This window comes from Pseudomonas sp. HN2, assembly GCF_020736465.1.
GTDB lineage: Bacteria > Pseudomonadota > Gammaproteobacteria > Pseudomonadales > Pseudomonadaceae > Aquipseudomonas > Aquipseudomonas moraviensis_A.
In genome coordinates, this window is the sequence record NZ_CP085885.1 from 807501 (window position 1) to 865171 (window position 57671).

At 59.6% G+C, this 57671-nt stretch carries 47 protein-coding genes, 2 rRNA genes and 1 pseudogene (1 of these 50 only partly in view); 36 read left to right on the top strand and 14 right to left on the bottom strand.

What is annotated here, in order from left to right; genetic code table 11:
• From LIS66_RS03405 to LIS66_RS03440, 8 genes are all read left to right on the top strand, one after another.
• A 23S ribosomal RNA gene (locus LIS66_RS03405) occupies nucleotides 1-510 on the top strand; it begins 2384 nt to the left of the window's first position.
• A 156-nt stretch (nucleotides 511-666) separates the two neighbouring features.
• Nucleotides 667-782: ribosomal RNA gene (gene rrf, locus LIS66_RS03410) — 5S ribosomal RNA — on the top strand.
• 150 nt (nucleotides 783-932) lie between these two features.
• Complete coding sequence (gene recC / locus LIS66_RS03415) at nucleotides 933-4385, top strand: exodeoxyribonuclease V subunit gamma (RefSeq protein WP_227973629.1); 3453 nt, start codon at nucleotides 933-935, stop codon at nucleotides 4383-4385.
• Entirely contained in the window at nucleotides 4382-8068 is a 3687-nt protein-coding gene (recB, locus tag LIS66_RS03420) for an exodeoxyribonuclease V subunit beta (protein ID WP_227973630.1), read from the top strand. The genes recC and recB overlap by 4 nt, the downstream gene beginning before the upstream one ends.
• A complete protein-coding gene (recD, locus tag LIS66_RS03425) occupies nucleotides 8065-10173 on the top strand; it encodes an exodeoxyribonuclease V subunit alpha (protein ID WP_227973631.1) in 2109 nt (702 codons plus the stop codon). Before recB ends, recD begins: the two co-directional genes overlap by 4 nt.
• A 119-nt stretch (nucleotides 10174-10292) precedes the next feature.
• Nucleotides 10293-10862, top strand: coding sequence for a YfiR family protein (locus LIS66_RS03430; RefSeq protein WP_042608807.1), 570 nt, complete (start codon nucleotides 10293-10295; stop codon nucleotides 10860-10862).
• Nucleotides 10859-12127, top strand: a complete 1269-nt coding sequence (locus LIS66_RS03435) for a diguanylate cyclase domain-containing protein (protein WP_042608808.1) — start codon at nucleotides 10859-10861, stop codon at nucleotides 12125-12127. The genes LIS66_RS03430 and LIS66_RS03435 overlap by 4 nt, the downstream gene beginning before the upstream one ends.
• Nucleotides 12127-12627: an OmpA family protein gene (locus LIS66_RS03440; protein ID WP_177330608.1), complete on the top strand. Its 501-nt coding sequence runs from the start codon at nucleotides 12127-12129 to the stop codon at nucleotides 12625-12627. The genes LIS66_RS03435 and LIS66_RS03440 overlap by 1 nt, the downstream gene beginning before the upstream one ends.
• On the opposite strand, the gene LIS66_RS03445 is transcribed toward LIS66_RS03440, so the two are convergent.
• Nucleotides 12624-13571 carry a LysR family transcriptional regulator gene (locus LIS66_RS03445; protein WP_042608809.1) on the bottom strand — a complete coding sequence of 316 codons (948 nt, stop codon included), beginning with the start codon at nucleotides 13569-13571 and terminating at the stop codon, nucleotides 12624-12626. The genes LIS66_RS03440 and LIS66_RS03445 overlap by 4 nt on opposite strands.
• Nucleotides 13572-13719: 148 nt before the next feature.
• On the opposite strand from LIS66_RS03445, the gene LIS66_RS03450 reads away from it, so the two are divergent.
• Nucleotides 13720-15246 (top strand): CoA-acylating methylmalonate-semialdehyde dehydrogenase, encoded by a 1527-nt coding sequence (locus tag LIS66_RS03450; protein WP_024011486.1) that lies wholly within the window; start codon nucleotides 13720-13722, stop codon nucleotides 15244-15246.
• A gap of 10 nt (nucleotides 15247-15256) precedes the next feature.
• A complete protein-coding gene (mmsB, locus tag LIS66_RS03455; RefSeq protein WP_042608810.1) occupies nucleotides 15257-16144 on the top strand; it encodes a 3-hydroxyisobutyrate dehydrogenase in 888 nt (295 codons plus the stop codon).
• Between the two features lie 1160 nt (nucleotides 16145-17304).
• On the opposite strand, the gene LIS66_RS03460 is transcribed toward mmsB, so the two are convergent.
• Both LIS66_RS03460 and LIS66_RS03465 read right to left on the bottom strand, forming a co-directional pair.
• A complete protein-coding gene (locus LIS66_RS03460; RefSeq protein WP_016770579.1) occupies nucleotides 17305-17655 on the bottom strand; it encodes a cupin domain-containing protein in 351 nt (116 codons plus the stop codon).
• A gap of 41 nt (nucleotides 17656-17696) precedes the next feature.
• Nucleotides 17697-18635: a LysR substrate-binding domain-containing protein gene (locus LIS66_RS03465; protein ID WP_227973632.1), complete on the bottom strand. Its 939-nt coding sequence runs from the start codon at nucleotides 18633-18635 to the stop codon at nucleotides 17697-17699.
• A 215-nt stretch (nucleotides 18636-18850) separates the two neighbouring features.
• Between LIS66_RS03465 and LIS66_RS03470 the strand changes: the two genes are divergently transcribed.
• The gene (locus LIS66_RS03470; RefSeq protein WP_227973633.1) at nucleotides 18851-19615 is read left to right on the top strand and encodes a sulfite exporter TauE/SafE family protein; all 765 of its coding nucleotides are present in this window, start codon (nucleotides 18851-18853) and stop codon (nucleotides 19613-19615) included.
• Here the strand turns inward: LIS66_RS03470 and LIS66_RS03475 are convergent.
• A complete protein-coding gene (locus LIS66_RS03475) occupies nucleotides 19605-19919 on the bottom strand; it encodes a putative quinol monooxygenase (protein ID WP_042608813.1) in 315 nt (104 codons plus the stop codon). The two genes, LIS66_RS03470 and LIS66_RS03475, sit on opposite strands and share 11 nt — an antisense overlap.
• A 181-nt stretch (nucleotides 19920-20100) precedes the next feature.
• Here LIS66_RS03475 and LIS66_RS03480 point away from each other — a divergent pair, with 181 nt between their 5' ends.
• The 7 genes from LIS66_RS03480 (at nucleotide 20101) to LIS66_RS03515 (ending at nucleotide 27712) form a co-directional block, all read left to right on the top strand.
• Nucleotides 20101-20691 carry an NAD(P)H-dependent oxidoreductase gene (locus LIS66_RS03480; protein ID WP_042608814.1) on the top strand — a complete coding sequence of 197 codons (591 nt, stop codon included), beginning with the start codon at nucleotides 20101-20103 and terminating at the stop codon, nucleotides 20689-20691.
• Between the two features lie 106 nt (nucleotides 20692-20797).
• On the top strand, nucleotides 20798-21709 hold the full coding sequence (locus LIS66_RS03485; RefSeq protein WP_227973634.1) for a LysR family transcriptional regulator: 912 nt from the start codon (nucleotides 20798-20800) through the stop codon (nucleotides 21707-21709).
• Between the two features lie 103 nt (nucleotides 21710-21812).
• Complete coding sequence (locus LIS66_RS03490) at nucleotides 21813-22706, top strand: NAD-dependent epimerase/dehydratase family protein (protein ID WP_227973635.1); 894 nt, start codon at nucleotides 21813-21815, stop codon at nucleotides 22704-22706.
• A gap of 753 nt (nucleotides 22707-23459) precedes the next feature.
• Complete coding sequence (locus tag LIS66_RS03500) at nucleotides 23460-24809, top strand: GntP family permease (RefSeq protein WP_042608817.1); 1350 nt, start codon at nucleotides 23460-23462, stop codon at nucleotides 24807-24809.
• Nucleotides 24810-24825: 16 nt separating this feature from the next.
• Nucleotides 24826-25686, top strand: coding sequence for a MurR/RpiR family transcriptional regulator (locus LIS66_RS03505; RefSeq protein ID WP_042608818.1), 861 nt, complete (start codon nucleotides 24826-24828; stop codon nucleotides 25684-25686).
• 1 nt (nucleotide 25687) lies between these two features.
• Entirely contained in the window at nucleotides 25688-27145 is a 1458-nt protein-coding gene (locus LIS66_RS03510) for an N-acyl-D-amino-acid deacylase family protein (protein ID WP_227973636.1), read from the top strand.
• Nucleotides 27146-27343: 198 nt separating this feature from the next.
• Nucleotides 27344-27712 carry a glyoxalase superfamily protein gene (locus LIS66_RS03515; protein ID WP_064364530.1) on the top strand — a complete coding sequence of 123 codons (369 nt, stop codon included), beginning with the start codon at nucleotides 27344-27346 and terminating at the stop codon, nucleotides 27710-27712.
• 249 nt (nucleotides 27713-27961) lie between these two features.
• On the opposite strand, the gene LIS66_RS03520 is transcribed toward LIS66_RS03515, so the two are convergent.
• Both LIS66_RS03520 and LIS66_RS03525 read right to left on the bottom strand, forming a co-directional pair.
• On the bottom strand, nucleotides 27962-28327 hold the full coding sequence (locus LIS66_RS03520; protein ID WP_227973637.1) for a DUF6124 family protein: 366 nt from the start codon (nucleotides 28325-28327) through the stop codon (nucleotides 27962-27964).
• Between the two features lie 479 nt (nucleotides 28328-28806).
• Nucleotides 28807-29823, bottom strand: a complete 1017-nt coding sequence (locus LIS66_RS03525; RefSeq protein ID WP_227973638.1) for an AraC family transcriptional regulator — start codon at nucleotides 29821-29823, stop codon at nucleotides 28807-28809.
• 188 nt (nucleotides 29824-30011) lie between these two features.
• Between LIS66_RS03525 and LIS66_RS03530 the strand changes: the two genes are divergently transcribed.
• The 5 genes from LIS66_RS03530 to LIS66_RS03550 all read left to right on the top strand — a co-directional run bounded on the left by LIS66_RS03530 (nucleotide 30012) and on the right by LIS66_RS03550 (nucleotide 35637).
• Nucleotides 30012-31616, top strand: coding sequence for an FAD-binding oxidoreductase (locus LIS66_RS03530; RefSeq protein ID WP_227973639.1), 1605 nt, complete (start codon nucleotides 30012-30014; stop codon nucleotides 31614-31616).
• Complete coding sequence (locus tag LIS66_RS03535) at nucleotides 31613-33208, top strand: glycerol-3-phosphate dehydrogenase/oxidase (protein ID WP_042608824.1); 1596 nt, start codon at nucleotides 31613-31615, stop codon at nucleotides 33206-33208. The genes LIS66_RS03530 and LIS66_RS03535 overlap by 4 nt, the downstream gene beginning before the upstream one ends.
• The gene (locus LIS66_RS03540) at nucleotides 33205-34755 is read left to right on the top strand and encodes an FGGY-family carbohydrate kinase (protein ID WP_227973640.1); all 1551 of its coding nucleotides are present in this window, start codon (nucleotides 33205-33207) and stop codon (nucleotides 34753-34755) included. Before LIS66_RS03535 ends, LIS66_RS03540 begins: the two co-directional genes overlap by 4 nt.
• Before the next feature lie 220 nt (nucleotides 34756-34975).
• Nucleotides 34976-35221, top strand: a complete 246-nt coding sequence (locus LIS66_RS03545) for a FitA-like ribbon-helix-helix domain-containing protein (RefSeq protein ID WP_064364524.1) — start codon at nucleotides 34976-34978, stop codon at nucleotides 35219-35221.
• Nucleotides 35218-35637, top strand: a complete 420-nt coding sequence (locus tag LIS66_RS03550) for a type II toxin-antitoxin system VapC family toxin (RefSeq protein WP_116657737.1) — start codon at nucleotides 35218-35220, stop codon at nucleotides 35635-35637. The genes LIS66_RS03545 and LIS66_RS03550 overlap by 4 nt, the downstream gene beginning before the upstream one ends.
• A gap of 281 nt (nucleotides 35638-35918) precedes the next feature.
• Here the strand turns inward: LIS66_RS03550 and LIS66_RS27875 are convergent, their stop codons facing one another.
• From LIS66_RS27875 to LIS66_RS03575, 6 genes and pseudogenes are all read right to left on the bottom strand, one after another.
• Entirely contained in the window at nucleotides 35919-36782 is an 864-nt protein-coding gene (locus LIS66_RS27875) for a methyl-accepting chemotaxis protein (RefSeq protein ID WP_370593494.1), read from the bottom strand.
• A gap of 42 nt (nucleotides 36783-36824) precedes the next feature.
• Nucleotides 36825-37838: pseudogene (locus LIS66_RS27880) on the bottom strand (methyl-accepting chemotaxis protein); the annotation flags it as partial.
• Between the two features lie 147 nt (nucleotides 37839-37985).
• Complete coding sequence (locus tag LIS66_RS03560; protein ID WP_227973642.1) at nucleotides 37986-38573, bottom strand: GNAT family N-acetyltransferase; 588 nt, start codon at nucleotides 38571-38573, stop codon at nucleotides 37986-37988.
• A 238-nt stretch (nucleotides 38574-38811) separates the two neighbouring features.
• On the bottom strand, nucleotides 38812-39660 hold the full coding sequence (locus LIS66_RS03565) for a hypothetical protein (RefSeq protein WP_227973643.1): 849 nt from the start codon (nucleotides 39658-39660) through the stop codon (nucleotides 38812-38814).
• A 750-nt stretch (nucleotides 39661-40410) separates the two neighbouring features.
• The gene (locus tag LIS66_RS03570; RefSeq protein WP_223025739.1) at nucleotides 40411-41292 is read right to left on the bottom strand and encodes an NmrA family NAD(P)-binding protein; all 882 of its coding nucleotides are present in this window, start codon (nucleotides 41290-41292) and stop codon (nucleotides 40411-40413) included.
• Nucleotides 41293-41559: 267 nt separating this feature from the next.
• Nucleotides 41560-42189 carry a glutathione S-transferase family protein gene (locus LIS66_RS03575; protein WP_223025738.1) on the bottom strand — a complete coding sequence of 210 codons (630 nt, stop codon included), beginning with the start codon at nucleotides 42187-42189 and terminating at the stop codon, nucleotides 41560-41562.
• 166 nt (nucleotides 42190-42355) lie between these two features.
• Between LIS66_RS03575 and LIS66_RS03580 the strand changes: the two genes are divergently transcribed.
• Together LIS66_RS03580 and LIS66_RS03585 are read left to right on the top strand one after the other, a co-directional pair.
• Nucleotides 42356-42781, top strand: coding sequence for a MarR family winged helix-turn-helix transcriptional regulator (locus tag LIS66_RS03580; RefSeq protein ID WP_227973644.1), 426 nt, complete (start codon nucleotides 42356-42358; stop codon nucleotides 42779-42781).
• Nucleotides 42782-42845: 64 nt separating this feature from the next.
• Nucleotides 42846-43394, top strand: coding sequence for a nuclear transport factor 2 family protein (locus tag LIS66_RS03585; RefSeq protein WP_227973645.1), 549 nt, complete (start codon nucleotides 42846-42848; stop codon nucleotides 43392-43394).
• Between the two features lie 82 nt (nucleotides 43395-43476).
• On the opposite strand, the gene LIS66_RS03590 is transcribed toward LIS66_RS03585, so the two are convergent.
• A complete protein-coding gene (locus LIS66_RS03590; protein WP_227973646.1) occupies nucleotides 43477-44079 on the bottom strand; it encodes a TetR/AcrR family transcriptional regulator in 603 nt (200 codons plus the stop codon).
• Nucleotides 44080-44252: 173 nt separating this feature from the next.
• Between LIS66_RS03590 and LIS66_RS03595 the strand changes: the two genes are divergently transcribed.
• The 4 genes from LIS66_RS03595 (at nucleotide 44253) to LIS66_RS03610 (ending at nucleotide 50539) form a co-directional block, all read left to right on the top strand.
• Nucleotides 44253-44531 (top strand): LysR family transcriptional regulator, encoded by a 279-nt coding sequence (locus LIS66_RS03595; RefSeq protein ID WP_227973647.1) that lies wholly within the window; start codon nucleotides 44253-44255, stop codon nucleotides 44529-44531.
• Between the two features lie 142 nt (nucleotides 44532-44673).
• Nucleotides 44674-45918: a multidrug efflux RND transporter periplasmic adaptor subunit MexE gene (gene mexE, locus LIS66_RS03600; protein ID WP_227973648.1), complete on the top strand. Its 1245-nt coding sequence runs from the start codon at nucleotides 44674-44676 to the stop codon at nucleotides 45916-45918.
• 11 nt (nucleotides 45919-45929) lie between these two features.
• Nucleotides 45930-49124 carry an efflux RND transporter permease subunit gene (locus tag LIS66_RS03605; RefSeq protein ID WP_227973649.1) on the top strand — a complete coding sequence of 1065 codons (3195 nt, stop codon included), beginning with the start codon at nucleotides 45930-45932 and terminating at the stop codon, nucleotides 49122-49124.
• Nucleotides 49121-50539 (top strand): efflux transporter outer membrane subunit, encoded by a 1419-nt coding sequence (locus LIS66_RS03610; protein WP_227973650.1) that lies wholly within the window; start codon nucleotides 49121-49123, stop codon nucleotides 50537-50539. The genes LIS66_RS03605 and LIS66_RS03610 overlap by 4 nt, the downstream gene beginning before the upstream one ends.
• Before the next feature lie 173 nt (nucleotides 50540-50712).
• Here the strand turns inward: LIS66_RS03610 and LIS66_RS03615 are convergent, their stop codons facing one another.
• Nucleotides 50713-51276, bottom strand: a complete 564-nt coding sequence (locus LIS66_RS03615; RefSeq protein ID WP_221398670.1) for a TetR/AcrR family transcriptional regulator — start codon at nucleotides 51274-51276, stop codon at nucleotides 50713-50715.
• Nucleotides 51277-51374: 98 nt separating this feature from the next.
• Here LIS66_RS03615 and LIS66_RS03620 point away from each other — a divergent pair, with 98 nt between their 5' ends.
• The 7 genes from LIS66_RS03620 to LIS66_RS03650 all read left to right on the top strand — a co-directional run bounded on the left by LIS66_RS03620 (nucleotide 51375) and on the right by LIS66_RS03650 (nucleotide 56984).
• Complete coding sequence (locus LIS66_RS03620; protein ID WP_222589714.1) at nucleotides 51375-52019, top strand: glutathione S-transferase; 645 nt, start codon at nucleotides 51375-51377, stop codon at nucleotides 52017-52019.
• Between the two features lie 72 nt (nucleotides 52020-52091).
• Nucleotides 52092-53063: an alpha/beta fold hydrolase gene (locus LIS66_RS03625; protein WP_227973651.1), complete on the top strand. Its 972-nt coding sequence runs from the start codon at nucleotides 52092-52094 to the stop codon at nucleotides 53061-53063.
• A gap of 113 nt (nucleotides 53064-53176) precedes the next feature.
• A complete protein-coding gene (locus LIS66_RS03630; protein ID WP_222589716.1) occupies nucleotides 53177-54175 on the top strand; it encodes a quinone oxidoreductase family protein in 999 nt (332 codons plus the stop codon).
• Between the two features lie 119 nt (nucleotides 54176-54294).
• Nucleotides 54295-55236 (top strand): alpha/beta fold hydrolase, encoded by a 942-nt coding sequence (locus tag LIS66_RS03635; protein ID WP_227973652.1) that lies wholly within the window; start codon nucleotides 54295-54297, stop codon nucleotides 55234-55236.
• A 17-nt stretch (nucleotides 55237-55253) separates the two neighbouring features.
• On the top strand, nucleotides 55254-56498 hold the full coding sequence (locus tag LIS66_RS03640) for an MFS transporter (RefSeq protein ID WP_227973653.1): 1245 nt from the start codon (nucleotides 55254-55256) through the stop codon (nucleotides 56496-56498).
• A 71-nt stretch (nucleotides 56499-56569) separates the two neighbouring features.
• Nucleotides 56570-56785, top strand: coding sequence for a hypothetical protein (locus LIS66_RS03645; protein WP_227973654.1), 216 nt, complete (start codon nucleotides 56570-56572; stop codon nucleotides 56783-56785).
• Nucleotides 56763-56984: a LasR-specific antiactivator QslA gene (locus LIS66_RS03650; protein WP_227973655.1), complete on the top strand. Its 222-nt coding sequence runs from the start codon at nucleotides 56763-56765 to the stop codon at nucleotides 56982-56984. Before LIS66_RS03645 ends, LIS66_RS03650 begins: the two co-directional genes overlap by 23 nt.
• The last annotated feature ends 687 nt before the right edge of the window (nucleotides 56985-57671 follow it).

Consider the following 57671-nt stretch of genomic DNA (forward strand, 5'->3'; position numbering starts at 1 on the left):
CGGTGGTTCTGTATGGAAGGGCCATCGCTCAACGGATAAAAGGTACTCCGGGGATAACAGGCTGATACCGCCCAAGAGTTCATATCGACGGCGGTGTTTGGCACCTCGATGTCGGCTCATCACATCCTGGGGCTGAAGCCGGTCCCAAGGGTATGGCTGTTCGCCATTTAAAGTGGTACGCGAGCTGGGTTTAGAACGTCGTGAGACAGTTCGGTCCCTATCTGCCGTGGACGTTTGAGATTTGAGAGGGGCTGCTCCTAGTACGAGAGGACCGGAGTGGACGAACCTCTGGTGTTCCGGTTGTCACGCCAGTGGCATTGCCGGGTAGCTATGTTCGGGAAAGATAACCGCTGAAAGCATCTAAGCGGGAAACTTGCCTCAAGATGAGATCTCACTGGAACCTTGAGTTCCCTGAAGGGCCGTCGAAGACTACGACGTTGATAGGTTGGGTGTGTAAGCGCTGTGAGGCGTTGAGCTAACCAATACTAATTGCCCGTGAGGCTTGACCATATAACACCCAAGCAATTTGCTGACCTGAGAAGGCACCAGATTGCGGTGTGTGAAGACGAAATGAACCGAAAGTTCGAAGCGCACAAACACCGACAGCTGTCACATACCCAATTTGCTGAAGCGAGGCCCTCTGGGCACGACTCAGTACCCGAATTTCTTGACGACCATAGAGCGTTGGAACCACCTGATCCCATCCCGAACTCAGCAGTGAAACGATGCATCGCCGATGGTAGTGTGGGGTTTCCCCATGTGAGAGTAGGTCATCGTCAAGATTAAATTCCGAAACCCCAATTGCGAAAGCAGTTGGGGTTTTGTTTTGCCTGCGAGAAAGTTCTTACAACCTTCGCAGACCTCGTCCGGCTGTCACAACCTGCCGACAATGCTAAGGTTCTGCCTCGGCTTTGATTTTCCAAGGAATCTATATGTCGGACGCCCAGTCCCTCAACGCTGCATTCATGGTGGTTCAGAGCAACAGTCTCGATGAACTGCGCAGCCTTGTGGTCAGCATCATGCGGCGCTATCCACTGGCACCTTTGGAAAACGAAATCGCTTTGGTGCAAAGCAACGGCATTGCTCAGTGGCTCAAGCTGGCACTGGCCGAGGATCCCGAAGACGACGACCTTGGCGGCTGCGGGATCGCGGCAGCGATTGATGTGCAATTGCCCGGCAGTTTCATGTGGCAGCTCTACCGAATGGTGCTGGGACGAGAAGAGATCCCGGCGAAATCCCTGCTCGATAAAGCCCCGCTGACCTGGCGCCTGATGCGTCTCTTGCCACAGGTAATCGACCAACCACATTTCGAACCGCTGCAACGCTTCCTCACCCACGACACCGATCTGCGCAAGCGCTACCAGTTGTCAGAGCGCCTCGCGGATCTGTTCGACCAATATCAGGTTTATCGGGCCGACTGGCTGGAGGACTGGGCGGAAGGCCGCCACCAACTGCGCAATGTCAGAGGTGAAGTAAAGCCGCTGCAGCCGACCAGTTGCTGGCAGGCAGAGTTGTGGCGAGCGCTGCTGAATGATGTAGGCGAACAAGGCATGGCGCAGAGTCGCGCAGGCGTGCATCAACGTTTCATGGAGCGCATCAACACACTCGACAAGGCCCCGGCTGCGCTGCCGCCGCGCGTGATTGTGTTTGGTATCTCTTCGTTGCCTGCGCAGGTACTGGAAGCGCTCGCCGGTCTGGCTCGCTTCAGCCAGGTACTGCTTTGCGTACACAACCCTTGCCGCCATCACTGGGCGGATATCGTCGCCGACAAGGATCTGCTGCGGCATCAGTACAAACGTCAGCAGCGCAAAAGTGGAATGCCCGTTGTGCTCGATGCCGAGACCCTGCATCAGCACGCGCATCCGCTATTGGCCGCGTGGGGCAAGCAAGGTCGCGACTACATCAACCTGCTCGACAGCTACGACGATCCCAACAGCTACCGCGCAGCCTTTCGTGACGGACGCATCGACCTGTTCAGCGAAAATCAACCACACAACATGCTTAACCAGCTGCAGGACGACATTCTCGAGTTGCGTCCGCTCAACGAGACGCGCGAACTCTGGCCAGCGGTCGATGCAACGCAAGACCATTCAATCCGTTTTCACATCGCGCATAGTGCCCAGCGCGAAGTCGAGATCCTGCACGATCAACTCCTGGCGCGGTTCAGCGCAGACCCGGATCTGCGCCCCCGAGACGTGATCGTCATGGTCCCTGATATCGACAGCTATGCGCCGCATATCCGTGCGGTTTTCGGTCAGCTCGATCGGCATGACTCACGCTTCATTCCGTTCACACTGGCGGATCAGGGCCAACGTGGACGCGACCCTCTATTGATCGCGGTCGAGCACCTGCTCAAACTTCCGGACAGTCGTTTCCCGGTCAGCGAGATCCTCGACCTGCTCGATGTCCCGGCCCTGCGTGCTCGGTTTGGTGTAGAGGAACGCGACCTGCCAACTCTGCACCGCTGGATCGAAGGCGCAGGCGTGCGATGGGGCATGAGTGCTGAACAACGTGCCGGCCTCGGCCTTCCTGAAGAACTGGAGCAGAACAGCTGGCATTTCGGCCTGCGCCGAATGCTATTGGGTTACGCCGTTGGCAGTGCCGACGCGTGTGCCGGGATCGAGCCTTACGACGAAATTGGTGGGCTTGACGCTGCCTTGATCGGGCCGCTTGTCGCGCTGCTGGATGCCTTGGAAATTGCTCACCAGCAACTCACCCAACCAGCTCAACCGAAGGAGTGGGGTCTGCGCTTGCAGGCGCTGATGCAGGTGTTCTTCCAGGCCAGCAACGAGCATGACGACTACCTGCTGGCCCAGCTGGAAGAGCTTCGCGAAACCTGGCTCGAGACCTGCGAGGCAGTGGGGCTGACTGACGAGTTGCCGCTGACTGTCGTTCGCGAAGCCTGGCTCGCCGGGCTCGATCAGGGGCGTTTATCGCAACGATTCCTCGCCGGCGCGGTAAATTTCTGCACCTTGATGCCGATGCGTGCCATTCCTTTCAAACTGGTCTGTCTGTTGGGCATGAACGACGGCGATTATCCCCGCGCCCAACCGCCACTGGATTTCGACCTGATGGGCAGCGATTACCGCCCTGGCGACCGCTCAAGGCGTGAAGATGACCGCTACCTGCTGCTCGAAGCGCTCCTGTCTGCACGCAATCAGCTCTACATCAGTTGGGTAGGTCGCAGCATCCGTGACAACAGTGAGCGACCCGCCTCGGTGTTGATCGGCCAGTTGCGCGATCACCTCGCCAGCGGCTGGCGTTCAATCGATCCCAGTCAGGATCTGATAGAAGCGCTGACCGAAGAACATCCTCTACAACCTTTCAGCGCCCGCTATTTCCACGAAGGCGAGCAACTGTTCAGCTACGCCAGCGAGTGGCAAGTGTTGCATCAAGAGCAAGTGCATCAAAACGAGACGCCGTTGCTCGCGCCGTATGTTCAGGAAGAACCGCTGACGCTGGCTTTACTGCAGGATTTTCTGCGCAACCCGGTGAGGCATTTTTTCACCCAACGACTCAAGGTCTATTTCGAGGCCGCGCAAGCGCCGTTGGCCGATGAAGAACCTTTCGTGCTGGACGCGTTGCAGCGCTACACGCTGAGCGACAATTTGCTGGAAGCCGCACTTAACCAGCCGGATGATTTCGATCAGGCACTGCAAGCCCGGGCGCTGCGCCTGCAAAACAGTGGTCTGCTGCCTATGGCCGGTTTCGGCGAATGCCTGCAGCGTGAACTGATCGAACCGCTGCCGGATCTTCTGCAGCGTTATCAACAGTTGCTGACGTTATGGCCGACGCCGTTGACCAGTGCGATCCCGGTCAGTCTCGACTTGCGGGAGCTGCGTCTGGAGGGATGGCTCGCAAGTCTGCACCAGCGCGCCGATGGCGGCCTGCTGTCAGTCACGACCATTCCGAACAGCATCGGCTCGATCAAAACGCGCAAGTGGCACCGGCTGATCAAACCGTGGGTCACCCATCTGGTCGCCTGCGCCAGCGGGCATGCGTTGACCACAGCATTGGTCGCGAGTGACGACACATTGTTGCTTGAACCCATGGAGCGAGACCGAGCGCTGCGGTTCCTCGGTGACCTGCTGCTCGCCTGGCAAACCGGCATGCGCCAGCCCTTGCCGATTGCGATAAAAACCGCATTCGCCTGGCTGTCGCAGTCCGACCCGATCAAAGCCGAAGCCGCGGCGCGAAAAGCCTATGAGGGTGACGGCCAGACCAGCGACGGCGAGCGGCGCGAAAGCCCGGCGCTGCTCCGACAATATCCCGACTTCGATGCATTGTTGGCAGACGAAACCTTCACCGGCTGGTGCGATGCGCTATACCGCCCATTATTCGAAGCGCCCTGGCGTTCCTTGTCCAACGAAGGCGCACGTTCATGAGTACCAGGACACCGTTGGCTCTGGCCTTCCCGTTGCGCGGCAGTCAGTTGATCGAAGCGAGCGCCGGCACCGGCAAGACCTTCACGATCTCGGCGCTTTATCTGCGGCTGATTCTCGGCCATGGCGGCGAGACAAGCGGTTTCGCGCGCGAATTGCTGCCGCCGCAAATCCTCGTAGTGACGTTCACCGACGCTGCCACCAAAGAGCTGCGTGAGCGCATCCGAACCCGCCTGGCCGAGGCTGCGCGTTTTTTCCGCGACGAGATTCCCGCTCCTGACGGACTGATCGGCGAACTGCGCGATCAGTTCGATCCATTGCAATGGTCGGGCTGCGCCAACCGCCTCGATATCGCCGCGCAGTGGATGGACGAAGCCGCCGTCTCGACCATCCACAGCTGGTGTCAGCGCATGTTGCGTGAGCACGCGTTCGACAGCGGCAGCCTGTTCACGCAGTCGCTGGAAACCGATCACAGCGATTTGCTTGGCGAAGTGCTGCGCGATTACTGGCGACTGTTTTGCTATCCGATGCAGGGCGACGCGCTCAACTGGGTGCGCAGTAATTGGGGGGGCCCCGCAGCGTTGTTGCCTCGGGTCCGCGGCTTGTTCGCCAGCGAGCGTGATACCGATGAAGGCAAGGTGCCGGCGGACCTGATCGCTGAATGTTTGCTGGAGCGTCGAGCGGCGTTGGTCGAGCTGAAAATGCCTTGGCGTGCCTGGGCAGACGAGCTGCTTGCTCTCTGCCAGGAAGGCGTGGCCAGCAAAGCCGTCGATGGCCGCAAGATGCAGGCGCGATATTTCGAGCCCTGGTTCGAGAAGCTCAAGACCTGGGCCGAAGACGAGTCGCTCGAGCAACTGGACATTGGCAGCGGCTTCACTCGACTGACACCTGATGGCATGGCCGAGGCCTGGAAAGGTCAGGCGCCGAGCCATCCGGGGCTGGACGCCATGTCCGGCCTCAAGTCGAGCCTCGATGCTTTGCCGACGCCGGATGCCGCTGTTCTGCAACACGCCGCCAAGTGGGTCGGTGCACGCTTTGAAGAAGAGAAGCGTCGCCGCGCGGAAATGGGCTTCGACGATATGTTGCTGCGTCTGGATGCCGCGCTGCAATCGGAGGGCGGCGAGCGTCTGGCGACGCTGATCCGCGAGCAGTTTCCGGTGGCACTGATCGACGAATTCCAGGACACCGATCCGGTGCAATATCGGATCTTCGAGAATATCTACCGCATCGAAGACAACCATCCTGACACCGGCCTGTTCCTGATCGGCGACCCCAAGCAGGCGATCTATGCCTTTCGCGGAGCTGACATCTACACCTACCTGCGCGCACGTCAGGCCACTACCGGCCGCTTGCATACGCTCGGCACCAACTTCCGCTCCAGCCACGGTATGGTGACAGCGGTCAATCACGTATTCGAACGCGCCGAGTCCCGAGAACAGGGACGCGGCGCGTTTTTGTTTCGCGAGAAAACCGGGGAAAACCCGGTGCCGTTCCTTCCCGTCGAGTCCCAGGGACGCAAGGAAACCCTGCAGATCGCCGGGCAAGACGTCGCGGCGCTGAATGTCTGGTTATTGCCGAGCGATCAACCGCTGTCCGGCGCAGTCTATCGCCAGCAAATGGCCGCGGCCTGTGCCAGTCAAATCACCGCACTGCTCAATGGCGGGCAAACCGGCAGCGCTGGGTTCATCCAGGCAGACGACTTCAGAGGTTTGCGTCCTTCGGACATCGCGATTCTCGTCCGCGACGGTAAAGAAGCCCAAGCCGTGCGAGCTGAACTCGCCGCCCGCGGGGTACGCAGTGTTTATCTCTCGGACAAGGACTCGGTCTTCGCCGCGCAAGAGGCGCATGACCTGCTGGCCTGGCTGAAGGCTTGCGCCGAACCCGATGTCGAGCGTTCGCTCAAGGCCGCGCTGGCATGCACCACGCTGAACCTGCCACTGATCGAGCTGGAGCGCCTGAATCAGGACGAAATGGTCTGGGAAGCCCGGGTCATGCAGTTCCGCGGCTATCGCGAGCTCTGGCGCAAACAGGGCGTGTTGCCGATGTTGCGCCGCCTGCTTCACGATTTCCACTTGCCGCAGACCCTGATGCAGCGCAGTGATGGCGAGCGCGTATTGACCAATCTTTTGCACCTGTCGGAGCTGATGCAGCAGGCCGCTGCTGAACTCGACGGTGAGCAAGCGTTGATCCGCCATCTGGGCGAGTTGCTGGCACTGTCCGGTCAGGCCGGCGAAGAACAGATTCTGCGCCTGGAAAGCGACGAGCAACTGGTCAAGGTGGTGACCATCCACAAATCCAAGGGGCTGGAATATCCGCTGGTATTCCTGCCATTCGTTTGTTCGGCGAAACCGGTGGATGGCAGTCGCTTGCCGTTGCATTACCACGATGCTGCGGGCAAAGCACAGATCAGCCTCAAGCCGACCGACGAGTTGATCACCCAGGCTGATGATGAGCGTCTGGCCGAAGACTTGCGTCTTCTGTATGTCGCATTGACCCGTGCGCAACATGCCTGTTGGCTGGGCGTCACTGACCTGAAACGCGGCAATAACAACAGCTCGGTGCTGCACCTGTCTGCGTTGGGTTACTTGCTGGGGGGCGGTGCTGCTTTGGGCGAGTCCAGCGAATTGAACCGTTGGCTGCAAGAGCTGCAGCAAGACTGTCCGGCGATCGACATCGGCGAAATGCCTCAGCCTACTGACGAACATTACCAGCCGCCGCGCAATGAAGCGGTCCTGCGAGCCACGCTACGGCCCAAGCGCAAAGCCAGTGAAAACTGGTGGATCGCTTCCTATAGCGCTCTGCGCATCAGCGACGTATTGAGCGTCGGTAGCGATGAAGCACCGGACAGTCCGCAGGCGCAAAAGCTCTTTGACGATGAGCGCCTCGACCCCGACGCGCCACGCGAAATCACCAGCGGTGGCGCCGATATTCACCGCTTCCCGCGTGGCCCCAACCCGGGCACGTTTCTGCATGGCTTGCTCGAATGGGCGGGCGCTGAAGGTTTTGCGGTTACCCGCGAAGCGCTGGAGGATGCGATTGCCCGGCGCTGCAACCTGCGCGGCTGGCAAGGCTGGATCACCACGCTGACTGACTGGCTGCAGCATTTGCTCAAGTCGCCTTTGCCGATCGCGGGCGGGCAACCGCCGGTGGTTTTCGAGCAACTGAAGCAATACCGCGTCGAGATGGAATTCTGGTTCGCCAGCCACAAGGTCGACGTGCTCAAACTCGACGAGCAAGTGCGCCAGCACACCCACAATGGCGTCGCCCGCGTGGCGGCGGAGCCAGTGCAACTCAACGGCATGTTCAAGGGGTTTATCGACTTGACCTTCGAGCACGCTGGCCGTTATTACGTCGCCGATTACAAATCCAATTGGCTCGGCGTCGATGATCAGGCCTACACCGTGCAGGCCATGGAGCAGTCGATCCTCGACAACCGTTACGACCTGCAATATGTGCTGTATCTGTTGGCATTGCATCGCCAGTTGAAGGCGCGGTTGGCGGATTACGATTACGACCGGCATGTCGGTGGGGCGCTGTATCTTTTCCTGCGTGGGACGCGTGCTGAGAGTCGCGGGGTGTACTTCGTGCGCCCGCCACGGGAATTGATCGAACGCCTCGACCGGATGTTCCAGGGCAAACCCGAACCCAAGTCCGAACCCGCCTGGGAACAGGGAGTCCTGCTATGAGCCGCACATTCGCCGATCTGCTGCCGACACCACTGGAAGCGGACAGCCTGTCGAAACTCTCGCCGCTGACCCGCGCCGATGATTTGCTGTTATTGCTGAGCCGTTGGGTCGAGCGCGGCTGGCTGCGTGCGCTTGACCGGGCCTTTGTCGCCTTCCTGCACGAACTCGAGCCCGAGACCGATCCGCTGGTGCTGCTCGCGGCGGCGCTGACCAGCCACCAGCTGGGGCATGGTCATGTGTGTCTGGACCTGTTCGAGACCCTTAAGGCGCCGGATTTTGCACTGTCGCTGCCGCCGGAAGGCGATGTGCAGGGCGGTGTTTTGTTGCTGCCTTCGCAACTTCTCGAAACGCTGGACGGGGCCCATTGGTGCAAAGTGCTGGCAAGCAGCTCGCTGGTGGCCCTGGCCGCTGACGCGAGGGATACGGCGCACACACGACCCTTGGTGCTGTCCTCGAAACGCCTTTACTTGCGCCGGTACTGGACGTACGAGCGCCGCATCGATGCCGCGTTGCGCCAGCGGCTGATGCAGCAGGAACCGACGCCAGATGATCTGCCCCAGCGTCTGAATGAATTGTTCGGCGGCGCGGAATCTGCGGCTGTCATCGACTGGCAAAAACTCGCCTGTGCACTCGCCACGCGCACCGCCTTCAGCATCATCACCGGCGGCCCGGGCACCGGTAAAACCACCACGGTGGTGCGGCTGCTCGCATTACTGCAGGCACCGGCCGTAGAGGCTGGCCATCCGTTGCGCATTCGTCTGGCCGCACCGACTGGCAAAGCCGCCGCGCGCCTGACCGAGTCGATCAGCCAGCAAGTGCAATCGCTGCAAGTCGCCGAAGCGGTGCGCGCGGCTATCCCCAGTGATGTCACCACCGTGCACCGTCTGCTCGGTAGTCGACCGGGGACCCGACACTTCCGTCACCATGCCGGTAACCGCTTGCCGCTGGATGTGCTGGTGGTCGACGAAGCTTCGATGATCGACCTGGAAATGATGGCCAATTTGCTCGATGCGATGCCGGCCCATGCTCGGCTGGTATTGCTGGGCGACAAGGATCAGTTGGCCTCGGTCGAGGCCGGTGCGGTGTTGGGCGATCTGTGCCGTGACGCCGAGGGCGGTTGGTACAGCCCGCAGACGCGCCAATGGCTGGAGTCAGTCAGCGGCGAGTCATTGCAAGGCAGCGGTTTGCATGAAGACCGCGACGGCGCCCATCCGCTGGCGCAACAAGTGGTGATGCTGCGTCACTCGCGCCGCTTCGGCGAGGGCAGCGGCATCGGTCAGCTTGCGCGGCGGGTCAACCAGCAATCGGCCGACGAGGCGCGGCAGTTGCTCGCTACCGGTGGCTATGAAGACGTGTATTCGCTGCCGCTCAAGGGTGAGCATGATCACAAGCTTGAACGCCTGTTGCTCGAAGGTCATGGCAACGGCCCGCAAGGTTACCGCCATTACCTGAGCGTCCTGCGCGACCAGCGTCCACCGTCGACGCGGCCACTTGAGCATGCGGACTGGACCGATTGGGCCCGGGAAGTCTTGCAGGCGTTCGATACGTTCCAGTTGTTGTGCGCCGTGCGCAAAGGCCCATGGGGCGTTGAAGGCTTGAACCAGCGCATCACCGCCGCGTTGCTCAAGGCGCGGCTGATCGAGAGCGATCAGCAGTGGTATGAAGGTCGGCCGGTGCTGATGACACGCAATGACTATGGTCTGGGCCTGATGAACGGCGACATTGGCATCGCCCTGAAACTGCCCGAGCGCGACGGGCCAGATATCGGCAAAACGGTTCTGCGCGTGGCCTTCCCGCGTAACGATGGTCAGGGCAGCGTGCGCTTCGTGTTGCCGAGTCGACTCAATGACGTCGAAACCGTGTATGCCATGACGGTGCACAAATCCCAGGGCTCGGAGTTCGCGCACACGGCGCTGATCCTGCCGGATGCGCTGAACCCCGTACTCACCAAAGAGCTGATCTACACCGGTATCACTCGCGCCCGGTACTGGTTCACCTTGATCGAGCCGCGTGCCGGTGTGTTCGAGGAGGCGGTGCAGCGCAAGGTCAAGCGTCTGAGCGGGCTGATGCTGGAACTGGAGGAGGGCACCGAGCCCCGGGAATGAAGCGCTGAATGATAGGCAACGATTGCTGACCAACCGGTCAGGGGCAGGCGCCTCGCTGGCGTTTCGAGGCTGTGCTATCGTTGCGGCATCATTTCGTTACGCTCCAAGAGAATCCCTGCATGAAGGTCGCCGTCCGGACGACAGAGCGTGTGGTTGCCTGCCAACGCGCCTTGCTGATCGTTTTGCTCTGGTTGTTGACGGGCAGCGCCATCGCACAAGCGCAAACCGGGCCCGCCGAGCAACGGGCCAAAGCGGTGACGCAGGTGGTCCTTGGCATCCTCAGTTATGCACGCTGGCCAGTGGAGCCAGCGCAGTTGCGCCTGTGCATCGTCGGCCCCACCGAATACACCGATGACCTGGTCAAAGGCACTACACAAGCCAGTGGCCGGCCGGTGGCGGTGCGTCGTCTGCTGGCGAACAACCCGTCCATCGTCAACGAGTGCGACGCGGTGTACATCGGCAAGCTCACCGCCGATGAACGCAGTCGCCTGTTCGCATCGTTGATCGGGCATCCGGTGCTGAGCATCAGCGAAGCCGACGATCAATGCACCGTCGGCAGTCTGTTTTGCCTGCGCGTCGGCGATGAGCAAGTGTCGTTCGAGGTCAATCTCGACTCAGTGGCTCGCAGCGGCGTGCGCATTCACCCCAGCGTGTTGCAGTTGTCCCGTCGCAAAGCGGCGGCGCCATGAAGCTGTTCAGCTGGAAGGCTCGCCCGACCCTGGGCTCGGTCATTGGCCGTGGGCATTTGATTGTGGCGCTGGTAGCGGTGGCGATGGCCAGTGTTTCGCTGACCTTGCTGGGCGTGCTGGCGCTGCGGGTGTATGCCGATCACAACCTGCACTTGATCGCCCGTTCGATCAGCTACACCGTCGAAGCAGCCGTCGTGTTCAACGACAAAGCGGCGGCAACCGAGGCGCTGGCGATCATCGCCGCCAGCGAGGAAGTGGCGGATGCCCGAGTGCTGGACGCGCAAGGCCAATTGATTGCGCAATGGCAGCGCCCTGAAACCGGCTTGTTCTCCGAGCTGGAAATGCGGATCGCCCGCGCCATTCTGGAAAAACCGGTCAGCCTGCCGATCGAACATCAGGACCGTGAAATCGGTCGCGTCCTGCTCATCGGTCATGGCGGCAGCCTGATGCGTTTTCTGCTCAGCGGCCTGGCCGGGATTGTGCTGTGCACCGCGATCAGCGCCTGGGTCGCGCTCTATCTGGCGCGACGGCAACTGCGCGCAATCATTGGTCCATTGCACAGCCTCGCCTCCGTCGCTCACGCCGCCCGCAGCGAACGGGCGCTGGATCGGCGCGTGCCGCCGGCGCAAATCGCCGAACTGGATAATCTCGGCAACGACTTCAATGCCTTGCTCGGCGAACTCGAGTCCTGGCAGACCCACCTGCAAAACGAAAACGAAACCCTTGCCCATCAAGCGACCCACGACAGCCTCACCGGGTTGCCCAACCGCGCGTTTTTCGAAGGCCGCTTGATCCGCGCCTTGCGCAACGGCAAAAAACACGACGAGCGGATTGCCGTGCTGTTTCTCGACAGCGACCGCTTCAAAGGCATCAACGATAACTTCGGCCATGCCTCGGGTGACGCAGTGCTGGTGGCGATTGCCAATCGGGTGCGAGCGCAATTGCGCGAGGACGATCTGGTCGCGCGTTTGGGCGGCGACGAGTTCGCCGTGCTGCTCGCGCCGCTGCACACCGTTGAAGACGCTGAGCACATCGCTGACAAGATCCTCGCCAGCATGGACATGCCGATCACCCTGCCGGGCGACACCAGTGTGGTGACCTCGCTCAGTATCGGCATCGCCGTCTACCCCGATCATGGTGCCACGCCGGGCACCTTGCTCAACGCAGCCGACGCGGCGATGTATCAGGCCAAGCGCCTGTCACGCGGCGCGCAATTCACGGCCGGGTCGGAGCGCCCGGTTGATTCCGTTCACACCAGGAGCTGATGTCTGTGTTCACTCTTCCCGTTCGACTTTTTTCCGCATTGCTGTTGATCGCCGCGCTGACGCTGAGCGGTTGCCAGACCGCCCCGCAAAAAGGCCTGACACCGGCGCAGGTCGCTGTGCTCAAACAGCAGGGTTTCGAGTTGACCGACGACGGCTGGGAGTTCGGCCTGTCGGGCAAAGTGTTGTTTGGCAGCGATGTCGAAAGCCTGAACGCACCCAGCACGGAAATCGTCGAACGCATTGGCAAGGCGCTGCTCGGCGTGGGTATCGAGCGGGTGCGCGTCGATGGCCATACCGATGCGTCGGGCAAGGAAACCTACAATCAGCAACTGTCCCTGCGTCGGGCCAAGAGCGTCGCCAACGTCCTCGGCACGGTCGGCATGAAGCAGGAAAACATCCAGCTGCAAGGCCTCGGCAGCAGCGAACCGGTAGCCTCAAACGACACCGCAGCGGGACGTACGGAAAACCGCCGGGTGTCGATTGTGGTCAGCGCCGACTAATCGGCAAAGCGCATCTCCCGCGTTTCCCCCATCAACAACGCCTGATTGCGCTCAGTCACCTCGCGGATGTAATCCCACAACAAGGTGATCCGCTTCAACTTGCGCAGATCCTCCCGGCAGTACATCCAGAACTGCCGGGTAATGTCGACTTCCTCCGGCAACACCGGCAGCAAACGCGGGTCTTGGGCGGCGAGGAAGCACGGCAGGATCGCCAGCGAGCGACCCTGCTGCGCGGCGACGTATTGAGCGATCACGCTGGTGCTGCGCAAATGTGCGCTGGCGCCGGGCAGCACGTTGGCCAGGTAAAGCAGCTCTGAGCTGAACGCCAGATCGTCCACATAACTGATGAATTGATGCTTGCTCAAGTCTGCAGGGCGGCGGATCGGTGGGTGTTTGTCGAGATAGTCCTGGGTCGCGTACAGCTGCAAACGGTAGTCGCAGAGTTTGCAGCAGACGTACGGCCCATGCTCCGGCCGTTCGAGGGCGATGACGATGTCGGCCTCGCGCTTGGAGAGGCTGATGAAGTGCGGCAGCGGCAAAATGTCCACCGAAATTGCTGGGTAGGCGTCGACAAAATGACTCAGTTGCGGGGTGATGAAAAAACTGCCGAAACCTTCGGTGCAGCCCATGCGCACGTGCCCTGACAGCGCCACGCCCGAGCCGGAAACCTGCTCACAGGCCATGTGCAACGTGCTTTCGATCGACTCGGCATAACCGAGCAAGCGCTGGCCTTCGGTGGTCAGGACGAAGCCGCTGGTGCGGGACTTTTCGAACAGCAATGTGCCCAGCGCCGCTTCCAGCGAACTGATCCGTCGCGACACCGTGGTGTAGTCGACAGCCAGGCGTTTGGCAGCGGTGCTGGCCTTGCGAGTGCGGGCGACTTCGAGGAAAAACTTCAGGTCGTCCCAGTTCAGCGAGCCTAGCGAGGTGATGTTTTTTTGCATGATGGACGGGCTTATATGTGCGTTCTTATTAGAAGTTTGCACATCTATACTCCAAAAACCGTCCGACAACCATTCTGGACACACGCCTCATCTCAAGGCGAACCTCTCGCCTTGGCTCCTACGATAAAAACAAGTTCTGGAGACCAGCATGAACGCATCGCTTACGCCCAACGACACCACGCTGCAAAAGGTCAAACTGCTGATCGACGGCGAATGGGTCGAGTCGCAGACCACCGAGTGGCACGACATCGTCAACCCGGCGACCCAGCAAGTGCTGGCCAAGGTTCCGTTCGCCACCGCCGCTGAGGTCGATGCCGCTGTCAGCGCCGCCCAGCGCGCATTCCAGACCTGGAAACTGACCCCGATCGGCGCGCGGATGCGCATCATGCTCAAGCTCCAGGCGCTGATTCGTGAGCACTCCAAACGCATCGCCGTCGTGTTGAGCGCCGAGCAGGGCAAAACCATTGCCGACGCCGAGGGCGATATTTTCCGCGGCCTGGAAGTGGTCGAGCACGCTTGCTCGATCGGCACCCTGCAAATGGGCGAGTTCGCCGAAAACGTCGCCGGCGGTGTCGACACCTACACCCTGCGCCAGCCGATCGGCGTCTGCGCCGGCATCACCCCGTTCAACTTCCCGGCGATGATTCCGCTGTGGATGTTCCCGATGGCGATTGCTTGCGGCAACACCTTTGTCCTGAAGCCTTCGGAACAGGATCCGCTGTCGACCATGTTGCTGGTGGAGCTGGCGATCGAGGCGGGCGTTCCTGCAGGCGTGCTCAACGTCGTTCACGGCGGCAAGGATGTGGTCGATGGCCTATGTACGCACAAGGACATCAAAGCCGTGTCCTTCGTCGGTTCGACTGCCGTCGGCACTCATGTTTATGACCTGGCCGGCAAACATGGCAAGCGCGTGCAGTCGATGATGGGCGCGAAAAACCACGCTGTGGTGCTGCCGGATGCCAATCGCGAACAAGCGCTGAATGCCCTGGTCGGCGCCGGTTTCGGTGCCGCCGGACAACGCTGCATGGCCACGTCGGTGGTGGTGCTGGTGGGCGCGGCGAAACAGTGGCTGCCGGACCTGAAAGCGCTGGCGCAGAAACTCAAGGTCAACGCCGGCAGCGAGCCGGGCACCGATGTCGGTCCGGTGATCTCGAAAAAGGCCAAGGCGCGGATTCTCGAACTGATCGAAAGCGGCATCAAGGAAGGCGCCAAGCTTGAACTCGATGGTCGCGACATCAGCGTGCCGGGTTACGAGCAAGGCAACTTTGTCGGCCCGACCCTGTTCTCGGGCGTGACCACCGACATGCAGATCTATACCCAGGAAATCTTCGGCCCGGTGCTGGTGGTGCTGGAAGTCGACACCCTCGATCAGGCGATTGCGCTGGTCAATGCCAACCCGTTCGGCAACGGCACTGGCCTGTTCACCCAAAGCGGTGCGGCGGCGCGCAAATTCCAGACTGAAATCGACGTCGGTCAGGTTGGCATCAACATTCCGATTCCGGTGCCAGTGCCGTTCTTCAGCTTCACCGGTTCGCGGGGTTCGAAACTCGGCGATCTCGGCCCATACGGCAAGCAAGTGGTGCAGTTCTACACCCAGACCAAAACGGTCACGGCGCGCTGGTTCGATGACGACAGCGTCAACGACGGCGTGAACACCACCATCAACCTGCGCTGAGGATCCGATCATGAAAATCGCATTTATCGGGCTGGGCAACATGGGCGCGCCGATGGCGCGCAACCTGATCAAGGCTGGCCACTCGCTGAACCTGGTCGACCTGAACAAAACCGTGCTGGCCGAACTGGAGCAACTGGGCGGCACCATTCGCGCTTCGGCGCGCGAGGCGGCGGAAGATGCCGAACTGGTGATCACCATGCTCCCGGCCGCGGTGCATGTGCGCAGCGTCTGGCTGGGTGAAGAGGGCGTGCTCGCCGGCATTCGCCAAGGCGTGCCGGCAGTGGATTGCAGCACCATCGATCCGCAGACCGCCCGCGACGTCGCAGCGGCTGCTGCGAAGCAAGGCGTGGCCATGGCCGATGCGCCGGTCTCCGGCGGCACGGGCGGTGCGACGGCCGGGACCCTGACCTTTATGGTCGGCGCCACTCCGGAGCTGTTCGCCACCCTGCAACCGGTGCTGGCGCAGATGGGCCGCAACATTGTGCATTGCGGTGAAGTCGGCACCGGCCAGATCGCCAAGATCTGCAACAACCTGCTGCTGGCGATCTCGATGGTCGGCGTCAGTGAAGCGATGGCTTTGGGCGACGCGCTGGGGATCGACACCGGCGTACTGGCCGGCATCATCAACAGCTCGACCGGCCGCTGCTGGAGTTCGGAGATGTACAACCCGTGGCCGGGCATCGTCGAAACTGCCCCGGCCTCGCGCGGTTATACCGGAGGGTTCGGTGCGGAGCTGATGCTCAAGGATCTGGGGCTGGCGACGGAAGCAGCGCGGCAAGCGCACCAACCGGTGGTGCTCGGCGCGGTGGCGCAGCAGTTGTATCAGGCGATGAGTCAGCGTGGTGATGGCGGGAAAGATTTCTCGGCGATCATCAACAGCTATCGCAAGCCGCAGTAACTGTTCAAAAAACCGAGGTGAAAGGGTTTTTTGTGGCGAGGGAGCTTGCTCCCGCTGGTCTGCGCAGCAGACCTGAACACAGCAAATGAGGTTCTTCAGAAAAACCGCATTTGCTGAATTTACGTCTGCTGCGCAGCCGAGCGGGAGCAAGCTCCCTCGCCACGAGTGATCTCAGGGCTTTTTGTGCCGCCATCATCAGTAGCTATCGCAAGCCGCAGTAACTGTTCAAAAAACTGAAGTGAAAGGTTTTTTTTGTGGCGAGGGAGCTTGCTCCCGCTGGTCTGCGCAGCAGAGCTGAACACGGCAAATGAGGTTCTTCAGAAAAACCGCATTTGCTGAAGTTACGTCTGCTGCGCAGCCGAGCGGGAGCAAGCTCCCTCGCCACGAGTGATCTCCCGGCTTTTTGTACCGCCATCATCAACAGCTACCGCAAACCGCAGTTACTGTTCAAAAAACTGAGGTGAAAGGGTTTTTCGTGGCGAGGGAGCTTGCTCCCGCTGGTCTGCGCAGCAGACCTGACCACGGCAAATGAGGTTCTTCAGAAAAACCGCATTTGCTGAAGTTACGTCTGCTGCGCAGCCGAGCGGGAGCAAGCTCCCTCGCCACAGGTGATCTCACGGCTTTTTGTACCGCCATCATCAACAGCTACCGCAAACCGCAGTTACTGTTCAAAAAACTGAGGTGAAAGGGTTTTTCGTGGCGAGGGAGCTTGCTCCCGCTGGTCTGCGCAGCAGACCTGACCACGGCAAATGAGGTTCTTCAGAAAAACCGCATTTGCTGAAGTTACGTCTGCTGCGCAGCCGAGCGGGAGCAAGCTCCCTCGCCACAGGTGATCTCACGGCTTTTTGTACCGCCATCATCAACAGCTATCGCAAGCCGCAGTAACTGTTCAAAAAACTGAGGTGAAAGGGTTTTTTGTGGCGAGGGAGCTTGCTCCCGCTGGTCTGCGCAGCAGACCTGACCACGGCAAATGAGGTTCTTCAGAAAAACCGCATTTGCTGAGGTTACGTCTGCTGCGCAGTCGAGCGGGAGCAAGCTCCCTTGCCACAGGTGATCTCACGGCTTTTTTGTGCAGGAAGAAAAAGATCGCAGCCTTCGGCAGCTCCTACATGGGAATGCGTTCCTGTAGGAGCTGCCGAAGGCTGCGATCTTTTGCTTTATCAGGCGAAGACGAAATACTTGCGCACGGTCTCGACCACTTCCCACGTGCCTTTCATGCCCGGCTCAACCACGAAGATATCGCCGGCGCGCAGGTGAATCGGCGCCATGCCGTCCGGGGTGATCACGCAGTAGCCTTCCTGGAAATGGCAGTATTCCCACTTCACATAATCGACCCGCCACTTGCCCGGCGTGCAGATCCACGTGCCCATGATCTTGCTGCCGTCTTCGCTGGTGTAGGCGTTGAGGTTGACGGTGTGCGGGTCGCCTTCGAGTTTTTCCCATTTGCAGGCATCGAGTACCGGCAGCGGGTGAGTGTCGCGCAGAACGGTGATAGGGGCGGTCGCGGTCATGAGGGACTCCGGGCAAGTGGACTTGAGATTGAAGTCGCACCCTATAGCGCCGGGTTGTCGCTCAGTTGTCTGGGGTCGACATCGGAGTGCTCAGAAACGCGCGCAGCGGTGAGCGCTTGTAACAATGCCTGGGCATAACCCGGCAACGCGGCGAAGTCTCTTGCGCAGAGCATCAACGTGCGGCGCGCCCACGGTTCATTGAGCGCCACACATTTGAAGCGTTCGACCCTCGCGCGTTCGACAGCGGCCAAGGGCACGATGGCCAGCCCCGCACCTCGTGCGACCATGCGCATCGCCCCGTCGAAGCCATCGGCGCGAATGCGCACCTGCATCCGCGCGCCGCTGTGCAGCGCCTGTTCTTCCAGATAAATCGCCAGTGCGCTGTCGGCACTCAGTCCGACAAAGTCATGCTGCAACACGTCGCTGAAACTGACCTCGGCGGCGTCAGACAACGGGTGGTCAAGCGGCAGAATCAGCACCAGCGGATCGTCGCGAAAAGCCTGCGTCTGTAGGCCGTTGCTGTCGACCGCGTCGGACACGATGCCCAGTTCCGCTGCGCCTTCACGCAAGGCATGGGTGATCCGCGCGCTAGGCAGTTCCTGCAGATCGATGTCCAGATTGGGATGGTTGCGCAGGAAATCCGCGAGCACTTCTGGCAGGTATTCGGTGATCGCGGTGGTGTTGCACAACAGCCGCACCTGGCCTTTGACGCCTTGTGCATATTCAGCGAGTTCCTGCTGCAGGCGCTCGGCCTGTTGCAAAAGAATGCGCGCGTGGCGGGCGAGGGCTTTCCCGGCGGGCGTTGGCATGACACCACGCCGACCGCGCTCAAGGAATTCGGCGCCCAGCGAGGCTTCCATCGCGCGGATTCTGGCGCTGGCGGCGGCGAGGGATAGGTGACTGCGCGCGGCACCGGCGGTGATGTTGCCGGTGTCGATGATGTGCATGTAGAGGCGCAGGTCGGTGAGGTCGAAGTGCATGGGGTTTGCCTCTGGTTTTTGTGGTGTCTGGGCTGGCCTCATCGCGAGCAGGCTCACTCCTACAAGGGATCTGCTGCGAACACAAAACTGTAGGAGTGAGCCTGCTCGCGATAGGGCCAGATGCCCTGATAAAAATATCAGCCTCTTGTTCTGAAAGAGGCAGCCTCAGTATATGGCAGATTTCCACCGCACCCGGATCAGTGCACATTACCCCAATGCACACACTGACCGACTTCTACCAAACCCTCGGCCTGACCCTTTCTCTACTGGTCATCGCCACCTTCCTCCTCGCCGGCACGGTCAAAGGCGTGATCGGCCTCGGCCTGCCGACTGTCGCGATGGGCCTGCTCGGTCTGGCTATGGCGCCAGCGCAGGCAGCCGCGATGTTGATCGTCCCCGCGACCCTGACCAACCTCTGGCAACTGGCCTTCGGCGGTCATTTGCAGAGATTGATCAAACGCCTCTGGCCCATACTGCTGATGATCTTTCTCGGCACCGGCATCGGCACCTTCTGGATTGGCATGGCTGGCGGCCATTGGGTCGTGCGCGGGCTCGGCGCGGCGCTGTTGCTGTATGCGTTGAGCGGGCTGTTTCTGCCGACGCTGCACGTCAACCCGCGCCATGAGCGCTGGCTCGGTCCGCTGTGTGGCCTGATCACCGGCGTCATCACCTCCGCCACCGGCGTCTTCGTGATTCCGGCGGTGCCGTACCTGCAAGCAATGGGTCTGAGCCGCGATGAGCTGGTGCAGGCGCTCGGTCTGTCCTTCACAGTTTCGACCCTGGCGCTGGCGCTCGGGCTGCTCTGGCACGGCGCACTTGGCGGTGGCGAATTGAGCGCGTCGCTGCTGGCGCTGATCCCGGCCATGCTCGGCATGTGGCTCGGCCAATGGCTGCGTCAGCGCATCAGTGCGGCGCTGTTCAAGCGGGTGTTCTTTATCGGACTGGGCGCGCTCGGCGCCCATTTGCTGATCAGCGGCTAGCCGACGATTCGCTGAGCATGTCGATCGGGCGGATATCGAAATCGCGCTCCAGATACTCCATGCGTTTGGCGAAGAACGCTTTCATGTGCGGCAACGCTGAGTGCACATCCAGATGCGCCTGACTTGCCCAGATCTCGTAGAAGATAAACAGCGTCGGATCCTCTTTGTCCCGCAGCATGTGGTACTCGATGCAGCCCGGTTCGGCGCGGCTCGGCTCGACATAGGCGCGGAACAGCGCTTCGAACTCGGCGGCTTTTTCCGGGCGGGTCTTGGCGTGCAGGATGAAACCCTGGCGTTCACTCATCACAACTTCCTCGGATGCAGAAAGCGTCGAATGTTACGGCAACAATTGGCTATCGATTCGTGCGTTTTGATCAAATGTATTTTGCGCTGACATGGCTGTTTCCGCGCGAGATCGATGGTTAATCTGCCGCCATTCCATTTAATGTTGCCACCAGCCCCAAGGGCTGCGCCGAGGTTTTCCGATGAAAAAAGTCCTGTTGCTCAATGGCGGTAAAAAATTCGCCCACTCCGATGGCCGCTACAACACTACCCTGCACGAAACCGCGCTGAGCGTGCTCGATCGCGGCGGTGTCGACGTCAAGACCACCTTCATTGATGAGGGCTACGACGTTGCGGAAGAAGTGGCGAAATTCCTCTGGGCCGACGTGATTATTTATCAGATGCCGGGCTGGTGGATGGGCGCGCCGTGGACGGTGAAAAAGTACATCGACGAAGTCTTCACTGAAGGCCACGGCAGCCTCTACGCCAGCGACGGTCGCACTCGTTCCGATGCCTCGCAGAAGTACGGCAGTGGCGGTTTGATTCAGGGCAAGCAATACATGCTGTCGCTGACCTGGAACGCGCCGCAGCAAGCCTTCGATGACCCGACGGATTTCTTCGAAGCCAAAGGCGTGGACGCCGTGTACTTCCCGTTCCACAAGGCCAACGAATTCCTTGGCATGACCGCGCTGCCGACCTTCCTCTGCGTTGACGTGATGAAGCGTCCAAATATCGAGAATGATGTGGTGCGTTATGAGCAGCATCTGACTGAGGTGTTTGGCCTCAAGGCTTGAGGCTTTCAGGCTAATATCGGGGTCACAGCAAAAGATCGCAGCCTTCGGCAGCTCCTGCAGGGGGCATGGCGACTGGCTGCGATCGGCGATTCCAGCGAGGACACCCGTGAAAGCCAGATCCGATGAGTTGCAGATTTTCGTCTGCGTGATCGAATGCGGTTCGATTTCCGCCGCCGCCGAGCAGCTCGGGCAGACGCCGTCGGCGGTGAGCCGCACGCTGTCCCGGCTCGAAGCCAAACTCGACACCACGCTGATCAACCGCACCACGCGGCGCATGGACCTGACCGAGGAGGGCAAGTATTTCTTCGAACAGGCCAAGCTGATCCTCGATCAGATGGATCAACTCGAAGAACGCCTGTCCTCGCGCCAGCAGACTCCGTCCGGACGTTTGCGCATCAACGCCGCCTCGCCGTTCATGCTCCACGCCATCGTCCCCTACATCGACGAGTTCCGGCAGTTGTATCCGGACATTCAGCTCGAACTCAACAGCAATGACCTGATCATTGACCTGCTGGAACAAAGCACCGACGTCGCCATCCGCATCGGCACCCTCGCCGACTCGACGTTGCATGCGCGTTCGCTCGGCTGCAGTCCGTTGCTGATTGTTGCCAGCCCTGCTTACCTGAAAAAACACGGCGCGCCCCGGCAGGTCGCAGACCTGAGTGAACACACTCTGCTCGGCTTCACCCAGAACGAGGGCCTCAACCAATGGCCGCTGCGCTTTGTGCATGGCGATCGCTGGCCGATCACCCCGGCGATCAGCGCCTCCAGCGGCGAGACCGTGCGTCATTTGGTGCTGGAAGGGCAGGGCATCGCTTGTCTGTCGCACTTCATGACCATCGACGATATTCGCGCCGGACGCCTGAAAGTCCTGCTCGGTGAATTCAACAGCGGCTACCGCCAGCCGATCAACGCGGTGTACTACCGCAACTCGCAGCTGGCGTTGCGCATCCAGTGCTTCCTCGACTTTATCCAGGGCAAACTCGCCGCCTACGCCAGCGCCGAATTCAAGGGCTGATTCGTGATCCCTGCGCAAGAGTGAATTGGCCGAGGGCGGGTTTTTCGCCGGGTTTCATCGGCCGATACTCGTTGCATCACTTATTCACGCAGGGAGTTACTCCATGAATGTTTTCGTCACCGGCGCGGCCGGTTTTATCGGCGGTTCCATCGCCACCGGTCTGGTTCAGGCCGGGCACAAGGTTACTGGTCTGGTGCGCAGCGCCGAGCAGGCAAACGAGCTTAAAGCATTGGGCATGCATGCGGTGATCGGCACCCTCGATGACAGCCAATTGCTGGCGGAACAGGCCCGTGCTGCCGATGCGGTGATCAACGCGGCCAGCAGTGATCATCGCGGCGCGGTTGAAGCGTTGCTCGACGCTTTGCGCGGTTCCAATAGAGTCTTTCTGCACACCAGCGGTTCGAGCATCGTCGGCGATGCGTCCGGCGGCAAATCCAGCGACGTCATTTATTACGAAGACAACCTGCCGGAACCGACCGTCGATAAAGCCGATCGCGTGGCCATCGACAATCTGGTGCTCGCGGCGTCGAAGGATGGAGTGAACTCGGCGGTGATCTGCAACACCCTGATCTACGGCCACAGCCTGGGCGTCAAACGCGACAGCGTGCAATTGCCGCGACTGCTGAAACAGGCGCGCAAGAGCGGCGTGGTGCGCCACGTTGGCAGCGGCCAGAACATCTGGTCCAACGTGCACATCGAGGACGTCGTCGCCCTGTATCTGCTGGCGCTGACCAGGAATGTGCCGGGCACTTTCTACTTCGTTGAAAGCGGTGAAGCGTCGTTCATCGACATGACCACCGCCATGGCCGAAGCCCTCAATCTGGGCAAACCGCAAGACTGGCCACTGCAAGACGCCGAAGCCGAATGGGGCTATGAAATGGCCAACTACGGCCTCGGCTCCAACAGCCGCGTACGCGGCAAACACGCCCGCGAACTGCTGGGCTGGACGCCGAAACGCACGTCGGTGGTTGAATGGATACGTAACGAAATGGTGTGAGTCCAGCGCACACCGAGTGAAGCCATTCGCGAGCAGGCTCGCTCCCACAGATGACCGCGTTCTGCCTGAAGGAATGCGATCAAAAACTGTAGGAGTGAGCCTGCTCGCGATGACGTGGTGTCAGGCAAATAATCTTGTTTTGACACACCGCAATCGCGAGCAGGCTCACTCCTACAGGGTTGAACGCGTTCTGCCTGAAGGAATGCGATCAAAACTGTGGGAGCGAGCCTGCTCGCGAATGCGGTAGGTCAGTCAATGAAGATGTTGAATGTGAAGCCGCCTTCGCGAGCAGGCTCGCTCCCACAGGTTGATTGCGATGTTGCTGAAGGAATGCGATCAAAAACTGTAGGAGTGAGCCTGCTCGCGATAGCGTTGGGTCAGTCAGAGAATCATGTTTTGACCCACCGCTATCGCGAGCAGGCTCACTCCTACAGGTGACCGCGTTTTGGCTGAAGGAATGCGATCAAAAACTGTGGGAGCGAGCCTGCTCGCGAATGCGGTGGGTCAGGCAATGAAGTTGTGGAATGTGACGCCGCCTTCGCGAGCAGGCTCGCTCCCACAGGTTTATGTGGTGATCTGGAAAGGCATGAAAATCCCGCCCCGCAATTTTCATTAATCACGACAGCACATACTCACCAGCGACACACCTTGTCTCTCCACGAAAATTACTTTCATGCGGTTTGAAATCTCGATCTCGAAATGATTTATGAGTTTCACCACCCATTCGAACGTGACCCTTTCGAGGAGTACCGCATGACGCCTTCCTTCGGCTATTGGCTGCTCGTATACGCCGCCGTGGCCATCATTGCGCTGATCGTGTTGATCGCCCGTTACCGGCTCAATCCGTTCATTGTCATCACTCTGATTTCCCTGGGCCTGGCGCTGGTGGCCGGGATGCCGCCGTCGGCTGTGGTCGGTGCGTATGAGGCCGGTGTCGGCAAGACGCTGGGGCATATTGCGCTGGTGGTGGCGTTGGGGACGATGCTCGGCAAGATGATGGCCGAGTCCGGTGGCGCCGAGCAGATGGCGCGGACGCTGATCGAGCGATTCGGCGAGAAGAACGCGCATTGGGCGATGGTCTGCATCGCATTTCTGGTCGGCTTGCCGCTGTTCTTCGAAGTCGGTTTCGTCCTGCTGGTGCCAATCGCCTTCACCGTGGCCCGCCGCGTTGGCGTGTCGATTCTGATGGTCGGTCTGCCGATGGTTGCCGGGCTCTCGGTGGTGCATGCGCTGGTCCCACCGCACCCGGCGGCGATGCTTGCGGTGCAGGCCTATCAGGCCTCGGTCGGGCAGACCTTGCTGTACGCCATCGCGATCGGCATTCCGACGGCGATCATCGCCGGCCCGCTGTACGCCAAATTCATCGTGCCGCGCATTCAATTGCCGGCGGACAACCCGCTGGAAAAGCAATTTCTCGAGCGCGAACCGCGCGACAAACTGCCGGGTTTCGGCATCACCATGGCGACCATTCTGCTGCCGGTGGTGCTGATGCTGATCGGCGGCTGGGCCAACCTGATTTCCACTCCCGGCAGCGCGTTCAACCAGTTCCTGTTGTTCATCGGCAACTCGGTGATCGCGCTGCTGCTGGCGACCTTGCTGAGCTTTTGGACGCTGGGCATCGCCCAAGGCTTCAACCGCGAATCGATCCTCAAGTTCACCAACGAATGCCTCGCACCCACCGCCAGCATCACCTTGCTGGTAGGCGCTGGCGGTGGCTTGAACCGGATTCTGGTGGATGCCGGCGTGACCGATCAGATCGTCGGCCTCGCTCACGAATTTCACCTGTCGCCGCTGATCATGGGCTGGCTGTTCGCAGCACTGATGCGCGTTGCCACCGGTTCTGCAACCGTGGCGATGACCACCGCATCAGGCGTTGTCGCGCCGGTGGCCATCGGTCTGGGTTATCCACACCCTGAGCTTTTAGTGCTGGCGACTGGCGCCGGCTCGGTTATCTTTTCCCACGTCAACGACGGCGGCTTCTGGTTGATCAAGGAATACTTCAACATGACGGTCGCGCAGACGTTCAAGACCTGGACCGTGCTCGAGACGTTGATCTCGCTGGTCGCTTTCGCCCTGACCGTCGGCCTTTCCTACCTGCTGTAACCGGAGCCCGCCGCCCATGGACATCCTCTACCAGATCCGCGCCCGCCAGGATTCCTTCAGCGCCGGCGAGGGCCGCATCGCTCGGCTGATGCTCGACGATGTCGGCTTTGCCGCGAGCGCCAGCCTCGAAGACCTCGCGCAACGCGCCGAAGTCAGCACCGCTACGCTGTCGCGTTTTGCCCGCACGGTTGGCTGCCGCGACCTGCGTGACCTGCGCCTGCAACTGGCCCAGGCCAGCGGCGTGGGCAGCCGTTTTCTCGACCCGGCGGGCACGCCTGAGCAGTCGGCGTTCTACGGGCAAATCGTCGGCGACATCGAAACCACGCTGCGTCAGCATCTGGCCGGTTTCGACGAATCGCGTTTTGCCGATGCGGTGAAATTGCTCAGCCAGGCGCGGATGATTCATGCGTTCGGCATGGGCGGTTGCTCGACCCTGTGCAGCGATGAATTGCAGGTGCGCCTGGTGCGCCTCGGTTACCCGATCGCCGTGTGTCATGACGCGGTGATGATGCGCGTCACCGCCGCCAGCCTCAATGCCGAGCAAGTGCTGATCGTCTGCTCGCTGACCGGCATCACCCCGGAGCTTTTGGAAACGGTCGAACTGGCGCGCAACTACGGCGCGCGCATCCTCGCCATCACTCGCGGCGATTCACCGCTGGCGGAATTGGCCGACGTCGTCCTGCCCCTGCAAGGCGCGGAAACCTCGTTCATCTACAAACCGACGGCGGCGCGCTACGGCATGCTGCTGGCCATCGACGTGCTCGCCACCGAGCTGGCGCTGGCCAGCCCTGAAGACAATCAAGAACGTCTGCGGCGAATCAAACTCGCCCTCGACGAATACCGTGGCGGCGACGATCACCTGCCGCTGGGAGACTGACATGCAGTACGACACCCTGATCCGCAACGCCTTGGTCATCGACGGCAGCAACACGCCGGGCTACCGCGCAGACGTGGCGATTCTCAATGGTCGCATCGAGCGCATCGGCGACCTGCCTGACGCTCGCGCCACGCAAGAAATCGACGCCGCCGGCCGGGTGCTGGCGCCGGGTTTCATCGACGTGCACACCCACGACGACACCGTGGTCACCCGCCAACCTGCAATGCTGCCCAAGCTCAGCCAAGGCGTGACCACGGTGATCGTTGGCAACTGCGGCATCAGCGCTTCGCCGGTCAGCCTCAAGGGCAATCCGCCGGACCCGATGAACCTGCTCGGCACTGCCGCAGCGTTTGTTTATCCACGTTTCAGCGACTACCGCGCCGCCGTCGAAGCGGCCAACCCCACGCTGAATGTCGCCGCGCTGGTCGGCCACACGGCGCTGCGCAGCAATCACCTCGACGACTTGTTGCGCACCGCGACGCCCACTGAAATCACTGCGATGCGCGAGCAGTTGCGCGACAGCCTCGAAGCCGGCGCATTGGGTTTATCCACAGGCCTGGCCTACGCCAGCGCCTTCAACGCGTCCACCGATGAGGTCATGCAACTGACCGAAGAACTCACGGCGTTCGGCGCGGTGTACACCACCCATTTGCGCAGCGAATTCGCCCCGGTGTTGGAGGCGATGGACGAGGCGTTCCAGATCGGCCGACACGCGCAATCGCCGGTGATCATTTCCCACCTCAAATGCGCCGGCGTCGGTAATTGGGGGCGCAGTCCGCAATTGCTCGCAGCCTTGGAAGATGCAGCGAAAACTCACCCGGTCGGCTGCGATTGCTACCCGTACGCGGCGAGTTCCTCGACTCTGGATTTGAAACAGGTCACCGACGCCCATCGCATCACCATCACCTGGTCGACGCCGCATCCGGAAGTCAGCGGGCGCGACCTGATCGACATTGCTGGCGAATGGAAGCTGTCGCTGGAAGAAACCGCGAAACGGCTGCAACCGGCCGGCGCGGTGTACTACGGCATGGATGAGGCGGATGTACGAAGAATCCTCGCCCATCCGCTGTCGATGGTCGGTTCTGACGGACTGCCGGAAGACCCGTTCCCGCATCCGCGCCTGTGGGGCGCTTTCCCACGGGTGCTCGGCCATTTCAGCCGCGATGTCGGCCTGTTTCCGCTGCACACCGCCGTGCACAAGATGAGCGGTCTGTCGGCGGCGCGTTTTGGCTTGCAGGAAAGGGGCGAGATTCGTGAAGGACATTGGGCGGATCTGGTGTTGTTCGATCCGCAAACTGTGCGGGATGTGGCCGATTTCAACGATCCGCAGCGGGCGGCGCAGGGGATTGACGGGGTGTGGGTCAACGGCGTTTTGAGTTATCGCGACGGGCAGGCGAATGGGAGCAGGGCAGGGCGGTTTCTGGCTCGCGAAGGTGATTTGCGCGAAGGGTTTCGTTGAGTCGAATGACGCCAAAAGATCGCAGCCTTCGGCAGCTCCTACGGAGATCGCATTTCAATGCAAGGAGCTGCCGAAGGCTGCGATCTTTTGATCTGTGCCTCATAGTGGCACTGTGCAATTAAAGAAAGCCATCAACAGGCCGATTTGCTGACATCCTCCCCGTCTACACTGTGGGGCCAATCAGTCAGGGAGCACCCCATGAGCTTCGGCAAAACCACCCCGATCCTGCGGATCTTCGATGAGGCCAAGGCTGTAGAGTTCTACGTCGATTTTCTCGGTTTCAAGATCGACTGGCAGCATCGCTTCGAAGCGAATTTCCCGCTGTATCTGCAGGTGTCGCGCGGAGAGTGTGTGCTGCATTTGTCCGAGCATCACGGCGATGCGTGCCCGGGTTCCGCGCTGCGTATCGAGACCGATGAACTGGAGGTGTTTCAGCAGCAGCTGATGGCCAAGGACTACAAGTTTTCCCATCCGCAGATTCAGGCGATGCCGTGGGGGAGTCAGGACATGACCATTGCCGATCCGTTTGGCAATCGGTTGGTGTTTACCAATGCGATCAGTCTTTGATCTGCATGCCTGAGATCTAAAGCCCCTCACCCTAGCCCTCTCCCGGAGGGAGAGGGGACCGATTGGGGGATGCTCGGGAGTTACGCCGACCTGAATGTGCTGTGCTGAATCCATAATCGACTCGGTCTTTCAGGTCGACGGACAGCGCAAGACAGCTGGGTCGGCCCCCTCTCCCTCTGGGAGAGGGCTGGGGTGAGGGCAACCCCTGACACCCCATAAAACCCGCCCGCAACGCATCCCCAAAAACCCTCAATCAGTCGGCACCAACCGATCCAGCACCCGATTCACTGCCATCTCCGCGACCATCACAATCTGCGCAATGCCCTGCAACGTCTTGCGTTGCGCTCCGTTCACCAGCCCCGCCTGATCGTTGAGCATCACCGTCGCCGACCCCAGGGTTTCGCAGGCATCGGCCAGCAGCGATTCGTTGTCGGCGTCGGGATTGGCCATGTACAGGGTGTTGGACTTGTAGGGCGGGGCCATGAATTCAGCGCTGGACGTGCCGAGGTAATGATCGAGGGCGCGGTCGGCGGCTTCGTGAAATTTTTTGGAATCGGGGGATTCGTAGGGTGATGCCGGGTCGGTGGTTGGCGGGTTTGGGGTTACTTTGAACATGAATGCTTGCCTCGTATGAAGCTGCATCCGTTTCGCCGCTAAGCAAAGGGAGGCAGCTGTGCGCAAGTTAGCGGACCGGTAAGCATTCAACCCGGTGCATCCGAAGATGCCATGCGCACAGCCACCATCGAGCGCAGACGTGAGTCTGACCTAATTGGACTTGTACAACCGGAATGCTGTCCGAGCCGCTAAGCTCGATCACTGAGAAATCAGTGACCGAATCAAGTTACCGGCAGGCCCCCGGAGGCACAAGCCGGCGGATTCTGGCGCAGGCGTAGGCAGCGGCGCAAGGAATTGTGGGTGGTTTCGCTGAATGCCGGGTTGATTTAAACAGCTGCGGCAAAGCTTGTTTAAGCGGTGTAGCGGCTGGCCTCATCGCGAGCAGGCTCACTCCTACAGTTGATCTTCGGTGTACGCGGATTTTGCATACGCCAAAAATCCCTGTAGGAGTGAGCCTGCTCGCGATAGGGCCGGCACATTCACCGCCGATTCCGCAACCGAAACTCTCCCGGCGGTATCCCGCGCCAGCTCTTGAACGTGCGATGAAACGAGCGCGGTTCTGTAAAGCCCAGATACTGCGCAATGTCCTGAATCGGCAACGTGCTATTAAGCAAATAGTGCTCCGCCAACTCCTGACGCAGCTCATCGAGAATCTGCTGATACGACGTCCCGGCCTGCTGCAATTGCCGCTGCAAGGTGCGCACCGACACGCTGAGCTGTTCCGCCACTTGCTCCTTGCGCGGCAGACCTTCCTTGAGCAAACCGCGCAGGATGTTCTTCACCTGCTGCGCCAGCGACGCCTCTTCCAGCGTCGCCAGCAAACCCATCGCGTGTTCTTCCAGGGTTCGCAGCAATTGCGCATCGGCCTGGCGCAGCGGCAGCTGCAAATACGCCAGCGGCACCACCAGCGCCGAATACGCCTGATCGAACAGCACCGGGCAACCGAAAAAACCCTCGTACTCGGCCAGCGTCACCTCATCCGGCCGCGCATGCTCCAGCCACACGCAGGCCGGCGACAGCTGCGTGTCGGCGATCCAACGCGCGTAGTGCAGCCACGAACCGAGCACGTTTTCCACCAGATGCCGGCGAATCCGTGGCCGCTCGTAGCGGCAAGTCCAGATCAGATGAACATGATCGCCCTGCACCTCGGCGCGGCTGACTCCCATGTCGCCGACCAGTTTTTCGAACGGCATGATCCGGCTCATCGCATCGCCCAGCGTCGCGCAATTCATGGTGATGTAACCGAGCACGCTCCACGAATTGGGCAGGACGAAATTCGCCGCATGCAGCCCGAACAACCCATCGCCCGAGTGCTCGCAGAAATAATCCAGCAAGCGCTCGTGAACCTCGCCCGGCAGGCGCAAGGTGTTGTCGCTCAACTGCTGCGCCTGCAACCCGGCCGCCGCCAACGCAGGCTCGATGGCCATGCCCAACTGTTCGGCATGGCGCAGGTATTTGAGCAGCGGCGGAACGGAAGTGAAGCCGAGCGATGGCATGGTCGCGGTCCTTTGATCGACGGCGCGTGAGCGAATGAATGGCGCAAGGTAAGTGGATTGCCCGGCGAAAGTAAATGCCCGGACGTTTGGCGCCATTCGCTACAGGATCTGGCCGGATGCGACCGTGACAGATCCCCAGCGCTGACTAGTATGCAAGCTTGATCCAACGGCAGAAAAAGGACACACGCATGCGACGCTGGAACGGCTGGGGAGAGGCAGGCACGGTGGTCGAACTGCCGGCCCAGGGCGCGACGTTTCTCCACGAACGCTTGGGCGCTGGCCGGGCGCTGCCCGATGCGACGTTGGCAGCGGCGTTGGCGCGAGTGCCGACCTCGCGCCTGGTGCCGCATCGCTTGTACAGCGTCGACACTCACGATCGCCTGCAGCACGCGCGCGGCCAGAGCCTGCCGGACTGGCTGGCGTTGCGCGAAGGCACGCTGGGCACTTATCCCGATGCCGTGGCATTTCCGGAAACCGCTGAGCAGATCCGCCAATTGCTGGCGCTCGCCCATGATCAGGATCTGTGCCTGATTCCCTACGGCGGCGGCACGTCGGTGGCCGGGCACATCAATCCACCGAACTCCACGCGCCCGGTACTGACGGTGTCGCTGGCGCGGATGAATCGTCTGACCGACCTCGACGAACACAGCCTGCTGGCGACATTCGGCCCCGGCGCCAGCGGGCCGCAAGTGGAAAGCCAATTGCGCGCGCGCGGCTACACGCTGGGGCATTTTCCGCAGTCGTGGGAGCTGTCGACGCTGGGCGGTTGGGTGGCCAGTCGTTCCAGCGGCCAGCAGTCGTTGCGCTACGGGCGGATCGAGCAATTGTTCGCTGGCGGCACCCTGGAAACGTTCGCCGGGCCTCTGCAGATTCCGACGTTCCCGGCGTCGGCCGCCGGCCCGGATCTGCGGGAAATGGTGCTCGGTTGCGAAGGCCGTTTCGGGATCATTTCCGAGGTCAAAGTGCGGGTCAGCGCGTTGCCGGCGGACGAGCGTTTCTACGGCGTGTTTTTGCCCGATTGGCCGCAGGCGCTGCGAGCGATCCGGCAACTGGCGCAGGCGCGGGTACCGCTGTCGATGCTGCGCCTGTCCAACGCGGTGGAAACCGAAACGCAACTGGCGCTGGCCGGCCATCCGCAACAGATCGCCTGGCTGGAGAAGTACCTCAAGCTGCGCGGCGCCGGCGACGGCAAATGCCTGCTGACTTTCGGCGTCACCGGCAATCGCCAGCAGAACGCACTGTCACTGAAACACGCGCGCCAACATCTGAAAGCCTTCGGCGGCGTGTTTACCGGCACGCTGCTGGGCAAGAAGTGGGCGCAGAACCGCTTCCGCTTTCCCTACTTGCGCGAGAACCTGTGGAACGCCGGTTACGTGGTCGACACCCTTGAAACCGCCACCGACTGGAGCAACGTCGATCACTTGCTCGCCCTCATCGAAAACAGCCTGCGCGACGCCTTGGCCGCCGAGGGCGAACGCGTGCATGTGTTCACCCATCTCTCGCACGTCTACGGCGAGGGCTCAAGCATCTACACCACCTATGTGTTTCGCCCGGCGGCGGACTATGCCGCAACGCTGGCGCGATGGCGGGCGCTCAAACACGCGGCCAGCCAGACCATCGTCGACCACCACGGCACCATCAGTCATCAGCACGGCGTCGGCAAGGATCACGCGCCCTATCTGCTACGGGAAAAAGGCCCGCTGGCGATGCAGACCTTGCAGGCGCTGAGCGAACATTTCGACCCGGAAGGGCGCCTCAATCCCGGCACGCTGTTGCCAGAGTCGCGGCCATGACTGCGAACTGGAACGCGCAATGGCGCGAGCAGATGCTGCCGACGCTGGCGGATCAAACCTGGGACCTGATCGTCATCGGCGGCGGCATCAGCGGCGCCGGAATTGTCCGCGAAGCGGCGCGCCGGGGGTGGCGTTGTCTGCTGCTGGAGCAGCGGGATTTTGCCTGGGGTACGTCCAGCCGATCGTCGAAAATGGTCCACGGCGGTTTGCGTTACATCGCCAAGGGCCAGTGGCGCCTGACCCGCGATTCGGTGCGCGAGCGCCAGCGCTTGCTTGACGAAGCGCCGGGGCTGGTCGAGCCGATGAGTTTCATGATGCCGCACTATCGCGGCGGCTTTCCCGGGCCGCGTGTCATGGGCGGCTTGCTCTCGGTGTACGACGCGCTGGCGGGGCGGCGCAACCATGCTTTTCATGACGCCCAGCAACTGCGTTTTCTCGCGCCGGGGGTGAAGGAAAACGGTTTGCTCGGCGGCAGCTGTTTTGTCGATGCACTGACCGATGACGCGCGGCTGGTGATGCGCGTATTGCGCGAGGCCCGGGCCGATGGCGCGGTGATAATCAATGCTGTGCGGGTCACGCAACTGCTGCGTGAAGGCGGGCGCGTGTGCGGGGTTCAGGTTGAGGATTGCGAGGGCGGCACGACGCTGCAACTGCGCTCCGGTGTGTTGGCCGTGGCTACGGGCGCGTGGGCTGAGCGCTTGCGTCCCGCTGAAGCTGTGAAGCAATTGCGACCGTTGCGCGGTAGTCATCTGTTGCTGCCGGGCTGGCGCTTGCCGGTGGCGCAGGCGTTCACTTTTCTGCATCAGCGCGATCGGCGTCCGGTGTTTGTTTTTCCCTGGGAAGGCGCGACAGTGGTCGGCACCACGGACCTCGATCACCGCGACGATCTCGACCAGAGCGCGCACATTTCCAGCGAAGAGCTCGACTACCTGCTCGCCGCGTGCCAGCAGCAATTTCCCGGCGCCGAAGTAGGCGTCGACGACGTGCTCTCGACCTGGTCAGGCGTGCGTCCAGTAGTGGGCAGCGCGGCGGGTGCGCATCAAGACAAACCATCGAACGAAACCCGCGAACATGTGCTGTGGCAGGAGCCCGGTTGCGTGACATTGGCCGGTGGCAAACTGACCACATTTCGACCGCAAGCGATCGAAGTGCTCAAGGCTTGTGCGGCGATGCTTGGGCGTTCTTTTGTCGACGACGGTGCGCCGGTGTTCGCCGCTGTGCCGCCGCTGACGATTGCGGGACTGAGCGGCAATCAATGGCGACGCTTGGCCGGGCGTCACGGTCGAGACCTGCCGAGGCTGGCGCAGTTGCTCGGCGAACTCGGTCTGGAAACGGTTGGTGCCACCGACACGTTGTGGGCAGAACTGGCGTTTGCCTGCGAGGCGGAAATGGTCGTGCATCTGGATGATCTGTTGCTGCGCCGCACCCGTTTGGGCCTGTTGCTGCCGCGCGGTGGCGAGGATTATTTGCCGGCGATCCGCACGCTGTGCCAGCCACGATTGGCTTGGAACGATGAGCGCTGGCAAGCGGAAATCCAGCGCTACCGCTTTCTGTGGCTGCGCGATCACGGCTTGCCGGAGATCACGCCATGAAATACCTATTGGCCATCGACAACGGCACCCAGAGCGTGCGTGCGTTGCTCTTCGATCTGCAGGGCAATCTGCTCGGCAAAGGCAAAGTCGACTTGCAAGCGTACTACTCGACGCAACCCGGTTGGGCCGAGCAGGACCCGGAATATTACTGGGCGAAACTCGGCGAGGCCTGTCAGCAACTCTGGCAGCAGACCGGCATCGACCGTGCGCAGATTGCCGGCGTGTCCCTGACCACTCAGCGCGGCACCGTGATCAATGTCGACGCCGAGGGCAAACCGCTGCGCCCGGCAATTGTCTGGCTCGATCAACGTCAGACTGAAGTCGAGGGCGGCATCAAAGGGCCGTGGGGCTGGCTGTTCAAATTGGTCGGCGCCAAGGCAACGGTGAATTATTTTCGCGCCCAGGCCGAGGCCAACTGGATCGCCCGGCATCAACCCGAGGTGTGGGCGGCGACTGACAAATATTTACTGCTTTCAGGCTTCCTCACCCATCGCTTGTGCGGGCGCTTCGTCGATTCGGTGGGCTGCTGCGTCGGCTATCTGCCCTTCGACTTCAAACGGCTGAAATGGGCGGCCCCGCGTGACTGGAAATGGCAGGCACTGGCGGTGCGCCCCGAGCAGTTGCCGACCCTGCACAAACCCGGCGAAACCCTCGGCTACATCACCGCCGAAGCCGCTCGCCATACAGGTATTCCCGAAGGCCTGCCGCTGATTGCCGCTGGCGCGGACAAGGCCTGCGAAGTGATCGGCTCCGGCGTGGTCGATGCGAGCACCGTGTGCCTGTCCTACGGCACCACCGCGACCATCACCAGCACCCGCTCACGCTACCTGGAAATCGTCCCGCTGATCCCGCCCTATCCCTCGGCCGTGCCCGATCAGTACAACTGCGAAGTGATGATCTATCGCGGCTACTGGATGGTCAGCTGGTTCAAGAATCAGTTTGGCCTGCGCGAGATGCAACAGGCGAAAGCGCAGGGCATCGAACCGGAGCAACTGTTCGACGCACTGGTCGACGAAGTGCCGCCGGGCTCGATGGGCCTGATGCTGCAACCCTACTGGTCACCGGGGATTCGCGAACCGGGCGTGGAAGCCAAAGGCGCGATGATCGGCTTCGGCGACGTGCACACCCGCGCGCACATCTACCGCGCGATCCTCGAAGGCCTGGCCTACGCGCTACGCCAAGGCATGGAGAACATCGAGCGACGCTCAAAGGTCTCGATCAAACGCCTGCGCGTCGCCGGCGGCGGCTCGCAAAGTGACGCCGCCATGCAACTGACCGCCAACATCTTCGGCCTGCCGGCCGAGCGTCCGCATGTGTATGAAGCGTCCGGGTTGGGGGCGGCGATTTGTTGTGCGGTGGGGTTGGGATTGCACAAAGATTTTTCCACGGCCATTGCCGCGATGACTCGGGTGGGGGCGGTTTTCAACCCACAACCCGAGGCGCACAAGATTTACCAGCAACTGTACAAAGACGTTTACCTGCGCATGTACCGCCAACTTAAACCGCTGTACCAAAGCATCCGCAAAATCACCGGGTATCCCGCGTAAAAAGCACACCACAAATCCCCTGTAGGAGTGAGCCTGCTCGCGATAGCGGTGTTTCAGTCAGCCTGCCTTTTACTGACCCACCGCTATCGCGAGCAGGCTCACTCCTACAAGGGCATCCCGGTGTATTTGAGATGGCACTGCCGTTCGGCGGGCCTCACTTCAATCAGACCTGAATATGCTAGCCTGCAATCAATGATTTCATTGATTGCAGGAGGACGACATGGCTAGCATCACTATTCGAAACCTTGACGAGACGCTCAAGGAGCAGCTGCGCATTACCGCTGCACACAATGGACATTCCATGGAAGAAGAAGCTCGGCTGATTCTGGGCCGAGCGCTCACCAAGGTTGATCGTGCCGGAGGGCTCGGCAGTCGGATTCACCAGCGTTTCAGCGCCGAGGGCGGAGTCGACCTCGAGCTGCCTGCGCGTGCAGAGAAACCGGTCGGTGTGGACTTCTCTGAATGATAGTGCTCGATACCAACGTTCTATCCGAATTCATGCGCATCGAACCCGAGGCTCAAGTGCTGGCTTGGGTGGATGCGCAACCGGCCATGGACCTGGCCATCAGCGCGATCACTGTGGCGGAGATACTGCACGGCATCGCTCGATTACCTTCCGGCAAGCGCAAACAAAAACTCCAGGCCCACGCGTTGGCAATGTTCGAAGAGGATTTTGCCGGGCGGATTTTGCCATTCGATGCGCACGCGGCCGTCGAGTACGCGACGCTGGTCGCCGATGCAGAGGCGGAGGGGCGGGGGATTGCAATGGCCGATGCGCAAATCGCAGCGATCTGCCGAGGCCACGGAGCTGCGATTGCTACACGTAATGTTCGGGATTTCGAGTTTTCCGGGATTGAAGTGATCAATCCGTGGCAGGTCTGAAAATCTGCTCTGTCATTTAAACCGCATTCGCGAGCAGGCTCGCTCCCACAGGGATTATGCGACGGGATCAAAATCCAGCGTGGCACACAAATCCAATGTGGGAGCGAGCCTGCTCGCGAATGCGGAGTGTCAGGCAACGGTGATTTGATTGATCCACCGCAATCGCGAGCAGGCTCACTCCTACACGGTTTCCGAGGTGTTCACAGATTTTGTGTTCGACCTTGGACCTGTAGGAGTGAGCCTGCTCGCGATTCGTTGTCAGCCTCAGCGCAAAACCAAAATCAAACGCGGAAGTGGCTGACCATCTGCTGCAACTGACCACCCAACCGCGCCAGTTCAACACTCGACGCTGCCGTCTCGTCACTCGCCGCGGCGGTCTGCTCGGACACGTCGCGGACGTTGATGATGCTGCGGCTGATCTCTTCAGCCACGGCGCTTTGCTGTTCGGCAGCGGCGGCGATCTGCTGGTTCATCGACTGGATGTTCGACACCGTGCGGGTGATGTTTTCCAGCGAGGCGCCGGCCTTGCGCGTCAGGGCGACGCTGCTGTCGGTCAGCGCGCGGCTGTTGTTCATTACCGCCGAGACTTGCTGGGTGCCGTTCTGCAGACCGGCGACCAGGCCTTCGATTTCCTCGGTGGATTTCTGTGTGCGCTGGGCCAGGCCACGCACCTCATCGGCGACCACGGCAAAACCGCGCCCGGCTTCACCGGCACGCGCGGCTTCGATCGCGGCGTTGAGCGCGAGCAGGTTGGTCTGTTCGGCGACAGCCTTGATCACGTCCATGACGCTGCCGATCTTGTCGCTTTCCTGCTGCAGCACGCTCATCGCTTCGGTCGAACGCACCACTTCGCTGGCCAGACGCTCGATCTGCGCGATGGCCTCATTCACCACCTTGTCGCCTTCACGGGCTTCACCGTCCGCAGCGGCAGCGGCTTGCGACGCTTCCTCGGCATTGCGCGCAACTTCCTGCACGGTGGCAGTCATTTCGTGCATGGCGGTGGCGACTTGATCGGTCTCGACCTTCTGGCTGTTCACACCGGCGCTGGTCTGCTCGGTTACAGCCGACAACTCTTCAGCGGCGCTGGCAATCTGGGTGACGCCGTCGCGGATGCCGCTGATCAAGTCACGCAGGGTCACGCCCATGCGCGCGATGCCTTGCTGCAACACGCCGAGTTCGTCGCGACGGGTGACGGTGACGTTCTGGGTAAGGTCGCCGCTGGCGATGCGCTCGACCACGGCCAGGGTTTCCTGCAACGGACGGGTGATCTGACGGGTGATGATTACGGCAGCAATCACGCCAACCAACAGCGCCAGCAAGGTGCTGATCAACTGGAAGGTGCGCGCCTGGGCGCTTTCAGCGTCACGGCGATCAAGCTGAATCTGATACAGCTGCTCGCTCAGGGCGACGATGGTCGTGCCTTGATCGGTCATTTCCTTGCGCGCCTGCACGGCATCGGTGTTGGCGTTCTTGTAGGCCATCAACGCGCTGCGATAGCTGGCCAGCGCAGTTTCCAGTTGGCGCAGCGCATCCTGCTGAGTCGCGGCAAATTGCGTATTCAGCGGCTTTAGGCTGGCGATGGCTGCGTCGATCTGGCCGACGGCTTTCTGCTCGGTCTCGGCGTTGCTGGTCGCGGTGTAACCACGCACTTCATAACGCGCGAGGATGAACGCTTCCTTCGCCGCAGTAACAGCCTGGAACTGCTCGAAACGCTGATCGCTCAACTCCATCTGCTGCACGCGCTGGCTGATCGATTCGATCAGGTTGTACGCGGTCTGAGCGTTGACGCTCATGGTGTCGCGGGCGCTGTTGCCGGTGCGATAGGCGTTGCGCATTTTGTTCAGCGAGGTCTGGTATTCAGCGATAGTCGCGGCCTGCTGCTTGAGCAGCGCGACGTTCTCCGGGCTCTTGAATTTGCTGATCAGCGCCTGCTGCTGCGCGGCGAAACTTTCCAGAGTGGTCTGCACATTCTGCGCGGCGGTTTCGTCGCCGTTGGTCAGCATGTACTGCAGGCGCACCACGCGCAGTTTGGTCAGGCCGGCGTTGAGCTGGGTGATGTCGCTCATCCAGTTGCTGCGGTCGATCAGGCCGCCGAGGCTGGTCCAGCCGGTCAGCGCCAGAATGCAGGTCAGGGCCAGCACGAGGCCGAAGCCCAGGCCGAGTTTCATGTTCACGCTGATGTTACCGAACCAGCTATTCATGCAAATCCTCCAGAAACATTGGGTTTCTTGGTCGTCAGTTAAGCTGGAAGATTGTTGTTCTTTTGAGCCAGCAGGGGTGTTAGCAGGTCTGTATCGGCCGCAAACCCGAGAGCTGAAAGGATTTTTGTCTGACAGGTTTCGCGCAACTCAACCGAGGCGCCGCGACCACCGCTGATCCGGCGCCTCGAACCCCGGATTGACCAGCGCCGTCAGCACATGATCCTGCCAACGCCCGGCGATGTTCAGATACGCCTTCGCATACCCCTCACGCTCAAAACCCAAACGCTCAAGCAAACGCGCACTGCGCTCATTGCCCGGAATGTAATTGGCCATGATCCGATGCAGATTCTGCACATCGAACATATAACCAATCCCCGCCTCCAGCCCCTCCTGCATCAAACCCTGCCCCTGATGCGCCTCATCGATGTGATAACCCAAATAACACGCCTGAAACGCCCCACGAATAATCCCGCTGAAATTGCACGCCCCGATCATCTGCTGACCGTCCGCCGACAGCAGCGCGAAATGCATCGCCAATCCGGCCTCGAAGGCGCTGGCCTGAATCTCGAGGCGACGGTGGATGTTGGCGGTGGAGAAGTAATCGGTGGTGCGGATGGGGGACCAGCGCGCCAGGTGACGCTGGTTGCGCTGATAGAACACGCTTTCGAGCTCGGCCTGATCGGGGGAGAGGATCGCCAGCGTCAGGCGCGGGCAGGGCAGGGATAACAGCGGCATCGAGCGCTCCTTGGCGAGGGATCTGCAGGCAGAGTCGCGCATATGGTGGGGAGCGGCAAGATATGGAGAAGCCGAGGCGAAAAAAAGCCCGCTAGGAGCGCGGGCGAACCGTAGTTTCTTGAATGAGCGAGTGGACTTTACAGGCTGTCCCGGCTGGGCGCAGTGAAGAAAAATTCATGTCGCTTCTGCCAACCGGGTTGGTGTCCCGCCAGTCGATCTTCAGCGCACGATGAAAATATCAGCGCCCATACAGCACCGTGTTCATCAACGCATTGACCTGATTTGGCATCGTGTGGATGAACCAGTCGAAAGCAAGACCCGAGGTAAGCAGATACGCGAGAACCAGCAGGATAGGCATGAAGATGATGTTTTTGCGCAGATTGGCGTACTTGCGGGTTTTTCTGGAAAGCCAAGGTTCGTGAGTACCGTTGTTATTGGCATGTGCACCCGCAACGATGAAGTAGGTTGAAAAAAGCATCATCCGAAGGCTGGTATAGATAAACAGCAGTACGCCTATCAGGTGTAGCAAGAACCAGTGCATGTCCAGCAAGACGAAATATTTTTTTATTCCCGTCAGGCCCTGCTCATTGATGATCTGCTGGCTGTACTGAAAGTTTTGCGGCGCCAGGGTGGGCATAAAAGCTTCGTCGGTGACATACGTCGCGGCCACGCAAAATGCCAAGCAAAACAACAGCGCAACGACCCACTTAATGCCCGCGAAGAAGCCCCGGTAAAGGCTATGCAAGGTGCCGCCAGCCCATAGTGAAATGGTGAATAGCGTGATCCAGGAAAGCAGGTTGAGTATCTCGGCCCGGAAAAACACATAAATCAGTCCGGCAATCACCATCATCATGAAGATGACTGGAGTCATATCCTGACTTGTGCTGGCGGCGTTCACGCCCGGCGGTGGATTGACCACCGTGTTGAAGGTCAGGTTTACCGAATGGCCCGGCTGATCGGCGGATTGTGGGGAATCGCCTTTCAGTACCCGATCCAGAATGGCTCCCAGAATCAGGCCGAGGATAGTGAAGAACGCCGATATGTAGATATCGACTTCCTTGGATTGGATCGTTTCGATGAAGCTCATGGTTTATTGCCTTCCTTGTGCAGGTTGAGTTTCCACATGCGAACCGGTTTTCTCTGCGAGGCTTCCAGCCAGCCGCGGAATGGTAAGGGGATGGCTGTGGTTTTGCTATCACACAAGCGCACTCGTCTTACAGCCAAACTGGTTTCGTTAAATTGGAGATGAGCCAAAGCGGTGCCGCAGCCCCCAGCGTCCTCTTAGTACGCTTCGAACATTCACAGCCACCGGCAGGCTTGAGAATGTGAAGGAAATGGGCGGCCATTCGACTAACCCAGATGCGACAAAGCCCGCACTGGGCGGGCTTTGTCGTTGAGAGTTGGTGGGCCGGGGTAATCTGAATCTGGCTTTTATCATATTGATTTTTATGATTAAGATTCGTTTTGATTTTTAGTTGGAATACCAACTGGAATACCTTGCGAAATTGCACGCCACTTGGCCGCGCGCTTGTATTCGGCTGACAACTGTTCACATCCGCTTTGTCTAGCGTGCTTCGTATCCGAGTTGAGCGGTGAACTGAGTAAAGCTGCCGGGGGCGACAGGCAGAAATTGATCCAATATAGCGGTCATGACTCAACTTTTGTTGATCTTAGGCTCTCTATTTCGACCGGTTTACCTGACGCCATGAAGTAGGCTCGACATTGTGCTACCAGATTCCATAACAAGGGATACTGCCCTGCAACGTGTGACACCCGGAGGCAGGTTGGCTTACGGGTGTCTGGCTATAGCAACGCTTATCGCAACTCGACAAGGGCTTTATCTGCTGAATAGTTCCTTGTGCAAGGTCACGAACGCTTGAACAGTCATCGGTGGCTGTCCCGTAACTTTGCCAATAATGGAATCCTCACCCTCGAACACGCCGTGCTGGTAGTCCTTGGCAACTTCCAGCAGATGCTGAATGAGGAAAGGCTGTAGGCCGTCGCTCTGCAACTCCTGGCGGTACTGATCCAGTGTTATCGCCACGTACTTGATCTCACGACCCAATACTCTGCCGACTTCGTCAGCTACGGCCTGCTGGTTCAGTTCAACCGGACCGTGCAGCGGGTACGTCCTGCCCTTGTGGGATTGCGGGTTTTCCAAGATGGCAGCGATCAGTCGAGCCTGATCCTCTGCTGCGATCGGGGCGTGACGACCTGAACCAAACGGCAGGCGAATCTCGCCGTGTTCAACAATATGTTTGCGCCAGTGCGGGTAGATCAGCCACTGTGCAAAGTAAGTCGGTCGCAAGTGCGTCATATCCAGGCCCGACCAGTCAAACACTCGCTCGGCAGTGTAGTGATTAAGGGCCGCGTGACTCTTGGCCACGCGACGTGCGGAAATTTGAGACATGTTTACAACTGACTCTACCCCGGCTTCTTTAGCAGCGAGAGCGAAGTGGGCAGTCGCTTCAATCAAGCCAGGTGCGATTGGATAAACGAAATAAGCTCGCTTGATGCCTTCAAGCGCTGCTCGAACCGTGTTCAAGTCCAGCAGGTCCGCGACCACAACTTCGGCGCCCAATTGGCGCAGTTTGGCCGCTCGATCATCGTTCGTGCGGACGAGCGCACGTACCGCGTGTTTTTTCTGGCGCAGTATTTCAACGGTTCTCCGGCCGGTAAAACCACTGGCGCCGGTAACGAGTATGGTGGGGCTTGTCATCGATCTTCTCTCTCTTTGGTTTTCGACTGCATAATGGCCATGGTTCGTATGATGGCTGTAATATAGTTATATGATGACTATCATCTTTGTCAACGGGTTCTTTAGCTCTAGAGAATTCAGAACGTAAGTTTTAGAGGGGGTAGGCAGCGTAGGCGGGGACGGGAGGGACGTCAGCAATCTGACGAGAGGGCTGGCAACCACCGGAATGAGTACACCGCACGCCTAACGAGGGTCCGGAGACAAAGTCGGCGGGTTGAAGGATCATTTTCAGGATGACGGCTTGGATTCAAATGCCTGCATGCCCAGCTTCACTGCAGGTCGGGCCTCTATCAACGCTAGCCAGCGTGCCATGCGGGGCAACTTCTCCCAATGAATTTGGTCGCGCACCGATCTTGCAAAAGTAAACGCAGAAATATCGGCCATTGAAAAGGCATCGCCCGCTATGTACCCGCCCTCGAGAAATGCCTCTGCCGTCATCAGATGTTCCAACGCTCGTCGGCTTAATGGTGCAGATGCATCTTGCTGCCCTATCTGGCGGAGAAAAAAAGCAGCGTGGCTTGGGGCGATAACATCCGTGACGAAGAAATAAAACCGGTCATAGACCCGGTACCGTTGAGCACTCGGCCCTCTGGGCGACAGCCGACCAGGGGCGTGTTCGTCAGCATACTGAATAATGGCATTTGACTGATTGATTACAAGGGGAGGTGAGACGCTGTGATTTACAAATGTCGGAGCCTTACCTAACGGGTTAAGCGACAGATATTCTGGGGCACGCTGATCGCCAGAGAGAAGGTCAAGGCACCTCGGGGTAAATTCTATGCCCGCTTCAGCCAAGGCGATTGCAGCTCGCACGCTGTTCCCCGTTGATGCGCCATAAAGCTCCCGTACCTCAGACATAAAGTTCTAACCTCGTAAAATTGGTTACGCGAATGCGTCCACGAAGGACGATGTATGACTGTTTCAGCAATTTTGCTGACCTCTTAGGATCTCGTCGGCGCTGAGCACAGCCTCAGTGCCTCAATTTGTACTTGACTGGTGTGTATTTACACATATGATGGTCGTCATGAAAAGCCCCCATGGCGCCGACCTTTGTCATTGCCTCGCCGCCAGACGCCACGCGCGTCTGCTGACCCGCCTCTACGATCGGCATCTGTCTGCTGCGAAACTCACTGTCTCGCAGTTTTCGACTCTTGCGTTGATCAATGAGCACCCCGGGATCCTGATCGCCGAATTGGCTGAGGTAATGGTCATGGAGCGAACTACGTTGGTTCGGGCACTGAAGCCACTGCAGAACGAAGGTTATGTCGCTAGCCATGCCGAAGGACCGCGTTCTGCCATCAGGCTCTCGCTGTCTGCGCAAGGACGAGCGAAGTTGGAGGAGGCCGAGCCCTATTGGAAAGCTGCGCAGCGTGAGCGTGAGGATCAAATCGGCGGGGTCGCAGCAGTTCTGATTCGTAACTCACTTCTTCAGCAGGCCGGTGGCAAATAAATTTTTTTGCGTGTTTTGTGTGTAATTACACATATGATTTTTACCCCGAAATGAGGAAGTACTCATGAAAGCTTTTCCAAGAATTTCGTCCCAGAACGTTGTCGATCCAGCGGACCGAATCAGCGCGATCGACTTCGTGAACAGGCTCAATTGGTGGTTCGAGACTTGGGATGTGGAGGCAATGGTCGATGCCTTTCTACCGGACGCCGTCGCGTACCACTTCCATGGCACCATTCGTGGTCACGATGAGATTCGCCAGTTCTTCAAGAAGGACTATCCGTATCTGATTCCTGGGGTCAGCCGACACGCTACCAATCACATTGTCGATGTCGATGAAGACGGTGTGGTGGTGCGCTATCAGAATTTGCTTGTGCGCTACGCCACCCCAGAGTCGGCAGCGATGCTGGGAGATGGCCAAGCCATCGATAGCCCCGGTGATTTGCCTGCTATCTGGCTCTACTCGCCAATGATGGATCGCTTGCGTCGAACTGAACACGGCTGGAAAGTCTTCGAGCGGTTCATAGGTGGTTCAACTATCAACACGAGGCTCAACCCACCGACCACTGATCCTGCTCAACTTGCCAAGTACATGCCCCAACTAAAGCAAGCGTAAGACCTGCCATCGTCGAGTAGAAAATGATGGGGGTGTCGTTCCACACATATTCGGAATAGCGAAGCCCTTGCTGACAGTAAAGTCAGTCTTCATCCTTTGAGCGGCGCTTAGCAGCCCGCTCTTTTTTTGTGGGAGTGACAGGCCAGGCATTAATGACCGATTGTAGAAACTGCTCAGACAGTTCAGGGCTATCCAGCGCTCTGGCAATGAGCATCGCCCCCGTGATCGATGACAGGACGCGTAGTGACTCTTGGTACTTCTCTTCACGATTTTCGCCTTCGACCAACGCCATCAGGGTATCGATCAAATGCTCGACGCCTCTGGTGAAGGAGCTGCTGACCGTGCCACCGGTACGCGCGACATCCGCACCCAATGCAGGAATGGGACAACCCTCGGTCCAGTTATCCAGATGCGCTTGTGTCAGGTACGTCTTGACGAGCTCGGGAATAGATTTGGCATTTTGCCAATCCTGAATATTTGATTCAAATGTACGGCTGACCGCTTCTGACGCGAGCTGTTCCTTGCCGCCCGGAAAATGTCCGTAGAACCCGCCATGGGTCAGGCCAACTGAGCGCGAGAGCTCGCCGATACCAATTCCGTCGATGCCTTTTTCCCGATACAGCCGTGACGCTGCAGTAAGGATGGCTTCTTTGTTGGCTGCGGCCTGGTCTTTCGTCACTTTCATGAAATTGCTCCTGTGGCCAGGTTGGCATCGCCTGGACATAACGATGTTGCTGGGCTGGCTTTCATGATATTCGTCATATAAAGTTGCTGCAATGGTTGTATAGGCATCTGCAGAAGTCTCGCGGATCCCATGGCTTTAGCTCAAGTCAAATAATTCCCCGGTGGACCGGCCCCATGAAACGTAACGATCTGCGCAGTATCGATCTGAATCTGCTGGTGGTGTTCGAAGCGCTTATTCAGGAGCGCAACCTTACCCGCGCCGCTGAAAAATTATCCCTTGGTCAGCCAGCGGTTAGCGCAGCGCTGGTGCGTTTGCGCAGGCTGTTCAACGATCCTCTGTTCGAGCGCATCGGTCATCGAATGGTGCCCACCGCACGTGCATTGCGTGCTGCACAGACGCTCGGGCCGGCGTTGGATTGCGTGTGTAGTGCGATCACCGACACCAGGGTTTAACCGGGCTGATCCCTTTTTTTGCCATTAAACATGATAGCTATCATTATTGATGATAGCCAACTTCACTCCCTTCGATTCGTCGAGACCTCGCGCGAGGCCGAGAATCCGGAAAAATTCATAAATCGTCTGGCGGACACACCCCATGGAACAGTCACTCAAACCTTTGCGTTATCCCCTGGCCGCGTTGGCGCTGGTGGCGCTTGCCGCGTGTGAACGCACGCCCAGTGCCGCGCAGGCTCCGGGGGCGCCGCACGTCACCGTCGCCAAGGTGCTTGAGCAGCCCATTACCGAATGGGATGAAGTCACCGCTCGCCTGGAAGCACCGGAAACCGTAGAGGTTCGTCCACGGGTTTCGGGCCAGATCGAACGCGTTGCCTTTACCGACGGCGCGCTGGTGAAGAAGGGCGATTTGCTGTTCCAGATTGATCCACGTCCGTTCGAACATGAAGTGCATCGCATCGAGGCGCAGCTGCAACAGGCACGCGCCACGCTGGTTCGTACCGGCAACGAAGCGCAGCGCGGCCAACGGTTGTTGAGCAGTAACGCGATCTCCGCCGAACTGGCCGACACCCGCACCACCACCGCGCAAGAAGCCAAGGCGGGCGTCGATGCCATTCAGGCGCAGCTGGATCTGGCGCGTTTGAACCTCAGCTTCACCCGTGTCACCGCACCGATAAGCGGCCGTGTCAGCCGGGCGGAAATCACCGCCGGCAACATCGTGACCGCCGACACCACAGCGCTGACCAGTGTGGTCTCCACCGACAAGGTCTACGCCTATTTCGATGCGGACGAACGAATGTTCCTCAAGTACAGCCTGCTTTCCCGTCAGGGCCAGCGCGGTCAGGCCACCCCGGTGTACATGGGCTTGTCGAACGAGGAGGGCAACAGCCACCTCGGGCAGATGAACTTTGTCGACAACCAGGTCAATCCGAAAACCGGCACGATCCGAGGTCGCGCGGTGTTTGATAACGCGGACGGTCAGTACACCCCCGGCCTGTATGCCCGGTTGAAACTGGTGGGCAGCGCCGCCTATCCCGGCCTGCTGATCAAAGATGAAGCGGTGGGCACCGACCTCGGCAAGAAATTCGTGCTGGTGGTCGATCAGGACAACAAAGCCGTCTATCGCAGCGTCGATCTGGGGCCGAAGCTTGAAGGCTTGCGCATCGTGCGCAGTGGCTTGCAGAAAGAAGATCGTATCGTCATCAACGGCCTGCAGCGCGTGCGGCCCGGCGCAGTGATCGATCCTCAGGATGCCCCGATGGCCAGCCCGGAAACGGTCGCCACACTGGCCCGCCAGCGTCAGGCAGTCGATGCCTCCAATCAACCGGCTTCAGCTAAATCGCCTGCGCTGGTGAAAGCTGAATCTGCCGCTGCACCTCGCGGATAAGGAGCACTGACATGAAGTTCTCCCAGTTCTTTATCACGCGGCCGATTTTTGCCGCCGTGCTGTCGCTGCTGATCCTGATCGCCGGCGCCATCTCGCTGTTCCAGTTGTCGATCAGCGAATATCCGGAAGTGGTGCCACCCACCGTGGTGGTCCACGCCAACTACCCGGGTGCCAACCCCAAGGTCATTGGCGAAACGGTTGCCGCGCCACTTGAGCAAGCCATCACCGGCGTCGAGAACATGCTGTACATGTCCTCGCAATCCACGGCTGATGGCCGGCTCACCCTCACCGTGACATTCGCCTTGGGCACCGACCTGGACAACGCCCAGGTGCAGGTGCAGAACCGTGTGACCCGCACCGAACCGAAGCTGCCCGAGGAAGTGACACGCATCGGTATCACCGTAGACAAAGCCTCACCCGAGCTGACATTACTCGTGCATCTGGTGTCGCCGGACAAGCGTTACGACATGCTCTACCTGTCGAACTACGCGATCCTCAACGTCAAGGATGAGCTGGCGCGCCTGGACGGCATCGGCGATGTGAAGATGTTCGGTATCGGCGATTACTCGCTGCGTATCTGGCTCGATCCGGATAAAACCGCGTCACGCAATCTGACCGCCACCGATGTGGTCAATGCGGTGCGCGAACAGAACCGTCAGGTCGCTGCCGGGCAACTGGGTTCGCCTCCTGCGCCGAATGCCACGAGCTTTCAGATGTCGATCAACTCGCAGGGGCGGTTGGTCAGCGAAGAAGAGTTTGAAAACGTGATCATCCGCAGCGGCCCGAATGGCGAAATCACGCGCTTGAAGGACATTGCCCGGATCGAACTGGGTTCCAATCAATACGCCTTGCGCGCTTTGCTCAATAACCAGGAAGCGGTGGCGATGCCGATCTTCCAGCGTCCGGGTTCCAACGCCATCGACATCTCCGACCAGGTGCGAGCGAAGATGGCCGAGCTGAAGAAAAACTTCCCGGAAGGCATGGATTTCGAGATCGTCTACGACCCGACCATCTTCGTCCGCAGTTCGATTGAAGCGGTGGTGCACACGCTGTTCGAAGCACTGATCCTCGTGGTGCTGGTGGTGATTCTGTTCCTGCAAACCTGGCGCGCCTCGATCATTCCGCTGGTGGCCGTGCCGGTGTCGCTGATCGGTACGTTTGCCGTGATGCACTTGCTCGGCTTCTCGCTCAATGCGCTGTCGTTGTTCGGTTTGGTGCTGGCCATCGGCATCGTGGTCGACGATGCGATTGTGGTGGTGGAGAACGTCGAACGAAACATCGAGTCCGGGCTGGAACCGGTCGAGGCGACCAAGAAAGCCATGGGCGAAGTGACCGGGCCGATCATCGCCACGGCGCTGGTGCTGTGCGCGGTGTTCGTGCCAGCGGCTTTCATCTCGGGCCTGACGGGGCAGTTCTATAAACAATTCGCGTTGACCATTGCCATTTCCACGGTGATCTCGGCGTTCAACTCGCTGACCTTGTCACCGGCGTTGGCCGCGGTATTGCTCAAGGCCCATGGCGCGCCGAAAGACCGTTTCTCCAAAGTGCTGGACCGCTTGCTCGGTGGTTGGCTGTTCAAACCGTTCAACCGTTTCTTCGAAAAGGCCAGCCATGGCTATGTGGTTGCGGTGGCCAAAATCGTTCGCGGCAGCAGTGTGGCGTTGCTGATCTACGCCGGTCTGATCGCCATGACCTACATGGGGTTCAGCACCACGCCGACCGGCTTCGTGCCCACCCAGGATAAAAAGTACCTAGTGACCTTCGCGCAACTGCCGGACGCCGCGAGTCTCGACCGCACGGAATCGGTGATCCGGCGCATGAGCACCATCGCCATGAACGAGCCGGGCTTCGATAGCGCCGTGGCTTTTCCGGGCCTGTCGATCAACGGTTTCACCAACAGCCCAAACGCCGGCATCGCCTTTATCGGCTTGCGCCCATTCGATGAGCGCAAGGATCCCGGCTTGTCCGCCGGGGCGATTTCCGCCTCGCTGAACGCCAAGTTTGGCGGTATTCAGGATGCCTACATCGCGGTGTTCCCGCCGCCACCGGTTCAAGGGTTGGGCACCATCGGCGGGTTCCGCCTGCAGATCGAAGACCGGGGCAACCTGGGCTACGACGAACTGTACAAAGAGACCATGAACATCATCGGCAAGAGTCGCAGTGTTCCGGAACTGGCCAACCTGTTCACTAGTTACACCGTCAACGTGCCGCAGGTCGAAGCCGCCATTGACCGGGAAAAAGCCAAGACTCACGGCGTGAAGATCAACGATATCTTCGACACCTTGCAGGTATACCTGGGCTCGCTGTATGCCAACGACTTCAACCGTTTTGGCCGGACCTATCAGGTCAATGTGCAGGCCGAGCAACAGTTCCGCCAGGAGCCTGAACAGATCGGCCAGTTGAAGGTGCGCAATGATCGCGGCGAGATGATCCCGCTGGCCACGTTCGTCAAGGTCAGCCCGACATCAGGCCCTGACCGGGTCTCGCACTACAACGGTTTCCTCACCGCAGAAATCAACGGCAGTGCAGCCCCCGGCTACAGCTCCGGCCAGGCACAGGCCGCCATTGAAAAACTGCTGAAGGCAGAATTGCCCAACGGCATGACGTATGAGTGGACTGACCTGACCTACCAGCAGATCTTGTCGGGCAACACGGCCCTGCTGGTGTTCCCGCTTTGCGTGCTGTTGGCGTTCCTGGTTTTGGCTGCGCTGTATGAAAGCTGGAGCCTGCCATTGGCAGTGATTCTGATCGTGCCGATGACCCTGCTGTCGGCGATTGCCGGAGTGATCATTTCCAAGGGCGACAACAACATCTTCACCCAGATCGGCTTGATCGTGCTGGTCGGCCTGGCCTGCAAGAACGCGATTCTGATCGTCGAGTTCGCCAAGGACAAACAGGACCAGGGCATGTCGCCGTTGGAGGCGGTGCTGGAAGCCTGCCGCATGCGTCTGCGGCCGATTCTGATGACGTCCTTCGCCTTCATCATGGGTGTGATTCCATTGGTGACATCCACTGGTGCCGGCTCGGAGATGCGTCGCGCGATGGGTGTCGCGGTGTTCTCCGGAATGCTCGGTGTGACCTTCTTCGGGTTGCTGCTGACGCCAGTGTTCTTCGTTCTGATACGTCGCTACATCGAGCGCAAAAACGCGCGCAACGTCACCAAGCCTCATCAGGCAAACGCACTCAATCAGGAGGCACATTCATGAACACCGTGAAGCTTTTTTTACCCAGCCTTCTGGTCGTCGCGCTCGCCGCCTGCACGGTGGACCCCGACTACAAAACGCCCGACACCGCGCCTGCCAACATAGTGTCGGCGCAAGCCGGCCACTACGATCAATCGCGTTTTGAAACGGTGTGGTGGCAGCAGTTTGATGACCCCACGCTGAACCAGTTGGTGAGCAAATCCCTGGAAGGCAACCGCGACTTGCGCGTCGCGTTTGCCCGCTGGAAAGCGGCCCGTGCGATTCGTGACGACATCAGCAACGACAATTTGCCGGTCGTCACTAGCCGCGTCAGCAGTCAGCAGGGCAAGTCGCAAGTACCGGGCCAGACCGACAGCCGAGTCAATATCGAGCGTTACGATCTGGGCCTGGACATGGCGTGGGAAGTCGATCTCTTCGGCCGGATCCAGCGTCAACTGGAATCCAGCAACGCTCAGGAAGATGCTGCGGCGGCAGACCTGTATCAGCTTCGCGTGACGATGATTGCCGAGCTGGTGGATGCCTACGGCCAATTACGCGGCGCGCAGCTGCGGGAAAAAATTGCCTTGGCGAACTTGAAGAATCAGCAGGACTCGCGCACCGTGACGGTCAGCCTGCGCGACGCGGGCGTGGGCAACGAACTCGACGTGGTGCGTGCAGACGCACGTTTGGCGGCTGTCGAAGCGACTGTTCCGCAACTGCAAGCGGAGCAGGTACGGCAGAAAAACCGCATCGCAACACTCTTGGGTGAGCGCCCGGATACATTGAACGTGTCGTTGAACCCCGCCGAGTTGCCCGCTATCGCCAAAGCACTGCCGATCGGTGATCCCTCCGAGTTGTTGCGCCGGCGTCCCGATGTGCTCGCCGCCGAGCGCAGGCTGGCTTCCGCTACGGCAGATATTGGCGTGGCCACCGCAGACCTGTTCCCAAGGGTGAGCTTGAGCGGATTCCTCGGTTTCACCGCCGGCCGTGGTACGCAGATTGGCTCCAGCGTGGCCAGAGCCTGGGGCTTGGGACCGAGCATTACCTGGGCGGCCTTTGACCTGGGCAGCGTACGGGCGCGCATTCGGGGTGCCGACGCCAATGCCGAAGGCGCCTTGGCCACCTATGAACAACAAGTACTGCTGGCGCTGGAAGAGTCGGAAAACGCCTTCAGCGATTACGGCAAACGTCAGCAGCGGTTGCTGTCGTTGATCAAGCAGAGTGAGTCGAGCCGTGCGGCGGCAGACCTGGCGGCTATCCAGTACAAGGAAGGCACGGTGGATTATCTGGTGCTGCTGGATGCACAGCGTGAACGGCTGAACGCCGAGGACGCTCAAGCACTGGGTGAAATTGATGAGTACCGGGGAATAGTCGCGATTTACAAAGCGTTGGGGGGAGGTTGGGACAGCGGTGATGGCAGGGTCGCGAGCATTTATTGATAGACCGATCGAACCCTCTTGGCGGAATCTCTGGCGCTAGATCAGAAGCGATTCAGAGAGCGTGTAGCGTTTGCCTCATCTGATCGTTCGTCATTGCGGTTCCAGCAGCGATTGCTCGCACTTCGCTGCTGGTCTGGACTCCACAGTCAAGGTGTGTCGAGAACTGCGGCACCTTAAGGTAATAGGCCTGCCGAGCGATACGTCTCGATTGTCTTGTCATAAACGCTGATGTCATCACGCCCCCGAGCGATCAGCTGAGCGCCCTCCACAGCCGCATAGATCGCCAGCGCCTGCTGCTGTCGTTCCTCGAGGCTCAACTGTGGCCGGCAAACAGACAACACTTCCGTCAACCAGCGCACATTCAGTTCGGTGAAGCCGTCAACCTCTATCCTCACCTCTGGCGGTAAGTCATCGTATTCGGCGGACATGATCCCGCACAGGCACATGCGATTGTCGTTGACCAGTGCCAGGCGAAATACGTCGGTGTAACCCTTCATCCACACATTCAGGTCTTCGGAATGGGCGCGTAAACCATCAAGGTACTCAAGACCATCCTCGGTGTAACGTTTGGCCAAAGCCGCACCCAAGTCACCCTTGGTAGGGAAGTGGTAGTGAATGCTCGCACTCTTGATGCCGACCTCTTTGGCCAGTTCACGAAAGCTCAAGCCGTTGTAGCCTCGGGTCTGCACCATTTTTCGGGCAACCGCCATGATCGTTTCTCGCGTATCCGTCGTCACAACTTTACCTTTCTATCGATAGATAGACGTTGACAGTGAAAATGTTCTTGTCGTAGCTTATACCTACCGATAGGTAGATAGATAGGTATGGAGCTCGTATGAAGATTTTTGATATTCCCGGTTTTCCTAACCCGCTGCGCATTCGTATTGTTCTGGCCGAAAAAGGCCTGGACTCGCAAATAGAGTTCATCAAGATCGACCTGCCCGCAGCGGAACACAAGCAACCCGCATTCCTGGCGATCAACCCGCTGGGTACCGTCCCAGTGCTGCAATTGGATGATGGCACCAACATTTCCGAATGTACCGCAATCACCGAGTATCTGGACAATCTGGACGGCAACCCGATTCTCACCGGCAAGACGCCGAAGGAAAAGGCCATCATCCACATGATGCAAAAGCGCGCGGAGTCCGAACTGGCGGATCCGGTCGGGTTTTACTTCCACCACGCCACGCCGGGGCTCGGTGCCGCTCTGCAGCCATACAAGAGTCCTGAATGGGAAGGTCGTATCGATTGGGGCAACCGTCAACGCGACAAAGCGGTTGCCGGAATGCACTACTTCGATCAGGTCCTGCGTAGCCAGCCATATATCGCTGGCGAGCATTTTTCCATGGCCGACATCACGGTACTTGCCGGGCTGATTTTCGCCGGTTTCGCCAGTATTGCCATCCCCGATCAGTGCAGCGCGCTCTTGGCATGGCAGACAAACGTGCAGCAACGCCCAAGTGTAAAAAAACCAGCCTGATCTTGCGCCGCCCCGACTGGCAATCAGTCAGGGCGGCCCTTAAACCAACTCGTCTTTTTCAGGTGCCTCTATATGACCGTTTTCAACACCCGATGGGCGTTGCGCCATACCCTGGCCATCGTCGCGCTGACGGCTGCGTGCTCGACACTGACTGTTCAGGCCAGCACCACCCCAGCAGAAAAAAAAGCTGCTCAAAGCTACACCCATCAAACCGCTCCGACCCAGTTCATCGAAGTCGAGGGCGCGCGCCTGGCATACCGTCGCTTTGGCAAACCCAGTGGCGTGCCACTGGTATTTCTCCAGCATTTCGTTGGCAACCTAGACAGCTGGGATCCCAAAGTCATCGACGGTTTTGCCCGTGATCGCGAAATTATCCTCTTCGACAACGCCGGCGTCGCCAGCTCCAGCGGTGAAGTGCCGAACAACATCGAAGGCATGGCCAAATATGCCTCCGGCCTGCTCCAGGCACTGAATGTGAAAAAGGCGGACTTGCTCGGCTTTTCCATGGGCAGTCTGATCGCACAGCAAGTGACGCTCGATCATCCGAACCTCGTGCGTCGCCTGATTCTGGTCGGCTCATCACCTCGCGGTGGAGTTGGTATGGACTCGCTGACGCCGGAATTCCAGGGCTACCTGGCGAAAAAACGTGCCGTACCGGATGAACTGCTGCTGGACGTTTTCTTTACCCAGACCGTAGAAAGCCAGGCCGCCGGACATGAGTTCCTTACCCGTCTGCGCTCACGTAAGGTCAATCGCGATGTCGATGTCGATAGCAAGACTGCACCCGCACAAGCCGCCGCCATCGCTGGCTGGGGAGCGCCGGCCGACAACGCCAACGACTACCTGAAAGGCATCAAGCAACCGACGATGGTAGTCGCCGGCAGCCATGACATTGTCTTCTACACGGTTAATGACGTGACCTTGCAGCAGACTTTGCCCAACGCCCAGTTGGTGATCTACCCGGATTCAAACCATGGCGCGATCTATCAATACCCGGATCTGTTTTTGAAACACGCCACGCTGTTTCTCAATGGGGTGAAGTAATCGAAACATTGCACTGACGATTTGCTCGGCAGCACATGCCGCAACACCGATTAGGCTCCAAGTCAGGCCTGCGTCTACAGATCTGACGAGCGAAGAATCCAGGATCTCAGATTATGAAAGCGATTCAGTTCCGTAGCTTCGGCGGCCCCGAGGTACTCGAGTACGTCGACTTGCCAACGCCCGTACCGGGACCCGGAGAGGTATTGATAGACACCTCTGCGATCGGGGTGAATTTTCCAGATATTCGTGAACGGTTGGGCATGTATAACCGGCCCGAAACACGCGTTGGTGGTGTCACGCTGCCGCATGTCGCCGGACTTCAGGTGGTCGGACGCGTTTCGGAAACAGGGGCGGGCGTTGACCCTGCCGTTGTCGGGCGCAAGGTCATGGCCTTGATGCCCAAAGGCGCATACGCACAACAGGCTATTGCCCGTGCTGACATGCTGGTAATGCTGGGTGAGTCGGCAAACGACGTCGCCATGGCGGGTTTACCTTGTCAGGGAGTGACTGCGTTCCTCGCTCTACGCACATGCGCGCATTTACAGTCAGGTGAAAGCGTTTTGATTCAAGGTGCCGCCGGGGGGGTTGGCAGTCTGGCTGTGCAGATCGCTAAAGCCATGGGCGCACAGACAGTTTTCGGTACGGCCAGCACTGAAAGTCGTCGCGCATTCGTGCGCAGCCTCGGGGCCGACTATGCCATTAGCTACGACACTCCCCAGTGGCCGGAACGGGTGCTTGAACTGACCGAGGGGCGTGGAGTTGATGTGATCCTCGAAACCATCGGCGGCGAGGTGTTCGATCAGAACTTTGAGTGTCTCGCCATGCTGGGGCGTTGTGTGGTGGTGGGCTCCACGCGGGGTCCAGGCGAGGCATTGGCGCCTCGTCGGTTGATGGCCAAAGCGCAAACCTTGGCCGGCGTGTACCTGCCGACGTTCTTCCAGCGCCCAACGTTGATTCGCGAGGCTTTGCAATTCCTCGCTGATGGCGTTTCAGGCGGAGTGATCAGACCAGTCATCGGCGCGACGTTACCCCTGAGCGAAACGGGGCTGGCGCACGCCTTATTGGAGCGAAGGGAAGTGCAAGGCGTCATTGTGCTGGATCCAAACCTCTAAGAGTGGATCACCGATTCCCCTGAATTTTCTTGCGAACTAGGGACGCAGGAGCGTCTGTGGCGTTGATCAGGCGGCCACACACTCATCAGTAAATACGTCCGTCACGAGAGGAGCGCGCTATGCGCCGTCACTGCTTCACTGCAAGTGCAAGATGTTTGACGCTCGGACTGATGCTCGCGTGGGGCGGCCATGCGACGGCAGCCGATACTCACTACCGGTTCATCACGGTCGCTGGCAACAATCTGTTTTATCGGGAGGCCGGCGATCCTCATAAACCAACCATTCTGCTGCTTCATGGTTTTCCTTCGTCTTCGCACATGTTTCGCGACCTGATCCCTGAGCTAGCACCGTATTTTCATGTGCTGGCCCCTGATTACCTCGGTATGGGAAACAGTGCCGTCCCCACCGCAGCACCCTTGGCGCCGCTTACTTTCGACGCGTTAGGTCAATCGATGGAAGAGTTGGTTCGGGAGTTAGGAATTAAAAGCGCGGTGATCTTCATGCAGGACTTTGGCGGCCCTGTCGGAATGCGCCTGGCGACACGTAATCCACAGTGGGTACGCGGACTGGTCATCCAGAACACGCCGATTACGCTGGATGGATGGGAGCCCGCGAGGCTGAAAGCGATTCAGGCAAACGATGGTCCGCAAACGCCTGAGAAACGTTCAGCCGCCCAGGCGCGGGTTGTTCTGGCGACTGACCTGTTTCTTTATCAGCACGGCGCCCGCAATCCCGATGGTCTTAATCCTGACGCGTGGGCAAACGATGCCTTTGCGCTCAGCGATCCTGAGAAACGGCGAGCCATGACGGATCTGCAGCTCGACATCGGGTCAAACCTCGCGTTGTACCCGCAATGGCAAGCTTACTTGCGAAAGGCTCAACCCACCACGTTGGTGGTCTGGGGAGATGGCGACCCGATATTTACGCCGCGAGGCGCAGATTCCATCAAGGAGTTCGTACCCGGGGCTCAGATCCACCATTACAACACCGGGCATTTTGCGCTGGAGGAAGAGCATCGCGACATCGCCCAACGCATTATTCAGGTCTTTGCCGGGCAATGAGGCATCAGGAGATTGGCATGTCGGATAGAGGTAATACCCCAACAGGAGAGACAGCTCGCCGGGCAGATGCCTTCGCCTTCCCCTTATTGGCCATGGTGCTGTTCGCGTTCTTCTTTGCTGCGAGCACACCGTCGCCTCTGTTCGTGGTGTTTCAGCGTCATTGGGGATTTTCCTCCGGGATGCTGACCGTCGCGTTCTCGGTGTACGCCATTGCGCTGTTGGTCGCTCTACTCAGCGCCGGGTCGTTGTCGGACCATATCGGTCGACGTTCGGTGGTTATCGGCGCGCTTGGTTTGCAGACCCTGGCGATGATTTTTTTCGTGTATGCCGGCGATATAAATCAACTTATTGTGGCGCGTTGTTTCCAAGGGCTGGCGACGGGAATTGCCAGTGGTGCATTGTCGGCGGCTATGGTCGAGGCAGCACCTGTCGGCCACAAGAAGGCAGGGGTACTGATCAGCAGCATCGCTCCGTTAGCGGGACTGGCCACAGGATCGTTAATCACAGGATTGTCGATGTACTGGATCGGGCGACCGGAGGTGATGGTATTCGCGGTGCTGGCGTTCATTTTCTCGATTGCCGCGGTGGGGGTGGCGACGGTCCCGGAAACGGCGACTCGGCGTGCCGGTGCTTTGGGATCGTTGAAGCCTCGTATTTCGGTGAGTGCCAGGGCCCAGACTGCTTACGTTCGAAGCATACCGCTGTTGCTCGCCATCTGGGCGCTGTGCGGCCTGTACATGTCACTGGCGCCCTCGATTCTTTATGGAGTATTCAACGTGAACAGCGCCGGACTCAACGGTCTGACAGTTGCTGCGCTGTGCGGTCCCGCAGCCATTGCAGCAGCGGTTTTGGGCCGTCTCCTCACGCTCTCTCTTTGCGCTGCAGTGGGTGCTATAGCCATGGTCGTTGGGCTGGGTGTCCTGATCATGTCTCTGTTGGGAGGAGGGGTCGTAGTATTTTTCATCGGCACGCTAATCGCGGGAGTTGGATCTGGAGCGGGATTCTCGGCGGTTCTGCAAACGCTGGCGCCACTCGCCGAAGAACATGAGCGAGCAGAGCTCTTCGCGGCGATTTTTGTGGCCTGTTATTTGTCGTTGAGCCTGCCTCCGATCATGGCCGGATTCGGAGTCGGAGTTTTTGGCCTGCTAGACACCAGCTGGGTTTATCTCGTCGCGCTGTTACTGGTAGCTCTGACCACCAGCCTGACGCATTGGCGCGTGTATCGTGGTCATCAAATAAGCACGTCAGCTGTCCAGTCATGAGACCCGTAGGAAAGTCAGGAGGGAAGGTAGCTGCCAGGCTATGCCTGACAGAGGCGAATGACAGTCGATTTATGGATTTCGTTTTTAAAGGAACGCCACTGCCGTTGATGATGTCGGCTATGTCTAAAGTGATTCACTTCAAGGCGGGTAAAGAGTTCCGATATCTGTCCGGTATCCCTGCTCGACGCGTGCATCAACAGATCGCCGAATACTCCTCTGTCCCGTCCGCTGAAGGCTTTCCCGGTATCAGAACCCCATGGGGCAATGAATTCAGCCCAATGGATTGAGGACGGCGTTCGTTGTGCGGAGACTTGGCTTGACGGCACATCACTACCGCTATGGTGGGCACTGGCGCAGAACCGAAAGCATCATCGCTCAGGTGATATACAGGAAGCGTTCGAGGCCGGCTTTCTGCTGCGGTTGCAGCAGACGCTAATCATGCGGCATGAAACCGCCACCTCCCAATCAACCAGCTTTTATGCTTGAGGCTGTATTTGACGTTTGACTTATTGCTTTTCCCGCCAAACCCTCCGAACCAGCGATCTTTGATCGCGCCGATCGGAGGGTTCACTCGCTCTTTCTCGAAGCCACCTCGTTCCACCTTCCCTTTCAAATTTTTGATTAGCGCTGTAGCGTCATTTCCCCATCAGTAATTACCCACGATCTCTATCGAGCGCAGCTTCGGTGTCAGTGCGGAGGTTGTCGTGGGCCATGGCTAGAGAATTGGCGACACTGGCGACATCGGCGACAACCCACGTCAGACGTGCCCTGGAGCGTGGCGACAAAAGTGGCGACAGTCGCCACTTCTTGCTCCCTAATGCCCGGAATGCTTGACCGTCTTTTCGAGTGGGTATAAAAATTGGCGCACGGATCGCTGTCGTTGACAGCACCAGCCCAGGTAGCCAGAACCTTTAAGGCTACGCCACTTGTTGGTGGTTTTCCCGAAGTGCGATTAGCGTCCGGCGGCTCGCACGGTCACTCCCCAAGAGTGATGGATGCCTACTCGACTTAATCTGTCCACTGCGGCAGACGATGGACTTACCCTGCTGCGCTGCAGCAACCTCACCCTTCGGCACACTCAGCTGCGCCAATCTGCGCCCGTCTCTTTCTCCTGGAAAGAGACGGGCGCTCGTACCACTGCTGCAAGCCACGTCGTACAGGGCATTGCCGCAA

Excerpts from the sequence above, each read along its gene's own strand:
- recC (WP_227973629.1), top strand. The coding sequence starts at position 933 with ATGTCGGACGCCCAGTCCCTCAACGCTGCATTCATGGTGGTTCAGAGC.
- recB (WP_227973630.1), top strand. The coding sequence starts at position 4,382 with ATGAGTACCAGGACACCGTTGGCTCTGGCCTTCCCGTTGCGCGGCAGT.
- recD (WP_227973631.1), top strand. The coding sequence starts at position 8,065 with ATGAGCCGCACATTCGCCGATCTGCTGCCGACACCACTGGAAGCGGAC.
- LIS66_RS03430 (WP_042608807.1), top strand. The coding sequence starts at position 10,293 with ATGAAGGTCGCCGTCCGGACGACAGAGCGTGTGGTTGCCTGCCAACGC.
- LIS66_RS03435 (WP_042608808.1), top strand. The coding sequence starts at position 10,859 with ATGAAGCTGTTCAGCTGGAAGGCTCGCCCGACCCTGGGCTCGGTCATT.
- LIS66_RS03440 (WP_177330608.1), top strand. The coding sequence starts at position 12,127 with ATGTCTGTGTTCACTCTTCCCGTTCGACTTTTTTCCGCATTGCTGTTG.
- LIS66_RS03445 (WP_042608809.1), bottom strand. The coding sequence starts at position 13,571 with ATGCAAAAAAACATCACCTCGCTAGGCTCGCTGAACTGGGACGACCTG.
- LIS66_RS03450 (WP_024011486.1), top strand. The coding sequence starts at position 13,720 with ATGAACGCATCGCTTACGCCCAACGACACCACGCTGCAAAAGGTCAAA.
- mmsB (WP_042608810.1), top strand. The coding sequence starts at position 15,257 with ATGAAAATCGCATTTATCGGGCTGGGCAACATGGGCGCGCCGATGGCG.
- LIS66_RS03460 (WP_016770579.1), bottom strand. The coding sequence starts at position 17,655 with ATGACCGCGACCGCCCCTATCACCGTTCTGCGCGACACTCACCCGCTG.
- LIS66_RS03465 (WP_227973632.1), bottom strand. The coding sequence starts at position 18,635 with ATGCACTTCGACCTCACCGACCTGCGCCTCTACATGCACATCATCGAC.
- LIS66_RS03470 (WP_227973633.1), top strand. The coding sequence starts at position 18,851 with ATGCACACACTGACCGACTTCTACCAAACCCTCGGCCTGACCCTTTCT.
- LIS66_RS03475 (WP_042608813.1), bottom strand. The coding sequence starts at position 19,919 with ATGAGTGAACGCCAGGGTTTCATCCTGCACGCCAAGACCCGCCCGGAA.
- LIS66_RS03480 (WP_042608814.1), top strand. The coding sequence starts at position 20,101 with ATGAAAAAAGTCCTGTTGCTCAATGGCGGTAAAAAATTCGCCCACTCC.
- LIS66_RS03490 (WP_227973635.1), top strand. The coding sequence starts at position 21,813 with ATGAATGTTTTCGTCACCGGCGCGGCCGGTTTTATCGGCGGTTCCATC.
- LIS66_RS03500 (WP_042608817.1), top strand. The coding sequence starts at position 23,460 with ATGACGCCTTCCTTCGGCTATTGGCTGCTCGTATACGCCGCCGTGGCC.
- LIS66_RS03505 (WP_042608818.1), top strand. The coding sequence starts at position 24,826 with ATGGACATCCTCTACCAGATCCGCGCCCGCCAGGATTCCTTCAGCGCC.
- LIS66_RS03510 (WP_227973636.1), top strand. The coding sequence starts at position 25,688 with ATGCAGTACGACACCCTGATCCGCAACGCCTTGGTCATCGACGGCAGC.
- LIS66_RS03515 (WP_064364530.1), top strand. The coding sequence starts at position 27,344 with ATGAGCTTCGGCAAAACCACCCCGATCCTGCGGATCTTCGATGAGGCC.
- LIS66_RS03520 (WP_227973637.1), bottom strand. The coding sequence starts at position 28,327 with ATGTTCAAAGTAACCCCAAACCCGCCAACCACCGACCCGGCATCACCC.
- LIS66_RS03525 (WP_227973638.1), bottom strand. The coding sequence starts at position 29,823 with ATGCCATCGCTCGGCTTCACTTCCGTTCCGCCGCTGCTCAAATACCTG.
- LIS66_RS03530 (WP_227973639.1), top strand. The coding sequence starts at position 30,012 with ATGCGACGCTGGAACGGCTGGGGAGAGGCAGGCACGGTGGTCGAACTG.
- LIS66_RS03535 (WP_042608824.1), top strand. The coding sequence starts at position 31,613 with ATGACTGCGAACTGGAACGCGCAATGGCGCGAGCAGATGCTGCCGACG.
- LIS66_RS03540 (WP_227973640.1), top strand. The coding sequence starts at position 33,205 with ATGAAATACCTATTGGCCATCGACAACGGCACCCAGAGCGTGCGTGCG.
- LIS66_RS03545 (WP_064364524.1), top strand. The coding sequence starts at position 34,976 with ATGGCTAGCATCACTATTCGAAACCTTGACGAGACGCTCAAGGAGCAG.
- LIS66_RS03550 (WP_116657737.1), top strand. The coding sequence starts at position 35,218 with ATGATAGTGCTCGATACCAACGTTCTATCCGAATTCATGCGCATCGAA.
- LIS66_RS27875 (WP_370593494.1), bottom strand. The coding sequence starts at position 36,782 with ATGGGCGTGACCCTGCGTGACTTGATCAGCGGCATCCGCGACGGCGTC.
- LIS66_RS03560 (WP_227973642.1), bottom strand. The coding sequence starts at position 38,573 with ATGCCGCTGTTATCCCTGCCCTGCCCGCGCCTGACGCTGGCGATCCTC.
- LIS66_RS03565 (WP_227973643.1), bottom strand. The coding sequence starts at position 39,660 with ATGAGCTTCATCGAAACGATCCAATCCAAGGAAGTCGATATCTACATA.
- LIS66_RS03570 (WP_223025739.1), bottom strand. The coding sequence starts at position 41,292 with ATGACAAGCCCCACCATACTCGTTACCGGCGCCAGTGGTTTTACCGGC.
- LIS66_RS03575 (WP_223025738.1), bottom strand. The coding sequence starts at position 42,189 with ATGTCTGAGGTACGGGAGCTTTATGGCGCATCAACGGGGAACAGCGTG.
- LIS66_RS03580 (WP_227973644.1), top strand. The coding sequence starts at position 42,356 with ATGAAAAGCCCCCATGGCGCCGACCTTTGTCATTGCCTCGCCGCCAGA.
- LIS66_RS03585 (WP_227973645.1), top strand. The coding sequence starts at position 42,846 with ATGAAAGCTTTTCCAAGAATTTCGTCCCAGAACGTTGTCGATCCAGCG.
- LIS66_RS03590 (WP_227973646.1), bottom strand. The coding sequence starts at position 44,079 with ATGAAAGTGACGAAAGACCAGGCCGCAGCCAACAAAGAAGCCATCCTT.
- LIS66_RS03595 (WP_227973647.1), top strand. The coding sequence starts at position 44,253 with ATGAAACGTAACGATCTGCGCAGTATCGATCTGAATCTGCTGGTGGTG.
- mexE (WP_227973648.1), top strand. The coding sequence starts at position 44,674 with ATGGAACAGTCACTCAAACCTTTGCGTTATCCCCTGGCCGCGTTGGCG.
- LIS66_RS03605 (WP_227973649.1), top strand. The coding sequence starts at position 45,930 with ATGAAGTTCTCCCAGTTCTTTATCACGCGGCCGATTTTTGCCGCCGTG.
- LIS66_RS03610 (WP_227973650.1), top strand. The coding sequence starts at position 49,121 with ATGAACACCGTGAAGCTTTTTTTACCCAGCCTTCTGGTCGTCGCGCTC.
- LIS66_RS03620 (WP_222589714.1), top strand. The coding sequence starts at position 51,375 with ATGAAGATTTTTGATATTCCCGGTTTTCCTAACCCGCTGCGCATTCGT.
- LIS66_RS03625 (WP_227973651.1), top strand. The coding sequence starts at position 52,092 with ATGACCGTTTTCAACACCCGATGGGCGTTGCGCCATACCCTGGCCATC.
- LIS66_RS03630 (WP_222589716.1), top strand. The coding sequence starts at position 53,177 with ATGAAAGCGATTCAGTTCCGTAGCTTCGGCGGCCCCGAGGTACTCGAG.
- LIS66_RS03635 (WP_227973652.1), top strand. The coding sequence starts at position 54,295 with ATGCGCCGTCACTGCTTCACTGCAAGTGCAAGATGTTTGACGCTCGGA.
- LIS66_RS03640 (WP_227973653.1), top strand. The coding sequence starts at position 55,254 with ATGTCGGATAGAGGTAATACCCCAACAGGAGAGACAGCTCGCCGGGCA.
- LIS66_RS03645 (WP_227973654.1), top strand. The coding sequence starts at position 56,570 with ATGGATTTCGTTTTTAAAGGAACGCCACTGCCGTTGATGATGTCGGCT.
- LIS66_RS03650 (WP_227973655.1), top strand. The coding sequence starts at position 56,763 with ATGAATTCAGCCCAATGGATTGAGGACGGCGTTCGTTGTGCGGAGACT.